Source organism: Streptomyces sp. NPDC057253, from assembly GCF_042669125.1.
In the GTDB taxonomy this organism is placed as follows: Bacteria; Actinomycetota; Actinomycetes; order Streptomycetales; family Streptomycetaceae; genus Streptomyces.
In genome coordinates this window covers 1-57,671 of the sequence record NZ_JBHUXV010000051.1, presented here as the reverse complement: position 1 = coordinate 57,671, position 57,671 = coordinate 1, and the positions used below count along the sequence as shown (strand labels likewise).

General features: G+C 71.4%; 45 protein-coding genes (1 of these 45 running past the window's edge). 21 read left to right on the top strand and 24 right to left on the bottom strand.

Annotated elements, in window-relative coordinates; all coding sequences use genetic code 11:
* Window positions 1–1,043 carry the 3' portion of a fibronectin type III domain-containing protein gene (locus ACFULQ_RS26285; protein ID WP_383547919.1) on the top strand. 520 nt of this gene lie to the left of the window's left edge, so only the last 1,043 of its 1,563 coding nucleotides appear in the window; its start codon lies beyond the left edge, outside the window; it ends in the stop codon at window positions 1,041–1,043.
* 18 nt (window positions 1,044–1,061) lie between these two features.
* Here the strand turns inward: ACFULQ_RS26285 and ACFULQ_RS26280 are convergent, their stop codons facing one another.
* The 11 genes from ACFULQ_RS26280 to ACFULQ_RS26230 all read right to left on the bottom strand — a co-directional run bounded on the left by ACFULQ_RS26280 (window position 1,062) and on the right by ACFULQ_RS26230 (window position 14,929).
* A complete protein-coding gene (locus tag ACFULQ_RS26280) occupies window positions 1,062–1,949 on the bottom strand; it encodes a DUF4429 domain-containing protein (protein ID WP_383547916.1) in 888 nt (295 codons plus the stop codon).
* Between the two features lie 106 nt (window positions 1,950–2,055).
* Entirely contained in the window at window positions 2,056–3,828 is a 1,773-nt protein-coding gene (locus ACFULQ_RS26275) for an IucA/IucC family protein (protein WP_383547914.1), read from the bottom strand.
* Window positions 3,825–4,376 carry a GNAT family N-acetyltransferase gene (locus ACFULQ_RS26270; RefSeq protein WP_383547911.1) on the bottom strand — a complete coding sequence of 184 codons (552 nt, stop codon included), beginning with the start codon at window positions 4,374–4,376 and terminating at the stop codon, window positions 3,825–3,827. Before ACFULQ_RS26270 ends, ACFULQ_RS26275 begins: the two co-directional genes overlap by 4 nt.
* Entirely contained in the window at window positions 4,373–5,650 is a 1,278-nt protein-coding gene (locus tag ACFULQ_RS26265) for a lysine N(6)-hydroxylase/L-ornithine N(5)-oxygenase family protein (RefSeq protein ID WP_383547908.1), read from the bottom strand. The genes ACFULQ_RS26270 and ACFULQ_RS26265 overlap by 4 nt, the downstream gene beginning before the upstream one ends.
* The gene (desA, locus tag ACFULQ_RS26260) at window positions 5,634–7,076 is read right to left on the bottom strand and encodes a lysine decarboxylase DesA (RefSeq protein WP_383547905.1); all 1,443 of its coding nucleotides are present in this window, start codon (window positions 7,074–7,076) and stop codon (window positions 5,634–5,636) included. The genes ACFULQ_RS26265 and desA overlap by 17 nt, the downstream gene beginning before the upstream one ends.
* Window positions 7,077–7,220: 144 nt before the next feature.
* Entirely contained in the window at window positions 7,221–8,030 is an 810-nt protein-coding gene (locus ACFULQ_RS26255; RefSeq protein ID WP_383547902.1) for a siderophore-interacting protein, read from the bottom strand.
* A 93-nt stretch (window positions 8,031–8,123) separates the two neighbouring features.
* Window positions 8,124–9,170, bottom strand: a complete 1,047-nt coding sequence (locus ACFULQ_RS26250) for an ABC transporter substrate-binding protein (RefSeq protein ID WP_383547900.1) — start codon at window positions 9,168–9,170, stop codon at window positions 8,124–8,126.
* Window positions 9,171–9,304: 134 nt separating this feature from the next.
* Complete coding sequence (locus ACFULQ_RS26245; RefSeq protein ID WP_383547897.1) at window positions 9,305–10,465, bottom strand: acyl-CoA dehydrogenase family protein; 1,161 nt, start codon at window positions 10,463–10,465, stop codon at window positions 9,305–9,307.
* Window positions 10,466–10,472: 7 nt separating this feature from the next.
* Window positions 10,473–11,393, bottom strand: coding sequence for a hydroxymethylglutaryl-CoA lyase (locus tag ACFULQ_RS26240; protein WP_383547894.1), 921 nt, complete (start codon window positions 11,391–11,393; stop codon window positions 10,473–10,475).
* Window positions 11,390–13,306 carry an acetyl/propionyl/methylcrotonyl-CoA carboxylase subunit alpha gene (locus ACFULQ_RS26235; protein ID WP_383547892.1) on the bottom strand — a complete coding sequence of 639 codons (1,917 nt, stop codon included), beginning with the start codon at window positions 13,304–13,306 and terminating at the stop codon, window positions 11,390–11,392. The genes ACFULQ_RS26240 and ACFULQ_RS26235 overlap by 4 nt, the downstream gene beginning before the upstream one ends.
* 6 nt (window positions 13,307–13,312) lie before the next feature.
* Window positions 13,313–14,929, bottom strand: coding sequence for a carboxyl transferase domain-containing protein (locus ACFULQ_RS26230; RefSeq protein WP_383547890.1), 1,617 nt, complete (start codon window positions 14,927–14,929; stop codon window positions 13,313–13,315).
* A 97-nt stretch (window positions 14,930–15,026) separates the two neighbouring features.
* Here ACFULQ_RS26230 and ACFULQ_RS26225 point away from each other — a divergent pair, with 97 nt between their 5' ends.
* From ACFULQ_RS26225 to ACFULQ_RS26215, 3 genes are all read left to right on the top strand, one after another.
* Window positions 15,027–15,620, top strand: coding sequence for a TetR/AcrR family transcriptional regulator (locus ACFULQ_RS26225; RefSeq protein ID WP_383547888.1), 594 nt, complete (start codon window positions 15,027–15,029; stop codon window positions 15,618–15,620).
* A 106-nt stretch (window positions 15,621–15,726) separates the two neighbouring features.
* Complete coding sequence (locus ACFULQ_RS26220) at window positions 15,727–16,884, top strand: acyl-CoA dehydrogenase family protein (protein ID WP_381331733.1); 1,158 nt, start codon at window positions 15,727–15,729, stop codon at window positions 16,882–16,884.
* A gap of 35 nt (window positions 16,885–16,919) precedes the next feature.
* A complete protein-coding gene (locus tag ACFULQ_RS26215; RefSeq protein WP_383547885.1) occupies window positions 16,920–17,786 on the top strand; it encodes an acyl-CoA thioesterase in 867 nt (288 codons plus the stop codon).
* A 75-nt stretch (window positions 17,787–17,861) separates the two neighbouring features.
* Here the strand turns inward: ACFULQ_RS26215 and ACFULQ_RS26210 are convergent, their stop codons facing one another.
* A complete protein-coding gene (locus ACFULQ_RS26210) occupies window positions 17,862–18,650 on the bottom strand; it encodes a phosphatase (protein ID WP_383547882.1) in 789 nt (262 codons plus the stop codon).
* 70 nt (window positions 18,651–18,720) lie between these two features.
* Window positions 18,721–20,187 carry a PucR family transcriptional regulator ligand-binding domain-containing protein gene (locus ACFULQ_RS26205; protein WP_383547880.1) on the bottom strand — a complete coding sequence of 489 codons (1,467 nt, stop codon included), beginning with the start codon at window positions 20,185–20,187 and terminating at the stop codon, window positions 18,721–18,723.
* Window positions 20,188–20,307: 120 nt separating this feature from the next.
* On the opposite strand from ACFULQ_RS26205, the gene ACFULQ_RS26200 reads away from it, so the two are divergent.
* The 3 genes from ACFULQ_RS26200 to ACFULQ_RS26190 are packed head-to-tail and all read left to right on the top strand — an operon-like array spanning window position 20,308 to window position 24,439.
* Window positions 20,308–21,756 (top strand): sodium:solute symporter, encoded by a 1,449-nt coding sequence (locus ACFULQ_RS26200; protein ID WP_383547877.1) that lies wholly within the window; start codon window positions 20,308–20,310, stop codon window positions 21,754–21,756.
* Between the two features lie 35 nt (window positions 21,757–21,791).
* Window positions 21,792–22,760 (top strand): agmatinase, encoded by a 969-nt coding sequence (gene speB / locus ACFULQ_RS26195; RefSeq protein ID WP_383547874.1) that lies wholly within the window; start codon window positions 21,792–21,794, stop codon window positions 22,758–22,760.
* Window positions 22,757–24,439, top strand: a complete 1,683-nt coding sequence (locus tag ACFULQ_RS26190; protein ID WP_383547872.1) for a thiamine pyrophosphate-binding protein — start codon at window positions 22,757–22,759, stop codon at window positions 24,437–24,439. Before speB ends, ACFULQ_RS26190 begins: the two co-directional genes overlap by 4 nt.
* Before the next feature lie 13 nt (window positions 24,440–24,452).
* Here the strand turns inward: ACFULQ_RS26190 and ACFULQ_RS26185 are convergent, their stop codons facing one another.
* Window positions 24,453–25,259, bottom strand: a complete 807-nt coding sequence (locus ACFULQ_RS26185) for an endonuclease I family protein (RefSeq protein ID WP_383547869.1) — start codon at window positions 25,257–25,259, stop codon at window positions 24,453–24,455.
* A gap of 186 nt (window positions 25,260–25,445) precedes the next feature.
* Window positions 25,446–27,665: a glycosyltransferase family 39 protein gene (locus tag ACFULQ_RS26180; RefSeq protein ID WP_383547867.1), complete on the bottom strand. Its 2,220-nt coding sequence runs from the start codon at window positions 27,663–27,665 to the stop codon at window positions 25,446–25,448.
* 143 nt (window positions 27,666–27,808) lie between these two features.
* Here ACFULQ_RS26180 and ACFULQ_RS26175 point away from each other — a divergent pair, with 143 nt between their 5' ends.
* The 5 genes from ACFULQ_RS26175 to ACFULQ_RS26155 all read left to right on the top strand — a co-directional run bounded on the left by ACFULQ_RS26175 (window position 27,809) and on the right by ACFULQ_RS26155 (window position 35,737).
* On the top strand, window positions 27,809–28,651 hold the full coding sequence (locus ACFULQ_RS26175; protein WP_383547865.1) for a serine hydrolase: 843 nt from the start codon (window positions 27,809–27,811) through the stop codon (window positions 28,649–28,651).
* A 234-nt stretch (window positions 28,652–28,885) separates the two neighbouring features.
* Entirely contained in the window at window positions 28,886–29,920 is a 1,035-nt protein-coding gene (locus tag ACFULQ_RS26170) for an esterase-like activity of phytase family protein (RefSeq protein ID WP_383547862.1), read from the top strand.
* A gap of 117 nt (window positions 29,921–30,037) precedes the next feature.
* Window positions 30,038–33,742 (top strand): ABC transporter ATP-binding protein, encoded by a 3,705-nt coding sequence (locus tag ACFULQ_RS26165; protein WP_383547860.1) that lies wholly within the window; start codon window positions 30,038–30,040, stop codon window positions 33,740–33,742.
* Window positions 33,743–33,815: 73 nt separating this feature from the next.
* Complete coding sequence (locus ACFULQ_RS26160; protein WP_383547857.1) at window positions 33,816–34,205, top strand: hypothetical protein; 390 nt, start codon at window positions 33,816–33,818, stop codon at window positions 34,203–34,205.
* 110 nt (window positions 34,206–34,315) lie between these two features.
* Complete coding sequence (locus tag ACFULQ_RS26155; protein WP_383547854.1) at window positions 34,316–35,737, top strand: S28 family serine protease; 1,422 nt, start codon at window positions 34,316–34,318, stop codon at window positions 35,735–35,737.
* Between the two features lie 25 nt (window positions 35,738–35,762).
* Here the strand turns inward: ACFULQ_RS26155 and ACFULQ_RS26150 are convergent, their stop codons facing one another.
* Entirely contained in the window at window positions 35,763–36,404 is a 642-nt protein-coding gene (locus ACFULQ_RS26150) for a hypothetical protein (RefSeq protein ID WP_383547851.1), read from the bottom strand.
* Window positions 36,405–36,538: 134 nt separating this feature from the next.
* Window positions 36,539–38,335 (bottom strand): glycoside hydrolase family 3 protein, encoded by a 1,797-nt coding sequence (locus tag ACFULQ_RS26145; protein ID WP_383547849.1) that lies wholly within the window; start codon window positions 38,333–38,335, stop codon window positions 36,539–36,541.
* Window positions 38,336–38,782: 447 nt separating this feature from the next.
* Here ACFULQ_RS26145 and aroA point away from each other — a divergent pair, with 447 nt between their 5' ends.
* A complete protein-coding gene (gene aroA / locus ACFULQ_RS26140; RefSeq protein WP_383547847.1) occupies window positions 38,783–40,054 on the top strand; it encodes a 3-phosphoshikimate 1-carboxyvinyltransferase in 1,272 nt (423 codons plus the stop codon).
* A gap of 273 nt (window positions 40,055–40,327) precedes the next feature.
* Here the strand turns inward: aroA and ACFULQ_RS26135 are convergent, their stop codons facing one another.
* Window positions 40,328–41,284 carry a LysR family transcriptional regulator gene (locus ACFULQ_RS26135; protein WP_383547845.1) on the bottom strand — a complete coding sequence of 319 codons (957 nt, stop codon included), beginning with the start codon at window positions 41,282–41,284 and terminating at the stop codon, window positions 40,328–40,330.
* 51 nt (window positions 41,285–41,335) lie between these two features.
* Here ACFULQ_RS26135 and ACFULQ_RS26130 point away from each other — a divergent pair, with 51 nt between their 5' ends.
* Window positions 41,336–41,911 (top strand): RBBP9/YdeN family alpha/beta hydrolase, encoded by a 576-nt coding sequence (locus ACFULQ_RS26130; RefSeq protein ID WP_383547842.1) that lies wholly within the window; start codon window positions 41,336–41,338, stop codon window positions 41,909–41,911.
* Here the strand turns inward: ACFULQ_RS26130 and ACFULQ_RS26125 are convergent.
* The 5 genes from ACFULQ_RS26125 to ACFULQ_RS26105 all read right to left on the bottom strand — a co-directional run bounded on the left by ACFULQ_RS26125 (window position 41,895) and on the right by ACFULQ_RS26105 (window position 47,407).
* Entirely contained in the window at window positions 41,895–43,151 is a 1,257-nt protein-coding gene (locus ACFULQ_RS26125; protein ID WP_383547840.1) for an MFS transporter, read from the bottom strand. The genes ACFULQ_RS26130 and ACFULQ_RS26125 overlap by 17 nt on opposite strands.
* A gap of 200 nt (window positions 43,152–43,351) precedes the next feature.
* Window positions 43,352–44,152 carry a sugar phosphate isomerase/epimerase family protein gene (locus tag ACFULQ_RS26120; RefSeq protein WP_383547837.1) on the bottom strand — a complete coding sequence of 267 codons (801 nt, stop codon included), beginning with the start codon at window positions 44,150–44,152 and terminating at the stop codon, window positions 43,352–43,354.
* A gap of 575 nt (window positions 44,153–44,727) precedes the next feature.
* Complete coding sequence (locus ACFULQ_RS26115) at window positions 44,728–45,705, bottom strand: GNAT family N-acetyltransferase (protein ID WP_383547835.1); 978 nt, start codon at window positions 45,703–45,705, stop codon at window positions 44,728–44,730.
* A 76-nt stretch (window positions 45,706–45,781) separates the two neighbouring features.
* The gene (locus ACFULQ_RS26110; RefSeq protein WP_383547932.1) at window positions 45,782–46,378 is read right to left on the bottom strand and encodes a dihydrofolate reductase family protein; all 597 of its coding nucleotides are present in this window, start codon (window positions 46,376–46,378) and stop codon (window positions 45,782–45,784) included.
* Window positions 46,379–46,603: 225 nt separating this feature from the next.
* Window positions 46,604–47,407, bottom strand: coding sequence for a DUF4253 domain-containing protein (locus tag ACFULQ_RS26105; protein ID WP_383547832.1), 804 nt, complete (start codon window positions 47,405–47,407; stop codon window positions 46,604–46,606).
* 345 nt (window positions 47,408–47,752) lie between these two features.
* Here ACFULQ_RS26105 and ACFULQ_RS26100 point away from each other — a divergent pair, with 345 nt between their 5' ends.
* Window positions 47,753–48,934, top strand: a complete 1,182-nt coding sequence (locus ACFULQ_RS26100; RefSeq protein WP_383547829.1) for a 4-hydroxybenzoate 3-monooxygenase — start codon at window positions 47,753–47,755, stop codon at window positions 48,932–48,934.
* 172 nt (window positions 48,935–49,106) lie between these two features.
* The gene (locus ACFULQ_RS26095) at window positions 49,107–50,828 is read left to right on the top strand and encodes a methyltransferase (protein WP_383547826.1); all 1,722 of its coding nucleotides are present in this window, start codon (window positions 49,107–49,109) and stop codon (window positions 50,826–50,828) included.
* A 402-nt stretch (window positions 50,829–51,230) separates the two neighbouring features.
* Here ACFULQ_RS26095 and ACFULQ_RS26090 read toward each other — a convergent pair whose 3' ends face one another.
* Complete coding sequence (locus tag ACFULQ_RS26090) at window positions 51,231–52,277, bottom strand: LacI family DNA-binding transcriptional regulator (protein ID WP_030314288.1); 1,047 nt, start codon at window positions 52,275–52,277, stop codon at window positions 51,231–51,233.
* Between the two features lie 288 nt (window positions 52,278–52,565).
* Here ACFULQ_RS26090 and ACFULQ_RS26085 point away from each other — a divergent pair, with 288 nt between their 5' ends.
* The 5 genes from ACFULQ_RS26085 to ACFULQ_RS26065 all read left to right on the top strand — a co-directional run bounded on the left by ACFULQ_RS26085 (window position 52,566) and on the right by ACFULQ_RS26065 (window position 57,631).
* The gene (locus tag ACFULQ_RS26085) at window positions 52,566–53,723 is read left to right on the top strand and encodes a Gfo/Idh/MocA family protein (protein ID WP_383547822.1); all 1,158 of its coding nucleotides are present in this window, start codon (window positions 52,566–52,568) and stop codon (window positions 53,721–53,723) included.
* Window positions 53,720–54,874 (top strand): dihydrodipicolinate synthase family protein, encoded by a 1,155-nt coding sequence (locus ACFULQ_RS26080; protein WP_383547820.1) that lies wholly within the window; start codon window positions 53,720–53,722, stop codon window positions 54,872–54,874. The genes ACFULQ_RS26085 and ACFULQ_RS26080 overlap by 4 nt, the downstream gene beginning before the upstream one ends.
* A gap of 32 nt (window positions 54,875–54,906) precedes the next feature.
* Window positions 54,907–55,704: a sugar phosphate isomerase/epimerase family protein gene (locus ACFULQ_RS26075; protein ID WP_383547930.1), complete on the top strand. Its 798-nt coding sequence runs from the start codon at window positions 54,907–54,909 to the stop codon at window positions 55,702–55,704.
* Between the two features lie 294 nt (window positions 55,705–55,998).
* A complete protein-coding gene (locus tag ACFULQ_RS26070; protein ID WP_383547818.1) occupies window positions 55,999–57,009 on the top strand; it encodes an ArsR/SmtB family transcription factor in 1,011 nt (336 codons plus the stop codon).
* A 190-nt stretch (window positions 57,010–57,199) separates the two neighbouring features.
* Window positions 57,200–57,631, top strand: a complete 432-nt coding sequence (locus tag ACFULQ_RS26065) for a hypothetical protein (RefSeq protein ID WP_383547815.1) — start codon at window positions 57,200–57,202, stop codon at window positions 57,629–57,631.
* Window positions 57,632–57,671: the final 40 nt, after the last annotated feature.

Below are 57,671 nucleotides of genomic sequence, written 5' to 3'. Positions count from 1 at the left end.
GCACCTTCACCACCGCGCCCGCGCACAAGGAGAAGTTCACCTTCACCGCCTTCGGCGACCAGGGCGTCAGCTACCACGGCCTGGCCAACGACAGCCTGATCCTCGGCCAGAACCCGGCCTTCCACCTGCACGCCGGCGACATCGCCTACGCCGACCCGGCGGGCGCCGGCAAGGCCGCCGACACCGGCTTCGACTCCCGGGTGTGGGACCAGTTCCTCGCCCAGACCGAGTCGGTCGCCAAGTCCGTGCCGTGGATGGTCAGTTACGGTAACCACGACATGGAGGCCTGGTACTCGCCCAACGGCTACGGCGGCGAGGAGGCCCGCTTCTCGCTCCCCGACAACGGGCCGGACAAGAAGAACCTGCCGGGCGTCTACTCCTTCGTGCACGGCAACACCGCGATCATCTCGCTGGACCCGAACGACGTCTCCTTCGAGATCCCGGCCAACCTCGGCATCTCCGGCGGCACCCAGACCAAGTGGTTCGAGGCGCAGCTGAAGAAGTACCGGGCGTCCAAGGACATCGACTTCATCGTGGTGTTCTTCCACCACTGCGCCTACTGCACCTCCACCGCGCACGCCTCGGAGGGGGGCGTGCGCCAGGAGTGGGTGCCGCTGTTCGAGAAGTACACGGTGGACCTGGTCATCAACGGCCACAACCACCAGTACGAGCGCACCGACGTCATCAAGGGCGACAAGGTCGTCAAGAAGCTCCCGATCGGCGAGACCGCGTACCCCGAGACCGAGGGCGTCGTCTACGTCACCGCGGGCGCCGCCGGCCGCAGCCTGTACGCGTTCACCGCGCCGGACTCCTACGAGGGGCACCTGAACGAGGTCGACTCGGTCGCCTCCTTCATCAACACCAAGGACGGCAAGGTCAACGAGACCGTCGTCTGGTCCCGGGTGCGCTACCTCAACTACTCCTTCCTGCGCGTGGACGTGGAGCCCGCCCCGCGCGGCCACTACGCCCGGCTGAAGGTGTCGGGCATCGCCGAGACCGGCGACCGCATCGACCACTTCACGGTGGCGCGCAAGGCGAAGTGACGGCCCCCGCAGGGCCGTTCACATCCGCTTGAGGATCGCCTGCTTGGCCATCGTGAACTCCTCGTCCGTCAGGACACCCGTGCGGTGCAGCTCGCCGAGCTCGCGCAGCCGGCGCAGGAGTGCGTCATGGCCGTCCTCGGCGGAGGCGACCGGAGAAGAAGGCGTTTCCGGTCGTGGCTCCCTGTTCGCCGGTACGGCGGCGGCCCGGGCCGGGTGCGGAAGCCTGGCCTGGACCGCCGCCGCGACCAGGGCCATCAGCGGGTCCTTCTTGAAGCCCCACAGCTCCACCGCGTTGGGGTCGTACTTGGGCGGGGCCTTGGTCGGGGCGTGCCGGACGGTGAAGCGCAGATGGCCGTTCTCCAGGCCGACCGCGGGCTGCCACTCCACGGCGACGACATCGGTCACGGCGAGGGTGCGGGGTCCCGCGGAGGCCTTGGCGTCCTCCGTCTTCCAGTTCCACTCCAGACGGATGTGCTCGCCGTCGAAGGCGGCGGTGCCGTCACCGGCGGACACCGCGAGGGGGACGGCGGGGCCCGGCAGCAGATAGCCGTCCACGGGGTCGGTCGGGACCTGGTCCAGGAGCAGGGCGTTTCTGACCTCGTCCACGAAGTACTCGGCGACGCCGTAGCGGTCGGACTCCACGGTCAGCTGGTAGGGGTCGTGCGGCTCGGTGAGCCGGCCGCCGGTGGCGTGCAGCAGGGGGTCGGCGCCGTCGCGCAGCCGTAGCCTCAACCTGCCTGTCTTCTTGCCCTGTTCGAACGATATGCCCGCCAACGCGCCGAGCGGGATGACGAGTTCACCCAGTGTCCTGCGGAGCAGGCCGACGTTCTTGTCCCGGCCCGGCGTCAGCCGCAGCGCGTCGCCGTCGAAGACCCATGTGCCGTCCTTCTGGAGGATTTCCGCCATGGGGAAATTCTGGCATTCGGGTCGGGGGCGGGCAGCGGACCGGGGTGGGGAAGACGGGGCTCGGGAGGACCGTACTCCCGAGCCCCGTCTGGCAGGTGGGGCCCAGCTACAGGCCCGCGATGGGATTGTTCAGGGTGCCGACCAGCTGGAGTGCGCCCGAGGGGTCCGCCAGGTCGACCATCTGCCTGTTGTTGCGCAGCTGGAGCCGGTTGAGGCAGGACAAGGCGAACTCGGGCGCGAACATGTCGTACTGCCGGAACTTGTCGGCCAGTTCGGGCACCGAGTGCTGGTAGTCGCGGGTGATCTCGGCGACCGTGCGCCAGAAGTCCTCCTCCTCCAGGACTCCCTCGGCGGCGAGGTTCGCGGCGAGGAAGCGGAAGAAGCAGTCGAAGACGTCCGTGAAGATCGACAGCAGCTTCTTGTCGTCGGGGACCTCGACCCGCAGCCGCTCCACCGTGGGCGGCAGCACCGCCTCCGGGTCCATGACGGCGATCTCCTCGGCGATGTCCTTGTAGACGGCCCGCTCGACCACGCCGTCCTTGAGGACCAGGATGACGTTCTCGCCGTGCGGCATGAACACCAGGTCGTAGGCGTAGAAGCTGTGCAGGAGCGGGGTGTAGTAGGCGCGCAGGTAGCGGCGCAGCCAGTCGGTCGGGGTGAGGCCCGACCGCTCGATGAGCGCGCCCGCGAAGGACCGGCCCTCGTGGTCGACGTGGACCAGCGAGGCCATGGTGGCGAGCGACTCGCCGTCCTGGAGGGACGGGACCGGGCTCTCGCGCCACAGTGCGGCCAGCATCTTGCGGTACGGCGAGTAGCGGTCGGTTGCGGCCTCGTACTCCAGGTGCCGGTAGCCGACGGCGGCCCGCTCGCGGATGATCGACAGGCCCGTGGACTTCAGGACCGGGTCGCCGTCGATGAGCTGGGCGAGCCAGTCGTTGATGGCCGGGGTCGCCTCCATGTAGGCGGCCGACAGTCCGCGCATGAAGCCCATGTTGAGGACGGACAGGGCCGTCTTCACGTAGTGCTTCTCGGGGTGCGAGCGGTTGAAGAAGGTCCGGATGGACTGCTGGGCCAGGTACTCGTCGTCGCCCTCGCCCAAGCACACCAGCAGCTCGCGGGCGACCTCGGCGGCGAAGGTGACGCTGAGCTTGTTCCACCACTGCCAGGGGTGGACCGGGATGAGGAGGTAGTCGGCCGGGTCGAGGCCCTTGTCGCGCAGGACGCCGTGGAAGCGCTCGACGGTCTCCTCGCCCAGCTCCTGGCGTACGAAGGACTCGTACTCGATGCCGACCCCGGCTGTGAACGCGGCGCGCGAGCGGTGGGCGGCGAGCCAGACCAGGCGGACCGGGCTCGCGGTCTCGGGGGCGTACGAGAGGTACTCGTGGACGCCGAAGCCCAGCCGGCCGTTGTTGGCGACGAAGCAGGGGTGGCCCTCGGTCATGCCGGTCTCGATGTCCTGGAAACCCGAACGGACGAGCTCGGCGACCGGGATGCGCGGCTTGGTGAGCTTGTAGCAGGTGCCCGAGAGGGTGGAGGAGATCTCCTCCAGGTAGACCGGCAGGATCTCGTCGCTCAGGCCGAGGGTGTCCTTCAGCTCGATGAAGAAGTCCAGGGCGGCGAGGGGGAGTTCGGTGCCGTCGCGGTGGCGGGTGAGGGAGTCGGCGTCGACCTGCCAGTGGTCGAGGGCACGGCGGACGGCCGTGAAGTCGTAGCGGGTCTTGCCGTCGTCGCTGCGGACGACGTACTGGTCCTTGTCGGTCTCCTCGGGCTCGATCAGCCGCTCGTGCGCGAACTCGGCGAGGGCTTTGCGGATCAGCAGGCGGTTGGCCGTCTCCCAGCGCTCGGGGGTCAGGTGGGACACGGCGTCGACGAGGCTCACGCGGACACCCCCGTGGCCGCCACGCTGTGTTGAATGTCAAAGAAGCGTTCCCGTGTGCAGAAGCTCAACAGGGCCTTCTTCTCCGGCTTCTGTATCTCGCGCTCGGGCACGAACCCGACCGCTTCGTTCAGGGCGTGGACGGCCTTGTTGGAGACGTCGGGTTCCACGACGACCCGCTGGACGGCCGGGTCCTCGAAGAGGTGGGCCATCACGGCGGTGATGACGGACCGGGTGAAGCCGTGCACGGGCGTGTCGGTGGCCGGGGTGAGGAAGTGCATGCCGATGTCACCGGGCCCCGGCTCGTACAGGCCGACCAGCTCGCGGTGGGCCGGGTCGTACTTCTCCATCAGGAACGCCGGTTCGCCGTCCGCGTCGAGACCGAGGAGCGCGTGGTGGTGCTCGTCGGCCGCGATGTCCATGTAGGCCCGCTCGACGTCCTCCAGTTTCGCGTCCTGCATCATCCAGAACGCGGCCTTGGGGTGGGTGACCCACCCGTGCAGCAACTCGGCGTCCTTCAGCGGGTCGAGGGGCCGGAACGTGAAAGTCATACCGAGAACTCCTGGAACGCGATCGTCTTCTCGACCGGGTAGTACTCGGTGCCGAGCAGCTCCCGGATGATGCAGCTGTTGCGGTAGGCGCCCATGCCCAGGTCGGGGCTGGTGATGCTGTGGGTGTGGACGCCGGCGTTCTGGAGGAAGACGCCTCTGCCCGTCACGTCGATCGCGTAGGTGCGGGACACGTCGAAGTTGCCGTGCGAGTCGTGGACCAGGCGGTCCCTGACCGGGGCCAGGAACTCCGGCTCGGCGTACCGGTATCCGGTGGCGAGCACCAGGCCCTCGGACTCGATCTCGAAGTCCTTCTGCTGCTCCTCCTGGCGGAAGCCGAGCGTGTACGTGCCGTTCTCGTGACGCGCGCTGTTCAGCGAGGAGTTGGTGAGCAGCCGGGTGGGGACCGGGCCGCCGAGGTTCTTCTGGTAGAGCAGGTCGAAGATCTCGTTGATCAGGTCGCCGTCGATCCCCTTGAACAGGCCCTTCTGCTCGGCGGTGAGCCGGTAGCGGGTGGCCTCGGGCAGCTCGCGGTAGTAGTCGATGTACTCCGGGGAGGTCATCTCCAGCGTGAGCTTGGTGTATTCGAGGGGGAAGAAGCGCGGCGAGCGGGTGACCCAGTTCAGCCGGTAGCCGTGGACGTCGATCTCGCTGAGGAGGTCGTAGTAGATCTCCGCCGCGGACTGACCGGAGCCGACGATCGTGATCGACTCCTTCCGCTGGAGCTCCGCCTTGTGCTGCACGTAGCGGGAGTTGTGGAAGAAGTCGCCGCCCAGGCCGCGCACCGCCTCCGGGTAGTGCGGGGAGGTGCCGGTGCCGAGGACCAGATGGCGGGCGCGGAAGACATCACCCGTGGCCGTCGTCACGACGTACACGTCACTGTCGTACGTCACCTCGGTGACCGAGGTGCCGAAGCGGACGCTGCTCAGCTTGTTCGCGGCCCAGCGGCAGTAGTCGTCGTACTCCACCCGCAGCGGGTAGAAGTTCTCGCGGATGTAGAACGAGTACAGCCGCCCCTTCTCCTTCAGGTAGTTGAGGAAGGAGTACGGCGAGGTCGGGTCGGCGAGGGTGACCAGGTCCGACATGAACGGGGTCTGGAGGTGGGCGCCGTCCAGGAACATGCCGGCGTGCCACTCGAAGTCGGGCTTCGACTCCAGGAAGATGCCGTCGAGTTCGGCGATGGGTTCGGTCAGGCAGGCGAGGCCCAGGTTGAACGGGCCGAGCCCGATCCCCACGAAGTCGTAGGTCTTGCTCGGGGCTTCAGGACGCGCGGTCAAGGGACTCTCCCAGGTACTGCTCGGCGTGGCCGGCGATCAGGTCGAGGACGACGGACATGTCCTCGACCGTCGTCTCGGGGTTGAGCAGGGTGAACTTCAGGTAGTGGCGGCCGCCCACCTTGGTGCCCGCGACCACCGCGTCGCCGGAGGCGAACAGGGCCTTGCGGGCGTACAGGTTGGCGCGGTCGATCTCGGCGGGGTCGGTGACCGAGGCCGGGATGTATCGGAAGACGAGCGTGGAGAGCGTGGGCTCGACCACGACGTCGAAGCGCGGGTCGGCGGCGAGCAGCCGCCAGCCCTCGACGGCCAGGTCGCAGACCTCGTCGAAGAGCTTGCCGATGCCGTCGGCGCCCATCACCCTGAGGGTCATCCACAGCTTGAGGGCGTCGAAGCGGCGGGTGGTCTGGAGGGACTTGTCCACCTGGTTGGGGATGCGTTCCTGCACCATGCGGCGCGGGTTGAGGTACTCCGCGTGGTAGGTGGCGTGCCGGAGCGTGGCGGCGTCCTTGACCAGCACGGCGGACGAACTCACCGGCTGGAAGAAGGACTTGTGGTAGTCGACGGTGACGGAGTCGGCGCGCTCGATGCCGTCGATGCGGTCCCGGTACTTCAGCGAGGCCAGCAGTCCGCAGCCGTAGGCCGCGTCGACGTGCATCCAGGCGCCGTACTGCTCGCAGAGCTCGGCGATCTCGGGCAGCGGGTCGATGGAGCCGAAGTCGGTGGTGCCGGCGGTGGCGACGACGGCCATGGGCACGAGGCCGTCCTGCCGGCAGCGCTCCAGTTCGCGGGCGAGGGCGACGGTCTGCATCCGCTTGTCGGCGCCCACGGGGATGGAGACGACCGCATCGGCGCCCAGGCCGAGGAGTTTGGCGGACTTCTTCACGCTGAAGTGGCTGACCTCGGAGGCGAAGACCCGCAGCTTGGCCGTCGTGTCCGCCTTGGCCTCCTCACGGGCGAGGAGCAGGGCCTGAAGGTTGGACTGGGTGCCGCCGGAGGTGAACACGCCGTCGGCGAACGGGCCCAGGCCGATGCGCGCGGTCGTCCAGTCGATCAGCTTGCGCTCGATCAGGGTGCCGCCGGCCGACTGGTCCCAGGTGTCCAGGGAGGAGTTGACGGCGGAGAGGATGGCCTCGCCGAGCACGGCCGGGATGACGACCGGGCAGTTGAGGTGGGCGAGGTAGCGGGGGTGGTGGAAGTAGATCGCGTCCCGGAGGTAGACGTCCTCCAGCTCGTCGAGCACCGCCGTCGTGTCCAGCAGGGGCTTGTCGAGGTCGATCGCGTCGATGCGGGGGGAGAGGGCGTCGACGGTGACGCCGGTGAACGGACGGGAGGTGGTGGCGAGTTTGGCCGCCACCCGCTCGATTCCCTCGGTCACGGAGCGTCGGTACGTCTCCGCGGTCGTGTCATTGAGCAGGTGCGAGCGCATGCTGGGGTCCTCCGGTGGGGACGATCCGTGCGGGACGGGGGCAGGAGCGGGGGTAGTGTTCCCGGCTTCAACTTAGGTAAGCCTAACCTAACTAGTCACGCGCGAAACCCGCCCCTGCCGTGACCGCCGTCACGTCGACGGGGGTCATTCGGCCGCGCGCAACTGCTCCTCGGTCATGCCGAGCCGCCAGTACCCCACGAAGGTGACCCGCCGCCGGTCGATCCCGCGCTCGCGCACGAAATGCCGGCGCAGCTCCTTCACGCACCCGGACTCGCCCGCGATCCAGACGTACGGCCGCTCGGCGGGCGGCAGTTGGGCCTCCCGGACGACACCGAGCGCCTTCTCCCCGACGAGCCAGGTGATCTCGGCGTCCGCCTCGGTCGCCAGATCCTGGATGTCCCCGGCGTCGTGCACCTCCAGCCAGACCCGGGCCCGCTGACCGGCGGGAAGGGCTTCGAGGATCGCGGAGACGGCGGGCAGCGCGGTCTCGTCGCCCCACAGCAGCATGAGATCGGTGTCGGCGGGCGGCCGGAACCGAATGGCCCGGTTGTCGGCGATGGCGGGCCCGAGCAACTGGACCCTGTCCCCGGCACAGGCGCGTGCGGCCCACCGGGACGCGGGCCCGGCGGGCTCATGCAGCACGAAGTCGATGTCGATCTCGTCGGGTTCGCGGCGCAGACCCCGCAGGGTGTACGACCGCATCACCGCCCGTACGTCATCGGGCTGCTCCCGCCAGGCCTGCCACCACCCGTCCCCGAGCTCCACGGGAACCCCGGGCTCGTCCCGCCCTTCGGCGGGGAGGAAGAGCGACAGCGACTGATCGTGCCCGTGTGAGTGGAATGCGATCAGGTCGTCGCCAGTGAAGGTGACGCGGACCAAGGACGGACCAAGCCGCCTCGTCCGTGCCACTTGGAGGGAGAAGAAGCGGAACGGGGCGGCTACGGCCGTAGTCATCGGTTAACTCCTGAATCGACGTCAGGTACGCCTACCTGGGGGCGCGGGGAACTGCGCGACCAGCCACAACGGACCGGCAGCCAAGTACGCGCCCTAACTGACCTTCTTCGCGGTCTCAATCGCCTCCGCGAGGTTCTCCACCATCGCCACACACTTGTCGTACGACAGGATCGGCTCGGGGGAACGAGCGATGACCTGCCCGGCCTTGACCGCCGGCAGCTTCTTCCAGGTCGCCTCGGTGATGTCGGCCGGCTGAATCGTCGCCGTACGGTCGTCCATCATGATGATGTCGGCCTTGTACTTGTCGACGTTCTCCCAGCTGAGCGACTCGTACCAACCGCCGGAGGCCTTCAGCACGGACGCCGACGGCTCCACGAAGTTCACGCCGAGCGCCTTGAAGTACTCCAGGTCGATGGAGAGGTTGGAGCCGGAGACGTAGAAGACGTCCTGCGCGGCGGACCCGGCGAGCACCTTGATGTCGGGGTGGGCCTTGGCGGCCGCCCGCAGCCGCTCCGACGCCGTTTCGAACCGCTTCTTCGCGTCGGTGACCTTCGCCGCCGTCATGTCCGCGCCGAGGGACTCGGCCAGCTCCCACACCTTCTGGAGCGGCGCGGTGATCTGACGGTCGTACACGGAGATGCCGACGCTCGGCGCCAGCTTGGCGATCTTGGACGCGGAGGCCGCCGGGACGTACCAGAGGGTGCCGGCGCTGTCGAACATCGTGGTGATGAGGACCTCGGGCCCGAAGGCCGCGTACTCCTCGACGTTGAACTGGTCCCAGACGTTGCCGAAGACCGTCAGCTTGCTGACGTCCATGTCGCCGGCCTGGACGTCGGCCTTGCCGTCCTTGGTCTTGGTGGGGCCGAAGACGCCCTTGACCTCGATGCCGTAGTCGTGGAGCGCGGCCGCGACGCCGGTGAAGGCGACGATCTTGGTCGGGACCTTGTCCAGCTTCACGGTCGTGCCGCGGTCGTCCTTGAAGGACCAGGGGCCGGACTTGGCCGCCGTGGTCTCTTTGCCCGCGCCCGTCGCGCTGGAGTCGTCGTCTCCGCAGGCTGCGAGCACGGCACCGAGGCCGAGGGCGCCACCCGCGGCGAGGATGCCGCGGCGGGTGAGGTGGGCGACTCTTGCGTTGGACATGTGTGGCTGCTTTCGAACGGGGCGAAGCGCCCGCCGGACAAGTTGGAAGGTAGGTTAGCCTAACCTCACAAGATGTCCAGAGGGCGGGGGCCTCGCCCCGTCGTCCGGGCGGTGGGTGCCCGGTGGGTCGTGGTCTAGCCCGCCAGCCCCAACTCCCTTGCGATCAGCATCCTTTGGACCTCGCTCGTGCCCTCCCCGATCTCCAGGATCTTGGAGTCGCGCCACATCCGGGCCACCGGGTACTCGTTCATGAAGCCGTAGCCGCCGTGGATCTGGGTGGCGTCCCGGGCGTTGTCCACGGCGATCGTGGAGGAGTACAGCTTGGCGAGGGCCGCCTCCTTCTTGAAGGGCTCGCCGGCCACCAGCCGCGAGGCCGCGTCCCGCCAGGCGAGCCGGGCGGTGTGGGCCTTCATCTCCATGTCGGCGACCTTGAACTGGATCGCCTGGTTGGCGCCGATGGGCCTGCCGAACGCCTCCCGCTCCTTCGCGTACTTCACGGACTCGTCCACACAGCCCTGGGCGAGCCCGGTCGCGAGCGCCGCGATGGCGATCCGGCCCTCGTCGAGGATCCGCAGGAACTGGGCGTAGCCGCGGCCCTGTTCGCCCAGCAGGTTGGCCGCCGGGACGCGGACGTCGGAGAAGGACAGCTCACGGGTGTCCGAGGCGTTCCAGCCGACCTTCGAGTACGGTGCCGCGACCGTGAAGCCGGGGGTGCCCGAGGGGACGATGATCGAGGAGATCAGCGGCTTGCCGTCGGGCTTGCGGCCGGTGACCGCGGTGACGGTGACCAACCCCGTGATGTCGGTACCGGAGTTGGTGATGAAGCACTTGGTGCCGTTGATGACCCACTCGTCGGTGTCGGGGTCGAGGCGGGCCGTCGTCCGGGTCGCCCCGGCGTCGCTGCCGCCGTCCGGCTCGGTCAGGCCGAAGGCGCCCAGGATCTCGCCCGAGCACAGCCGGGGCAGCCACTCGCGCTTCTGCTCCTCGGTGCCGAACAGGTGCAGCGGCATGGCGCCCAGGGAGACGCCGGCCTCCAGGGTGATCGCCACCGACGAGTCCACGCGCGCGAGTTCCTCAAGGGCGAGGCCGAGCGCCAGGTAGTCGCCGCCCATCCCGCCGTACTCCTCGGGGAACGGCAGCCCGAACAGGCCCATGCGGCCCATCTCTCGGACGATCTCGTAGGGGAACTCGTGGTGCTCGTAGTACTCGCCGATCTTCGGCGCCACTACGTCATGGGCGAACTCCTCGACGGTACGGCGGAGTTCTTCCAGCTCGGGGGAGAGGCGGTGGTCCATCGGGGGTTCACTCCTGGTGGGAGAGGGCGCGGACGGTGCGGGACGGGCTGGGTCGGCCCAGGTGTTCGGCCATCCAGACGCTGGTGGCGACAAGACGGCCGAGGTCGACGCCGGTGTCGATGCCGAGGCCCTGAAGCATCCACACGAGGTCTTCGGTGGCGAGGTTGCCGGTGGCGGACTTGGCGTAGGGGCAGCCGCCGAGGCCGCCCGCGGAGGCGTCCACGGTGGTGACGCCGTGCTGGAGGGCGGCGTAGGTGTTGGCGAGGGCCTGGCCGTAGGTGTCGTGGAAGTGCACGCCCACCTTCTCGACCGGCACGTCGAGCTCGGTGAGCAGCGCGCGTACGTGGCCCGGGGTCGCCACCCCGATGGTGTCGCCGAGGCTCAGTTCGTCGCAGCCCATGTCGAGCAGGGCGCGGCAGACCTTGACGACCTGGGGGACCGGGACCGCGCCCTCCCAGGGGTCGCCGAAGCACATCGACAGATAGCCGCGCACGTGCACGCCCTCGGCCTTGGCCCGGCCGACGACCGGTTCGAACATCGCCAGTGCCTCGTCGACCGTGCGGTTGAGGTTGGCCTTGGCGAAGGACTCGGTGGCGCTGGCGAACACGGCGACGCGGCGGGCTCCGAGGGCCAGCGCGCGGTCCAGGCCGCGTTCGTTCGGGACGAGGACCGGCAGATCCACGGGCAGGTCGCTGACCTGTGGGAACAGCTGCTCCGCGTCCGCGAGTTGGGGCACCCACTTCGGGTGGACGAAGCTCGTCGCCTCGATGGTGGTCAGCCCGGCCTCGGCGAGGCGGCGCACGAACTCCGCCTTCACCTCCGTCGGCACGGTCGACTTCTCGTTCTGGAGGCCGTCACGGGCGCCGACCTCGTGGATGCGGACGCGGGTGGGCAGACCGGCTTCGGGGACCGTCATGGGCAGGGTCACCGCGCCACCTCCTCAAGGGGTGCGATCACGGCCAGCACCTGGTCCATGGCGACCGTGGTGCCCGGCGTGACGTCCAGTTCGGCGACCGTGCCGGCGTGCGGGGCGGAGATGACGTGCTCCATCTTCATCGCCTCGACGACGAGCAGACTCTGCCCCGCGGCCACCTCGTCCCCGACGGCGACCTTCACGACGGTCACCGTGCCGGGCATGGGCGCGGTGAGCGAGTCGGCGCCGGCGTGGGCGGCCCGGGTGAGGGACGCGGCCACCGGGTCGTGGTCCCGCACCTGCCAGGCGTCGCCGTCGCGGCCGATCCAGTCGGCGGCGCGGTGGAAGGTGTGCCGGACGCCGTCGAGGGTGACGGTGACCTGGTCGTCGGTGACGGTGTGGGTGCCGCGCGGCACGTACTCGACCGGGTCCTGCACCCGCAGATGGAAGCCGACGGGCTTCGGAGTGCCCCCCATCCGCCACCCGCTCGGCACCGAGAACGGATCCGTCCAGCCGCCGCCTTCCGGCTGCAACTGCGCGAGCCGTACGGCCGCCGCCGCCTCGTACACCTCGTCCGGTACGTCGGTGGGGACCAGCTCGTCCACCACCCGCTCCACGAGCCCGGTGTCCAACTCGCCCTTCACCACGTCCGGATGGGCGAGGAGCCGGCGCAGGAACCCGGCGTTGGTCTGCACGCCCAGGGTCACCGTCTCCGCGAGGGCCGCCCTCAGCTTCCTGAGCGCGGTCTCCCGGTCGGGGCCGTACGCGATGACCTTGGACAGCATCGGGTCGTACAGGCTGCCGACCTCGGTGCCCTCGCTGAGCCCGGAGTCGGTGCGGACGCCGTCGCCCCGGGGCTCGCGCAGCCTCACCACGGTGCCGCCGGACGGCAGGAAGCCGCGCGCGGGGTCCTCCGCGCAGATGCGGGCCTCGATCGCGTGTCCGGTCAGTGCGATGTCCTCCTGGCCGAAGGCGAGCCGCTCGCCCGCCGCGACCCTCAGCTGCCACTCCACCAGGTCCAGGCCGGTGACGAGTTCGGTGACCGGGTGCTCCACCTGGAGGCGGGTGTTCATCTCCATGAAGTAGTACGAGGACGGGTCGTCGCCCGGCACGATGAACTCCACGGTGCCCGCGCCCCGGTAGCCGCAGGAGCGGGCCGCCTCCACCGCCGCCTCGCCCATGGACGCGCGCGTGGCCTCGTCCAGCAGGACGCTGGGCGCCTCCTCGACGACCTTCTGGTGCCGCCGCTGGAGCGAGCACTCGCGTTCGCCGAGGTGGATCACGTTTCCGTGGCCGTCCGCCAGCACCTGGATCTCGATGTGCCGGGGCCGGTCCACCCACCGCTCCACGAGCAGCGTGTCGTCGCCGAAGGAGGCGCGGGCCTCCCGGCGGGCGGCGGCGATCTCCTCCTCCAGGACGGTGAGGTCCCGCACCAGCCGCATGCCCTTGCCGCCGCCGCCCGCGCTGGGCTTCAGGAGCACGGGGGCGCCCAACGCGCGCGCTGCCTCGACCAGTTCGGGGTCACGGCCGCCGGGGACGACCGGCACCCCGGCCGCCTGGACCGTCTCCTTGGCGCGGATCTTGTCGCCCATCAACGCGATGGCGTCCGCGGGAGGCCCGATGAAGACCAGCCCGGCATCCCCGCAGGCACGCGCGAAGGCCGCGTTCTCCGCGAGGAAGCCGTAGCCGGGGTGGACGGCCTGGGCGCCGGTGCGGGCTGCCGCCTCCAGGAGCCGCTCGGCGGACAGATAGCTCTCCGCGGCCGGCGCCGCACCGAGCCGTACGGCGGTGTCGGCCTCCCTGACGTGCCGTGCGTCGGCGTCCGCGTCGGAGAAGACGGCGACCGAGCGCACGCCCAGCGCGCGGAGGGTGCGGATGACGCGGACCGCGATCTCGCCCCGGTTGGCGACAAGCACTGTGTCAAACATGGGTCCTCACATCCGGAAGACGCCGAACTGGGGGTCGCCCAGCGGCGCGTTGGCGCATGCGGTCAGGGCAAGTCCGAGCACCTGACGGGTGTCGAGCGGGTCGATGACCCCGTCGTCCCAGAGGCGGGCGGTCGCGTAGTAGGCGTTGCCCTGGCGCTCGTACTGGGCGCGGATCGGGTCCTTGAAGGTCTCCTCGTCCTCGGTGGGCCAGGCCTCCCCGCGGGACTCCAGCTGGTCCCGCTTGACGGTCGCGAGGACGGAGGCGGCCTGTTCGCCGCCCATGACGGAGATCTTGGCGTTGGGCCACATCCACAGGAAGCGGGGGGAGTAGGCCCGGCCGCACATGGAGTAGTTGCCCGCGCCGTAGGAACCGCCCACCACCACGGTCAGCTTGGGCACGCGTGTGCAGGCGACCGCGGTGACCATCTTGGCGCCGTGCTTGGCGATGCCGCCCGCCTCGTAGTCCTTGCCGACCATGAAGCCCGAGATGTTCTGGAGGAAGAGCAGCGGGATGCCGCGCTGGTCGCACAGCTCGATGAAGTGGGCGCCCTTCTGGGCGGACTCGGAGAACAGGATGCCGTTGTTGCCGATGATCCCGACCGGGTGCCCCTGGATCCGGGCGAAGCCGGTGACGAGGGTCTGCCCGAACTCGGCCTTGAACTCGGCGAACCGGGAGCCGTCGGTGATGCGCGCGATGATCTCGCGGACGTCGTAGGGGGTGCGGGAGTCCACCGGCACCGCGCCGTAGAGGCCGTAGGGGTCGACCTTGGGCTCCACCGCGGGCTCGACGGACCAGGGCAGCGGCCCGCGCGCGGGCAGCGTGGCGGCGATGTTCCGCACGATCCTCAGCGCGTGGGCGTCGTCCTCGGCGAGGTGGTCGGTGACGCCCGACACGCGTGCGTGCACCTCGCCGCCGCCGAGCTCCTCCGCGGTGACGACCTCACCGGTGGCGGCCTTCACCAGCGGGGGGCCGCCGAGGAAGATCGTGCCCTGGTTGCGGACGATCACGGCCTCGTCGCTCATGGCGGGGACGTACGCGCCCCCCGCCGTGCAGGACCCGAGGACCGCCGCGATCTGCGGGATGCCCGCGCCGGACATCCGGGCCTGGTTGTAGAAGATCCGCCCGAAGTGCTCGCGGTCCGGGAAGACCTCGTCCTGCATGGGCAGGAAGGCGCCGCCGGAGTCCACCAGGTAGATGCAGGGCAGCCGGTTGTCGAGGGCGACCTCCTGGGCGCGCAGGTGCTTCTTCACCGTCATCGGGTAGTACGTGCCGCCCTTGACGGTGGCGTCATTGGCGACGACCACGCACTCGCGCCCGCTCACCCGCCCGATCCCGGCGATGACCCCGGCCGCCGGGGCCTGTCCTTCGTACATCCCGTCGGCGGCGAGCGGAGCCAGCTCCAGGAAGGGCGAGCCGGGGTCGAGCAGGGTGTCCACCCGGTCCCTCGGCAACAGCTTCCCGCGCGCGGTGTGCCGCTCGCGCGCCCGCTCCCCGCCGCCCAGCCGGGCAGCGGCGAGCTTGTCGCGCAGCTCGTCCACGAGGGCCCGGTGGGCCTCCTCGTTGGCCTTCCAGGCCGCCGACGCGGGGTCCGCCGCGCTCGTCAGCTCGGGTGCCTGATCCATGTCCCGCGGTCCCCTCACCCAGTGATCGCCTGTTAATGAGCGTTAACCATTTCCTTCAGGTTAACGACCGCTAACCTCCCTGTCTAGAATTGCCTCCATGGCCACCAGAACCGACGCCCCCACCCGCCGCGAGCAGATCCTCAAGGAGGCCGCGCGGCTCTTCGCCGAGCGTGGGTTCCACGGCGTGGGCGTGGACGAGATAGGCGCCGCGGTCGGCATCAGCGGCCCCGGCCTCTACCGCCACTTCGCGGGCAAGGACGCGATGCTCGCGGAGCTGCTGGTGGGCATCAGCGGCCAGCTCCTGACCGGCGGCAAGAGGCGGGTCGCCGAGTCCGGCGGCGGCGACCCCGAGGCGCTGCTCGACTCCCTGATCGAGGGCCACATCGACTTCGCCCTCGACGACCGCCCCCTCATCACCCTGCACGACCGCGAGCTGGACCGCCTGCGCGACAGCGACCGCAAGCTGGTCCGCCAGCTCCAGCGGCAGTACGTCGAGCTGTGGGTGGAGGTCCTGCGCGAGGTCTACCCCGGCCTCCTGGAGCCGGCGGCCCGCTCGGCCGTGCACTCCGTCTTCGGCCTCCTGAACTCCACCCCGCACCTGGGCCGCCCGGGTTCCCTGCCGGGACGCGCGGCCACGGCCGCCTTGCTGCACCGGATGGCGCGGGGCGCCTTCGCGGCCGCGGCGGCGTGACGAGCGTTACGGGATCACCTCTGGACGCCCTTCCCTACCCGCCGGTACGGTTGATCTGAGCAAGCGCTTAGACATGCACTCTTTCAGTCAGGTGGAGGTGGCGGCGGTGCGCCGTACTGTGTTCAACGAGGACCACGAGGCGTTCCGGGAGACCCTGCGCGCCTTCATCGAGGCCGAGGTCGTCCCCGTCTACGACGAGTGGTTCGCGGCCGGCCAGGCGCCGCGCGACTTCTACTACAAGCTCGCCGAGCTCGGCATCTTCGGCATCCGCGTGGACGAGGAGTACGGCGGCGCCGGCATCGACTCGTACAAGTTCGAGGCCGTGATGTACGAGGAGACCTCGCGCGCGGGTGTCCAGTTCGGCGGCTCCGGAGTGCACGTCCTGCTGGGTCTGCCGTACATCAAGATGCTCGCCACCGACGAGCAGAAGAAGCGCTTCCTGCCGAAGTTCGTCTCCGCCGAGGAGATGTGGGCTCTCGCGATGACCGAGCCGGGCACCGGCTCCGACCTCGCGGGCATGAAGACCACCGCCAAGCTCTCCGAGGACGGCACGCACTACGTCCTCAACGGCGCCAAGACCTTCATCACCGGCGGTGTGCACGCCGACCGCGTGATCGTGGCCGCCCGCACCTCCCCGTCCTCCGCCGAGGACCGCCGCTTCGGCATCTCCCTGTTCGCCGTGGACACCAAGTCCGAGGGCTACTCGGTCGGCCGCAAGCTGGACAAGCTGGGCCTGAAGACCTCCGACACCGCCGAGCTCGCATTCGTCGACGTCAAGGTGCCCGTCGAGGACCTCCTGGGCGAGGAGAACAAGGGCTTCTACTACCTCGGCCACAACCTCGCCTCCGAGCGCTGGGGCATCGCCTTCGGTGCCTACGCGCAGGCCAAGGCCGCCGTCCGGTTCGCCAAGCAGTACGTCCAGGAGCGCACCGTCTTCGGCAAGCCGGTCGCGTCCTTCCAGAACACCAAGTTCGAGCTGGCCGCCTGCCAGGCCGAGGTCGACGCGGCCGAGGCCGTGGTGGACCGCGCGCTCGAAGCCCTCGACGCCGGTGAGCTCACCCCCGCCGAGGCCGCCAGCGCCAAGCTGTTCGCCACCGAGGTCGCCCACCGCGTCATCGACCGCTGCCTCCAGCTGCACGGCGGCTACGGCTTCATGAACGAGTACCCGATCGCCCGCCTGTACGCGGACAACCGCGTCAACCGCATCTACGGCGGCACCAACGAGATCATGAAGTCGATCATCGCGAAGGACATGGGCCTGTAAGCCGCGCGCAATTACTGCCCGGTACAACTGACTCCATGAGCCAGGCACTCCAGGATCTCCTCGATCTGCTCGACCTTGAGCAGATCGAGGAGAACATCTTCCGCGGCGACTCCCGCCCCGCCGTCGTCCCCCGCGTCTTCGGCGGGCAGGTCGCGGCCCAGGCGCTGGTCGCCGCGGGGCGGACGGTCCCCGAGGACCGGCTCGCCCACTCCCTGCACGCGTACTTCCTGCGTCCCGGCGACCCGGGCGCCCCGATCGTCTACACGGTCGACCGGATGAACGACGGCCGCTCCTTCACCGCCCGCCGTGTGCTCGCGGTCCAGCACGGCCAGCCGATCTTCGCCCTCTCCGCGTCCTTCCAGCGCCAGGAGGAGGGCTTCGACCACCAGGCTGCCATGCCGGCCGCCCCCGACCCGGCGACCCTGCCCACCTCGGCCGACCGGCTGCGCGGCTACGACCACCTGGACCCGGGGGTCGTGGAGCGGTTCCTGGAGGCGCGTGAGGCGATCGACCTGCGTTATGTGGAGGAGCCGCCGTACGGGAAGTTCGGCGAGCCCCGCGAACCGCACTCCCAGGTCTGGTTCCGCACCAACGGCAAGCTGACCGACGACCCCCTCCTGCACGTCGTCCTCGCCACCTACGTCTCCGACATGACGCTCCTCGACTCGATCCTCCTCGCGCACGGGCGCGGCGGCTGGGCGGTCGGTGACGTCGTAGGAGCCTCGCTGGACCACGCGATGTGGTTCCACCGCCCCTTCCGCGCCGACGAGTGGCTCCTGTACGACCAGGAGTCCCCGTCGGCCTCCGGCGGCCGCGGTCTCGGCCAGGCCCGCATCTACACCCAGGACGGCCGGCTGGCGATCTCGGTCATCCAGGAGGGCGTGGTGCGGGCGCCGAGGTGATCGGGGCTGCAACAGCCCCGTCCTACCGAGGTGATCGGGGCTGCCACAGCCCCGCCCTGCCGAGGTGACCCGGCCCTACTTCAGCCCCGCCTCGCTCAGCAGGTACGCCGTCATCGGGTCGTAGTAGCGCGGGCTCACCACGTGGTCGTCAAGGGGCACCGTCACCTGGACCGTGCCCTCCGACTCGCCCACGAAGAGCGCCGGGTCGTTGGAGTCGGCGTACCCGACGGAGTCCACACCGTGCTGGGCCGCGTAGCCCGCCCAGCCGTGGTCGGCGACGACCAGGTCAGGCAGCGGCCGGCCCTCGCGCTCCAGAGCCGTGAGGATGGCCTTCATCGGCTCGCCGGAGTGGGTGTGCCACAGCGTGGCGCCGTGCTCCAGGACCGCCACGTCCGCGAACTGCATCACGTACCCCTCGTCCGTCTGCAACCCGTCCGGGATGACCACGATCTCGCAGCCGGCCGACCGCAGCGCGGCGGCCGTGGCGTGGTGGACGTCGAGCAGCCCGCCGGGGTGGCCGGTCGCGAGGAGCACCCGCTGCTGCCCGTCCGCCGCCTTGCGCAGCCGGGCCGCCATCCGCTCCAGACCGCCCACGGTCAGCTCCGGGTCGATGGTGTCCTGGCCGTACCGGTACTCCGGATCGTCGTTGACCCCCACCCGCTCCGCCATCACCGCGAGCACGTCCTGCTCGTCGCTCCAGCGGTCGCCGAGCTCGAGACCGAGCCAGTAGTGGCGGTTGCCGTTCGCCAGCTGGCGGTAGTGGGAGAGGTTGTTCTCACGCGGGGTGGCGACCTCGCCCGCGATACGGGTCTTCACAAGGTGGTCGACGAGCTCGGCGCGGCTGGGTGTCCCGGGTATCGGCATGTCTCCCATTCTGATGCACTCCTTCACGGGACCGCCGCGCGTCCCGCACGCTGGGACACGGGTCACGCGATCACGGTCGCCGCAGCGCGAACCACAGCTCCATCCGTACGTCCGGGTCGTCCAGATCCGCCTCCAGCAGCGCCGCGCACTTCGCGATCCGCTGCCGCACGGTGTTGCGGTGCACGTCCAGGGCGACCGCCGTACGGTCCCAGCTGCCGTGCAGGGACAGCCAGGCGCGCAGGGTCTCGGTGAGGGCGGGGGCGTCGCCGAGGCGGCCCAGCAGGGCCTGGGCGTGCGCCTCGGCGTCCGCCTCCGGCACCAGGTCGGCGAGGGCGGGCCGGGACCCGTACCGGACCAGCTCGGCGCGGACCGCCCGGGCGCGGGCCAGCGCCCGGCCCGCCTGGACGTCGGCGCGGGCCCAGTGCGCCGGCCCGGCCACGGCACTGACCCCGAGCGTCCACCCCGGCTGCGGGCCCGGTTCCCGCTCGGCGGGCAGCAGCACGCGTACGACATCCCGCGCCACGTCGATCAGCGGCGACCCGAGCGCGGCGCCGAGGGCCGAGGCGGCGACGGGGTCGGGCGCGGCGGGGCCGTCCGGGCGGGCGTGCACGACGATCCACTCCGCGGCGCCCAGGAGCGGGGCCACCTCCTCGGCCGGCGCCCCCAGCAGCACCCGCACCAGGGCGGACGACCGCGCCGCCCCCGACCCGCTCTGATGCTCACCGGTGAGCAACGACAGCAGCACGGCGGCGACCGAGGCGATGGTGTGGTCCCCGGGTTCACGGCGGGCCGCGGCGACCCCGAGCACGAAGCCGTGCCCGGCACCGAGGGCGTAGGCGGCGAGGTGCGTGCCGGCCGTGGCGTGGGTGGCGGAGTTCGGCGTGCCGGGGCCCGACGGGCGTACGACCTGGGCGAGCTCGGCCAGCGCCGTCCGGGCGGCCGGCTCGGCCGGTCGCCCCGCGGCCGCCAGCTCCGCCCCGTCGGGCCCGAAGAGCACCGCCCGGCCACCCACCCGCTGCGCCAGCTGCCGCAGCACGGACGGTACCGGGTCCGGCCGGGACGCGGCGGCGGCCAGACTCTGCTGGGCCTCCGTCACCCGGCGGAGCTCGGCGTGCCGGGCCTGGGCCATCAGCTGCCAGACCGCGCGGGCCACGCCGGAGAAGGTGGTCCGGGGCGGGACCTCGATCAGGGGCAGCTCGTAGGTGTCGCAGGCCGCGACCAGGGCCCGTGGGACGGTGTCGTGCACGGGGGCGAGGCCGAAGCCGAGGGCCGCGCCGCCCGCCGCGACGATCCTCGCCACGTAGTCGTCGAAGTACGTCCCGGAGCCCACCGCGTCCGGAATGTGCACCCCGGCCGTCAGCAGCAGCTCACCGCCCAGCAGATACGGGTACGGGTCCGCCATCTCCGAGGTGTGGGCCCAGTGGATCATCGTGGCCGGATCCGAGGGCCCCGCGATCTGCCGCAGCGCCAGGTCCTCGCGGGCCAGCAGGGCGGCCAGCGGGACCGGTGGGGTGGGTGGGACAGCCGGGTCCGACATGGTGGACGTTCCCTCCATCCAGTGCGGCTCGAATGGATGAAACGTACACTTCGCAGTCGCTTTCCGGCCACCTACTGTCGACGCAGACCGGCAGGCACGGATCGGCAGAAGGAGGGCCCCATGGCCGTCGACTACACAGTCATCGTCGTCTACTTGGCCGGCATGCTGGCCATGGGCTGGTGGGGCATGCGCCGCGCCAAGTCCAAGAGCGAGTTCCTGGTCGCGGGGCGCCGCCTCGGCCCCGCGATGTACTCCGGCACCATGGCGGCGATCGTCCTCGGCGGCGCGTCCACCATCGGCGGGGTCGGCCTGGGCTACCAGTACGGCCTCTCCGGCGCCTGGATGGTCTTCACCATCGGCCTCGGCCTGCTGGCCCTGTCCGTCTTCTTCTCCGCCCGCATCGCCCGCCTCAAGGTCTACACCGTCTCCGAGATGCTCGATCTCCGCTACGGCGGCCGGGCCGGGATCATCTCCGGCGTGGTCATGTGGGCGTACACCCTGATGCTCGCGGTCACCTCGACCATCGCCTACGCCACGATCTTCGACGTCCTCTTCGACATGAACCGGACCCTCGCGATCATCCTGGGCGGCTCGATCGTCGTCGCCTACTCCACCCTCGGCGGCATGTGGTCCATCACCCTCACCGACATGGTGCAGTTCGTCGTCAAGACGATCGGCGTGCTGCTCCTTCTCCTGCCCATCGCCGTCGTCAAGGCCGGCGGCTTCAGCGAGATGAAGGCGAAGCTGCCCACCGAGTACTTCGACCCGCTGGGCATCGGCGGCGAGACGATCTTCACCTACGTGCTGATCTACACCTTCGGCATGCTCATCGGTCAGGACATCTGGCAGCGCGTCTTCACCGCCCGCAGCGACACCACCGCCAAGTGGGGCGGCACGGTCGCCGGCACCTACTGTCTCGCCTACGCCCTCGCCGGCGCCGTCATCGGCACCGCCGCCAAGGTCCTCTACCCGAACCTCGCCAACGCCGACGACGCCTTCGCGACCATCGTCAAGGACGAACTCCCCGTCGGCGTCAGGGGCCTGGTGCTGGCCGCCGCGCTCGCCGCCGTCATGTCGACGTCCTCCGGCGCGCTGATCGCCTGCGCGACCGTCGCCAACAACGACATCTGGTCGCGGCTGCGGGGACGGACCGCCGAGGGCGAACACGACGAGGTGCAGGGCAACCGCGCCTTCATCCTCGTCATGGGCATCGCCGTCATCGCCACGGCCATCGCCCTCAACAACGTCGTCGAGGCGCTGACGGTGGCCTACAACCTCCTCGTCGGCGGCCTCCTCGTCCCGATCCTCGGCGGCCTGCTGTGGAAGCGCGGCACCGCCCAGGGCGCCCTCGCCGCCGTGGCCGTCGGCGGTCTCGCCGTGATCGGCCTGATGGCGGGCTACGGCATCCTGGCCAACGAGCCCGTGTACTACGGCCTGCTGGCCTCCCTGGTCGTCTACGTCGCCGTATCCCTGGCGACCCCGGCGACCGACACCGCCGTACTGGAGGCCTGGCGCGAGCGACTCGCCGGGCGCGGCGGGGTTCCCGAGCCGGTCCCGGCACCCCGGTAGACCGAACGCACAGCACAGAAGGAAGGCATACGACCATGAGCTCACCCGAGACCCCCCGCGGCCCCGTCGACTCCTCCCGCATCCCGCGCTACGCCGGGCCCGCGACCTTCGCCCGGCTGCCGCGCCTCGACGAGGTCGGCAGGGCCGACGTCGCCGTGGTCGGGGTGCCGTTCGACTCGGGGGTCTCCTACCGGCCGGGCGCCCGCTTCGGCGGCAACGCGATCCGCGAGGCGTCCCGGCTGCTCAGGCCGTACAACCCGGCGCAGGACGCCTCCCCGTTCGCGCTGGCGCAGGTGGCGGACGGGGGCGACATCGCCGTGAACCCGTTCAACATCAACGAGGCCGTCGAGACCGTCGAGGCGGCGGCGGACGAGCTGCTGGGGACCGGCGCCCGCCTGATGACCCTCGGCGGCGACCACACCATCGCGCTCCCGCTGCTCAGGTCCGTCGCGAAGAAGCACGGCCCGGTCGCCCTGCTGCACTTCGACGCCCACCTCGACACCTGGGACACGTACTTCGGCGCGGAGTACACCCACGGGACGCCGTTCCGCCGGGCGGTGGAGGAGGGCATCCTCGACACCTCCGCCCTCTCCCACGTCGGCACCCGTGGCCCGCTCTACGGCAAGCAGGACCTCACCGACGACGAGAAGATGGGCTTCGGCATCGTCACCTCGGCGGACATCTACCGCCGCGGGGCCGACGAGGTCGCCGACCAGCTGCGGCAGCGCATCGGGGACCGGCCGCTGTACATCTCCATCGACATCGACTGCCTGGACCCGGCGCACGCCCCCGGCACCGGCACCCCCGAGGCGGGCGGCATGACCTCCCGCGAGCTGCTGGAGATCCTGCGCGGTCTGGCATCGTGCAACCTGGTGTCGGCGGACGTCGTCGAGGTGGCCCCCGCGTACGACCACGCGGAGATCACCTCGGTGGCGGCCTCCCACACCGCCTACGAACTGACCACGATCATGTCCCGCCAGATTGCAGAGGCCCGCGCGCAGTGACTCACGACCACGACCTGGTGCTCCGTCCGACCGAGGCGCAGATCTCGGCGGCTCTGAACCCGCCTCCCGGCCGCAACGGCGGAGACCTGGTCGTGGAGACCCTGGCCGGGCTGGGCGCGACCACCGTCTTCGGCCTGCCCGGCCAGCACGCGCTCGGCATGTTCGACGCGCTGCGCCGCTCCGACCTGCGCTACATCGGCCTGCGGGTGGAGAACAACGCGGGCTTCGCGGCGGACGCGTACGGCCGGATCACGGGGGAGGCGGCCCCGCTGCTGCTGTCGACGGGACCGGGCGCGCTGACGTCCCTGGCCGCGCTCCAGGAGGCGGCCGCGGCCTCCGCCCCCGTCCTGGCGATCAGCAGCCAGATCCCGACCGCGGGCCTCGGCGGCGGCCGGCACGGCTATCTGCACGAACTCCCCGACCAGTCCGCCTCCTTCCGGGGCGTGGTGAAGTCGGTCCACACCGTGCGCACCCAGTCCCAGATCCCCTCCGCGATCGAGGCGGCCTGGAAGTCGGCGCTGACGGCTCCGCACGGGCCGGTGTGGGTGGAGATCCCGCAGGACGTGCTGCTCGCGAAGACGTCGATCCCGGTGGTGACATGCGGCGACGCCTTCCCCGAGGAACTGCCCCCGCGCCCCGAACTCACGGCAGTGGCGGCCGACTTGCTCTCCCGCGCCGAGCGCCCGGCGATCATCGCGGGCGGGGGAGTCGTACGGTCCGACGCCTCGGGCAAGCTGCGGCAGCTGGCGGAGACGCTCCAGGCGCCCGTGGTCACGACCCCCGGCGGCAAGGGGGCGTTCCCCTGGAACCACCCCCTGTCCTTGCAGTCCTGGATCGAGGACCGGCACACCACGGACTTCCTGGAGGACGCGGACGTCCTCCTGGTGGTGGGCTCGGGGCTGGGTGAACTGTCCTCGAACTACCACACGTTCAAGCCGCGCGGCCGGGTGATCCAGATCGAGGCGGACCTCGGCAAGCTGGAGGCCAACCATCCGGCGCTGGGCATCCACGCGGACGCGCGCCTCGCGTTGCAGGCGCTGCTGGAGACGGTGTCCCCGAGGTCGGACGCCCAGGCGCCGGAGCGGGTCCGGGAGGTGCTGGCGCGGGTCGCGGAGCGGATCGCCGCGCAGGAACTGACCCTGGAACAGGAGCTGTTGGCGTCGGTCCGCAGGGCCCTGCCCGCCTCGTCCCCGTCCTTCTGGGACATGACGATCCTCGCGTACTGGGCCTGGTCGGCGTTCGACGCGAAGGGTCCGAACCTCCTGCACTCCGCGCAGGGCGCCGGCGGCCTCGGCTACGGCTTCCCGGCGGCGCTGGGCGCGGCGGTGGCCGACCCCTCCCGCCCGGTCCTGGCGGTCTCGGGGGACGGCGGCGCCCTGTACTCCATCGCCGAGCTGGCGACGGCCCGCCAGTACGACCTGAACGTCACCTGGCTGATCGTCGACGACGGCGGCTACGGCATCCTGCGCGAGTACATGACCGACGCCTTCGGCCAGGCCACGGCGACGGAACTGTCCCGCCCCGACTACGTGGCCCTGGCCGAGTCCTTCGGCGTCCCGGGGGTGCGTACGACCCCTGAGACCCTGTCGGACGACCTGTCGAAGGCACTGGCCTCACCCGGGCCCTCGGTGGTCGTCCTCCCGGCGGTGCTGCGGATGTTCGCACCCACGCACCTGTAGCCGGGCGGCGCTCCTACCAGATCGCCTCGACCCACTCCGGGTGGTCGATGAACGGGTTGCGGTTGTGCTGGTAGGTGTCGTAGATGACCTGGTTGCGCTTCTCCTCGAAGGCGCTGGGCGGGTCCGCCTCGTTCCAGGCCTTGAGGACGGCGAGCTTGCCCATGTACGGGTTGGAGCCGTTGCCCACCTTCTCGTTGGGCTCCAGGTCGGCGAAGCCGTCGTCGCCCTCGTAGCGCACCGCCATGTAGAGGATCATGCGGGCCACGTCACCCCGGTCCGCTGCGCGCGGCGCGAAGGAGTCCGAGTCGACGGTGGAGCCGCCGCCGTTGGTGACGGCACTGCCGCCGTTGTCGAAGTCGAGGTTGCCGCGGGTGCTGTTGACCTGGACGTCGCAGGCGCGCAGGTGGTGCAGGTCGGTGCCCGGGCCGACCACCTCGCCGAAGTCGCCGTGCGACTTGGCCCAGGTGTGCTCACGGTTCCAGTCGCCGACGTCACCGCCGTTGAGGGACTTGCTGCGGGAGACACCGCTGTACAGCAGGAGCACGTTGCTGCTGTTGTTCGGGTCCTCGTCGGTGACCTTGAGGGCGTTCCAGACGGCGGAGTACGAGATCTTCGTGACGTTGGCGCTGATGATCGTGTGCAGGGACGACTTGAGGCTCGTCCCCGTCTTGCCGATCGCGTTCTTGTAGTACGTCGAGTCGTACGCGGTCGTCGTGGCGGCGGCCGGGGTCGAGGTCACGACCGGCGCGGCGAGCCCGACCAGCACGGCGGCGGTGGTGAGCGCCACCGACTTCCAGCTGCGGAGGTGTGTCGCCAGCATAAAGGGGGTCCCATCTACGCGGGTTGAACGGAGGCGGCAGATGGGAGCGTGACATGTGCATGCGGCTCTGTAAATGGATGGCGCGTGTCCATTCGGTGACCTGAAACGGCAAATCGCCCCTTGTCTACGCGAGTTGACACGCGAAACGGCCCCCGACCGGTCTGGACGGGGGCCGTTGAGTGATCGTCAGCCGACGTCGGAGGCGTCCAGGCGGTAGATCGTCGAGGTGCTGCTCGATGAGGAACCGCTCGTGCTGTAGTCGCTCGCCTTCACCGCCGTGCCGTTCTTCTGCACCCAGCTGGTGATCTCCTGGTTCAGGCTGCTGTTGCCGCCCATGCCACCGCCGCCCAGCTGGATGTAGTGCAGCTCGCCCTTCTTCACCAGTTCCTTGAGCCTGGCCAGGGTCATCGCCTGGTCGGTGCCGGTGAAGCCCCACATGGAGATGACCGGCTTGTGGGTGCTGAGGATCAGCTGGCCCGCGCTCTGCGAATTGGACACCGCGAGCAGCCACTTGGCGCCGTCCTGGTGCTTCTCCAGGTACGAGATCAGCGCGCTGTCGACGTTGCCGCCCATGCCGCCGCCCATGCCACCACCGGGGCCGCCGCTCATGCCGCCGGCGCCGCCGGGAGCCGTGTCGCCGCCCGGAGCCGTGCCGCCGCCCGGCATCTCGCCGCCGCCCGGGAAGCCGTTCGTGCCGCCGCCCTGCGGCAGCTCACCGGTGCCACCGCCCTGCGGCAGCTCACCGTTGCCGCCGCCGGGCTGTGTCTGGCCGTTGCCGGCGCCCGGGAGCTCCCCGTTCGCCTGGCCGCCCTGCTGGGTACCGCCCGGCCCGCCGCCGAAGCCGCCCCGGCCGCCACCGCCCCCGGGGCCGCCCATGCCGCCGCCGGTCGAGGGACCCGCCGTCGGGTTGGTGCCGCCCATGCCGCCGGTGGTGGCGGAGAAGGCCGGTGAGGCCGCGTACGCCGTCGGACCCGCCAGGGCCGCCACGACCGCCGCCGCGACGGACACCCCCAGCAGCCGGAGCCGCGTCCCCGAGCCCGCCGTACGGAAGACGAACAGACCCGCGATCGCCAGGACCATGAGGACCCCGACCGTCGGCCACAGCCAGGTGTTCCAGCCGGTGGCCCGGCGCAGCAGCACGATCGCCCAGATGCCGGTGACCGCGAGACCGGCCGGCAGGACCCAGGACCAGCGGGCGTCACCGCTGCGGAAGGCGCGCCACAGCATCACGCCGCCCGCGCCGGTCAGCGCCGCGATGCCGGGGGCGAGCGCGGTCGTGTAGTACGGGTGCATGGTGCCCTCGGCCATCGCGAAGGTCAGGTAGTGCAGCACCAGCCAGCCGCCCCACAGGACGAGCGCGGCCCGGGCCGGGTCGGTGCGCGGGGCGCGGCCGCGCAGCACCAGGCCCGCGACGAGCGCGAGGAAGGCGAAGGGGATCAGCCAGGAGATCTGGCCGCCGAGGATGTCGTTGAACATCCGGCCGATGCCCGCGGTCCCGGCGAAGGTGCCGCCTCCGCCGCCTCCGCCGCCGTTGCCCTCGCCGCCGAGGACCCGGCCGAGGCCGTTGTAGCCCATGATCAGGTTCCAGGCGGAGCCGTCGGTCGAACCGCCGATGTAGGGACGGTCGTCGGCCGGGACGAGCGAGACCGCCGTCGCCCACCAGAAGCTGGCGACCGCCAACGCCACCGCCGCGAGGGCCAGGTTGAGGACCTTCTTCTTCCAGCCGAGCTTCGAGGCGTACACGTACACCGCGAAGACGGCCGGGAGGGCGATGTAGCCCTGGAGCATCTTGGTGTTGAAGGCGAGCCCGAACAGGACGGCGGAGCCGATCAGCGGGAGCAGCCGGTCGGTGCGCACCGCGCGCAGCGCGAGGGCCGCGCCGCCGACCATCAGCAGGACGAGGATGGTGTCGGGGTTGTTGTCCCGGTTGATCGCGACGGTGATCGGGGTGAGGGCGAGGACGAGCGCGGCGATGGTCGCCGCCACGTGCCCGAAGTACCGCTTCACGGAGGAGTGCAGGATCCAGATCGTGCCGAGGGCGGCCGCGATCTCGGGCGCCATCATCTGCCAGGTGCCGAAGCCGAACACCCGGCAGGACAGCCCCATGACCATCAGCGCGAACGGCGGCTTGTCGACGGTGAGGAAGTTCCCCGCGTCGAGCGACCCGAAGAACCAGGCCTTCCAGCTCTGCGTACCGCTGTAGATCGCCGCGCTGTAGAAGCTGTTGAGGCTGCTGCCGCTCAGGTTCCAGCCGTACAGGACGCCGGTCAGGGCCAGGATCGCGAGCAGCGCGGGCAGCGACCAGCGCGGGGCCCTGTCCGGGGGCGCCGGCGCGGGTGGGGCCGGCGGCGGCCAGTCGGCGGACACGGTCTCGGGGTGGGGGTGGGGATCGGTGGCAGATGTCACTCCGGCATGGTGCAGAGGCGGTGTGGGTGAGGGCTGTGGTGTACCTGGCGCTTTCCTGTGAAACCGCATAGGGCGCGGTAACGGCTCGTACAACGATTCCCCATGCGTACAACCATTCGCCCCCGCCCGAGAGTCAATTGGGCATGACACGGGGGATATTCAGACATACGAAATGGATCGCGGCCGGTGCGCTGGCCGCCTGCGTCGCGGCCGCCACTCCGGCCGCCGCGGCCACGACACCGGCCGTCAGCTGTACGTCCGCGAGGGCGGGCCTCGCCGACAAGCTGAAGCGGGACATCACGGCCGCCGTCTCCAACCGCTCCGGCACGATCGCCGTCGGCCTCTACGACCGTACGACCAAGACCACGTGCACGCTCCGCTCCTCCACCGCCTACGACTCCGCGAGCGTGGTCAAGGTGACCGTCCTCGCCACGCTGCTGTGGGACGCGAAGAAGCACAACCGGTATCTGACCGACCGTGAGAGCACCCTCGCCAAGGCCATGATCACCAAGTCGGACAACGACGCCACCAGCAAGCTGTGGCGGCAGCTCGGCCTGACGAAGATCAAGGGCTTCCTGAGCGCGGCCGGGATGAACCAGACCAAGCCCGGCGCGAACGGCTACTGGGGTCTGACCCAGATCACCGTCACCGACGAGCAGAAGCTGCTCAAGCTGGTCACCGCGAAGAACTCCGTCCTGAGCGACAACTCCCGTGCCTACATACTGAAGTTGATGGGCCAGGTCATCTCGTCGCAGCGCTGGGGCACGCCGTACGGCCGCCCCTCGGGGGTCTCCTGGCACGTCAAGAACGGCTGGCTCCAGCGCTCCACGCACGGCTGGCGGGTGCACAGCGTCGGCACCTTCAAGGGCGGCGGCCACGACTACATGATCACGGTCCTCACCCACGGCAACAGCACCATGAACTACGGCATCACCACGATCCAGGGCGTCGCGAAGACCATCCACAAGGACCTCGCGGCAAGCTGACCTGACGCCTGCCGGCCTCCCGCACGTCCGTGCCGCCCCACGGCGGCGCCCGTGCGGGGCGCCTACAGGGGTGCCGGGGCGGGTCGTCGGGCGGGTGCGGGTGCGGGTGCGTTGCGACTGGTCGCGCCCACGCGGCGGAGCCGCACATGGATAGGGCCCCGCGCCCCTAGGGAGGTGCCGGTCCTTCATGGCGTGGACTCCCGGGCGTCACCGACCCGCCCTACGGTGACGCGCATGCAGCTGAGAACCGTACTCGCCACCGGTACCGCGGCCCTGGTGGCGGCGGCCTGTCTCACCGTGGCAGGGCCCGCCGCCGCCTCCGCGACGGAACCGGTGAGCCACGCCTGTTCCCCCGCCGTCTCCCTCGACCGTTTCTCCGACGCGCTCGACAAGACGACGTACGACGGCACCTTCGTCGGCAATTTCTCCGCCCTCGCGCTGGACCGGGACGGCTCCCTCGCCGCCCTCTCCGACCGCTCCGCCCTCTTCGACCTGGACGCGAGGACCCTCGCGCCGAGCAAGGTCGTCCCGCTCGCCGACGAGAGGGGCGCCGCGCTGGACTCCGAGGGGCTGGTGATCGACAGGGACGGCACCCGGCTGATCACCTCCGAGACCGAGCCGTCGATCCGCCGCTACAGCGTGGACGGCAGCATCCTCGACCGGCTCCCCGTCCCCGCCTCCCTCCAGGTCGCCCCGGCGGGCCGCGCCACCTCCAACCAGACCTTCGAGGGCCTGACCCTCCTCCACGGCGGCCGCACCCTGCTCGCCTCCATGGAGTACGCCCTCTCCGGCGACACGGCCGGCATCGTCCGCTTCCAGACCTGGACCCGGACCAAGGACAACCACTTCAGGCCCTCCGCCCAGTACGCCTACCGCACCGACGCCCCCTTCCTCGGCGTCCCCGAGGTCCAGTCCCTCCCCGACGGCCGCCTCCTCGTTCTGGAACGCGGCTTCACCTCGGGCGTCGGCAACACGGTCCGCCTCTATCTGGCCGACCCCCGCCACGCCACGGACACGGCGGACATCGAGAACCTCACCGGCCAGGACGACGTACGCCTGATCAGGAAGACCCTGCTCACGGACATCGCCACCTGCCCGACCCTCGGCGCCACGGCGAAGCAGCCCCAGCCGAACCCCCTCCTGGACAACATCGAGGGCATGGTGGTCACGGGCCGGGCGAAGGGCCGTCTGGAGGTCCTGCTGGTCAGCGACGACAACCAGAACGCGGTACAGACGACCCGCTTCTACCACCTGCGCGTACGCGTCTGACCCGTTGTGTTGCGAAGGATTGTTGCGGAGGGATGAAATCCGCTTCGGCCCGCGTTGGTGTCTTCCGGTAGATCAGGACTGTAGATGCAGGACTTCTGAGCGACGGAGGACACCCGCGTGGATCCGCAACGGGGATGGGCACGACGACTGGCCGGATACGCCTGGCGGTATCCGAAGGACGTCGTACTCGCCCTCGGCTCCTCCCTCGGCGGCATGGCCGTCATGGCGATCGTCCCGCTGATCACCAAGGTGATCATCGACGACGTGATCGGCGACCACACCCGGGACATGGCCCCCTGGGCCGGCGCCCTGATCGCCGCCGCCGTCCTCGTCTACGTCCTCACCTACATCCGCCGCTACTACGGCGGCCGCCTCGCGCTCGACGTCCAGCACGACCTCCGCACGGAGATGTTCGGCACCATCACCCGCCTCGACGGCCGCCGCCAGGACGAGCTGTCCACGGGCCAGGTCGTGGGCCGGGCCACCAGCGACCTCCAGCTGATCCAGGGCCTGCTCTTCATGCTCCCGATGACGATCGGCAACTTCGCGCTCTTCGTGATCTCCCTGGTCGTGATGGCCTGGCTGTCGATCCCGCTCACCCTGGTCGCCCTGGCGGTCGCCCCGGCCCTGTGGTGGATCGCCAGGCGCTCCCGTTCCAGGCTGCACCCTGCCACCTGGTACGCCCAGGCCCAGGCGGCCGCCGTCGCGGGCGTGGTCGACGGCGCCGTCAGCGGTGTCCGCGTGGTCAAGGGCTTCGGCCAGGAGGACCAGGAGACCGGGAAGCTCCGGGAGGTCGGCCGCCGCCTCTTCGCGGGCCGGCTGCGCACGATCCGCTTCAACTCGAAGTACACCCCGGCCCTCCAGGCCGTCCCCGCCCTCGGCCAGGTCGCGATGCTCGCGCTCGGCGGCTGGCTCGCGGTCCGCGGCCACATCACCCTGGGCACCTTCGTCGCCTTCTCCACCTACCTCGCCCAGCTCGTCGGCCCGGTCCGCATGCTCGCCATGGTCCTCACCTTCGGCCAGCAGGCCCGCGCCGGCACCGAGCGCGTCCTGGAGCTGATCGACACCGAGCCGTACCTCAAGGACGGCGCCAAGGAACTGCCCGCCGACGCGCCGGCCACGGTCGAGTTCGACGACGTGTCCTTCGGCTACGAGGACGGCCGCAAGGTCCTCGACGGCCTGTCCTTCGAGATCCGCCCCGGCGAGACCCTCGCGGTCGTCGGCTCCTCCGGCTCCGGGAAGTCGACGGTCTCCCTCCTGCTCCCGCGCTTCTACGACGTCACCCACGGCGCGGTCCTCATCGGCGGCCACGACGTCCGCGAGCTCACCCTGGACTCCCTGCGGGCCGCGATCGGCCTGGTCCCCGAGGACTCCTTCCTGTTCTCGGACACGGTCCGGAACAACATCGCGTACGGCCGTCCCGAGGCGACCCAGGAGGAGATCGAGCAGGCCGCCCGCGCCGCCCAGGCGGACCGTTTCATCGCCGAGCTCCCCGAGGGCTACGACACCAAGGTCGGCGAGCACGGCCTGACCCTCTCCGGAGGCCAGCGCCAGCGGGTCGCGCTCGCCCGGGCGATCCTCACCGACCCCCGCCTGCTCGTCCTCGACGACGCCACCTCCGCCGTGGACGCCCAGGTCGAGCACGAGATCCACGAGGCGCTCAAGCAGGTCATGGAGGGCCGCACCACCCTCCTCATCGCGCACCGCCGCTCCACCCTGAACCTCGCCGACCGCATCGCCGTCCTGGAGAACGGCCGCCTCGCCGACGTGGGCACCCACGCGGAGCTGGAGAAGCGCTCCGCCCTCTACCGCCGCCTCCTCACCGACCCCGACGGCCTCGGCGGGGTCTCCCCGGGCCACGCCCGGCCGGTCGCCGTCCAGGAGGACACCTCCGTCCGCGAGGAGCTGGACGCCGAGTTCGACGCCGAGCGCGGGGTGACGCCCCGGCTGTGGACCGGTGACCGGGAGCCGAAGGACACGGCACTCGCCGGGACCCCGGCCACGCCCGAACTCCTCGCCGAGGTCGAGGCGCTGCCCCCGGCGACCGACACCCCGGACATCGACGAGGCCCGCGCGGTCACGCCCGAGGAGTCGTACGGGCTACGACGGCTGCTGCGCGGCTTCGGCCGCCCGCTGCTGGTCAGCCTGGGCCTGGTCGCGGTGGACGCCGGGATGGGCCTGCTGCTGCCGGTGATGATCCGGCACGGCATCGACGACGGCGTCACCCGGATGGCGACGGCCGCGATCTGGACGGCGACGCTGCTCGCCCTGCTCTCGGTGCTAGTCCAGTGGGCCGCGCAGATCGGCGAGACCCGGATGACCGGACGCACCGGCGAGCGGGTCCTGTACTCCCTGCGCCTGAAGATCTTCGCCCAGCTCCAGCGGCTCGGACTCGACTACTACGAGCGGGAGTTGACGGGCCGGATCATGACGAGGATGACGACGGACGTCGACGCCCTGTCGACCTTCCTCCAGACCGGCCTGGTCACCGCGTTCGTCTCGGTCGTCACCTTCTTCGGCATCATGGTCGCCCTGCTGGTGATCGACGTACAGCTGGCGCTGGTCGTCTTCGCGACGCTGCCGCCGCTGATCGTCGCCACGTACTTCTTCCGCAAGGCGAGCGTGAAGGCGTACGAACTCGCCCGTGAGCGTGTCTCGTTGGTCAACGCGGACCTCCAGGAGTCGGTGTCCGGGCTGAGGATCGTGCAGGCGTTCCGGCGCGAGGGCGACGGCGGCCGCCGGTTCGCGGAGCGCAGCGACAGCTACCGCCGGGCCCGCACCCGGGGTCAGTGGCTGATCTCGATCTACTTCCCCTTCGTGCAGCTGCTGTCCTCCGTCGCCGCGGCGGCCGTGCTGATCGCGGGCGCGGGACGGGTGGACGCGGCGACCCTGACGACCGGCGCGCTGGTCGCCTACCTGCTCTACATCGACCTGTTCTTCGCCCCGGTGCAGCAGCTCTCCCAGGTCTTCGACGGCTACCAGCAGGCGACGGTCTCCCTCGGCCGCATCCAGGAGCTGCTCCGGGAACCGACGTCCACGAAGGCGGCCGAGGAGCCGCTGGAGGTGCTCTCGCTGCGGGGCGAAGTCGCCTTCGACAACGTGCACTTCGCGTACGGCGACGACGAAGAGGCGCTGGGCGGGATCGACTTGAAGATCCCGGCCGGCCAGACGGTCGCGTTCGTCGGCGAGACCGGCGCGGGCAAGTCCACGCTGGTCAAGCTGGTGGCCCGGTTCTACGACCCGACGGGCGGCCGGGTGACGGTCGACGGCACCGACCTGCGCTCCCTCGACCTCACCTCCTACCGCCACCGCCTCGGCGTGGTCCCGCAGGAGGCGTACCTCTTCCAGGGCACGATCCGGGACGCCATCGCCTACGGCCGCCCGGACGCCACCGACGCCGAGGTCGAGGCGGCGGCCCGCGCGGTCGGCGCCCACGAGATGATCGCCACGCTGGAGGGCGGCTACCTCCACGAGGTCGCCGAGCGGGGCCGCAACCTCTCGGCGGGCCAGCGCCAGCTGATCGCCCTGGCCCGGGCGGAACTCGTCGACCCCGACATCCTCCTCCTCGACGAGGCCACGGCAGCCCTCGACCTGGCCACCGAGGCCCAGGTCAACCAGGCCACCGACCGCCTCGCAGGCCGCCGCACCACCCTCGTGGTCGCCCACCGCCTCACCACAGCGGCCCGAGCCGACCGAGTGGTGGTCATGGACCACGGCCGAGTCGTCGAGGACGGCACCCACGACGAGTTGCTCGGGCTGGAGGGCCGGTACGCCGAGCTGTGGCGGACGTTCGTGGGGGAGCCCGTCGAGGTCGTTCGCTGACGGTCGTGCAACCGTGCGACACATGTCGTGCGTCCGTACACCTGTACGCCCAAGAGCTGCGGGAGGGACGGCAGTGAAGAGTGGAGCGATACGGCGGCTGGCCGTGGGGCTGGCCGTCGTGACCGTGTCCGGGGTGCTCGGGATGGCCGTGCCGGGGCAGGCGCAGGCCGCTTCCGGCTCGTGCGAGGGACGGAAGGTGAGGTCCTTCCCGTTCTCGACCGGCACCGTGGAGGTGTACAAGCGGCGCGGCTACCTGTGCGCGATCACCGTGTCCGAGCGACCGGGCGTGCGGCAGCACATGAGGGTGTACCTGCGCGCGTACGCACTCCAACCGGTCGAGGACTCCGGGCAGTACAGGTTCCACGCCGGTCCCGTCACGGTGCACGCCGGACAGCGCAAGGTGTGGATCAAGGGCGCGGTGGGGCGCGGGAAGTTCGACACCGACGGCTGGATCCGCCTCTGACGCACAGATTTCTCACAGGGTTTTCCCCATCGAGGCCTCATCTCCCCTGGTGCGGACCGGACTTGCGCCGCTAGCGTCCGGCGCAGATCTGTACTCACAGGGGAGGGTGCATGCACAAAGCGCTCAGATGGCTGCTCACACTGGTGGTGCTCATAGGCACCGTCAGCACGGCGGGCGCGGCGACCGCCGCCGAGTCCGGGCCGACCGACATCAAGGACAGGCTGCTCTCCGTCCCGGGGATGAGCCTCATCGAGGAGAAGCCGTACACCGGCTACCGCTACTTCGTCCTCAGCTACACCCAGCCGGTCGACCACCGGCACCCGTCCAAGGGCACGTTCCAGCAGCGGATCACCGTGCTGCACAAGGACGTCAGCCGGCCGACGGTCTTCTTCACCGGCGGCTACAACGTCTCCACGACACCCCGCCGCAGCGAGCCGACCCAGATCGTGGACGGCAACCAGGTCTCCATGGAGTACCGCTTCTTCACGCCCTCCAGGCCCGACCCGGCCGACTGGTCCAAGCTCGACATCTGGCAGGCCGCCAGCGACCAGCACCGCATCTTCAAGGCGCTGAAGAAGATCTACACCAAGAACTGGATCTCCACCGGCGGCTCCAAGGGCGGCATGACCGCCACCTACTACGAGCGCTTCTACCCGCGCGACATGGACGGCGTCGTCGCCTACGTCGCCCCCAACGACGTGGTGAACAACGAGGATTCGGCCTACGACCGGTTCTTCGAGAAGGTCGGCACCAAGGAGTGCCGCGACCGGCTGAACGCGGTGCAGCGCGAGGCCCTGGTCCGGCGCGAGTCCCTGGAGAAGAAGTACGCCGAGTACGCGGCGGCGGAGGGCTTCACCTTCACCACCGTCGGCAGCCTGGACAAGGCCTACGAGGCGGTCGTACTCGACTACGTGTGGGGTTTCTGGCAGTACAACCTGCTGGCCAACTGCGGTGACGACGAGCTGATCCCGCCGAACGCGAAGACCGCGACCGACGACCAGATCTGGACCTCGATCGACACGATCTCCGGGTTCTCCTTCTACACCGACCAGGGCCTGGAGCCGTACACGCCGTACTACTACCAGGCGGCCACCCAGCTCGGCGCGCCGACGATCGGCTTCCCGCACATCGAGAAGAAGTACATCCGCTACGGCTACCAGCCGCCGCGCACCTTCGTGCCGCGCAGCATCCCGACGAAGTTCCAGCCGTACGCGATGCGGGACGTGGACAACTGGGTGCGGCACAACGCCCGGCACATGCTGTACGTCTACGGCCAGAACGACCCGTGGGGCGCGGAGCGGTTCCGCGTCGACAAGGGGGCCAAGGACGCGTACGTGTTCACCGCGCCCGGCATGAACCACGGGGCGAACGTGGCCGGTCTGGTCGCCGACCAGAAGGCCTTCGCCACCGCACGGATCCTCGACTGGGCCGGCGTCTCCGCCACGGCCGTGTCCGAGGCCAAGCCGCTGGCGAAGTTCGACACGAAGCTGGACGTGCGGAACGTGGCGCGCGAGCCGGCGCTGCGTCCCTGATCCGCCCGCTGCGCCCGGCCGGGGTTCACAACGGCCGGGCGCAGCCCACCGGACGGGCGCCGCCGAGCTGGACGTACAGAGCCGTCGACAGCGGGCACTGGGCGCGCTCGGCGACCGCCTTCACCACCTGGTACTGCGGCTTCTTCGCGCCCTTGCCGTCGCACGCGGTCTCGCGCACCTGTCCGTCGCCCGAGCCGTACACACAGTCCCCGACGATGGTCCGGGGCCCGCCCCCGCCGCCGGGATCACCGGGATGCGGCGGCTGGAGGTTGCGCATACAGGCGTACCCCTGGGGCACCGCCCCGTCGCCGTCCTCGTCGGAGATCTGGCTCTGCTCACTGATGTGCAGCACGAAGTCGGTGGTCGCGGGGCACGCCGGCCCGTCGGCCGTGGTGCCGTCGTGCCGGGCCACGACCCGGGCCGCGGCCCGCTCACTGGTGCAGGGCACCTCGGTGAAGCTGGACTTGCCGAAGGAGCTGCACTCGTCGACCGCGAGGAACACCGCGCCGAATCCGGAGGCCCGGGTGGCGGACGGCGAGAGCGGGACGGTGGCACTGGGCCCCTCGCCGTTCTCCCCGCCGGCCGCCGACTGCGTACATCCCGTCAGCAGGGCGGCGAGCAGTGCCGTCAGTACGCACACCACCCCCGCGGAACACTTCTCGCGCATCGCAATCCCCCCGGACTACCCCCGCTGTCCAGCGTGACCCGTCGCGGCGGGGCCACGCCAGACGTGTGGGGTCCTTTGCGCCTTTCGGGGGTGTTGTGCGGGTTGTGAGGCGTACGGGAACTACGCCCGACGCGCTATCGGCCGTACGACAGCCCGTACCCGACCGGGTACAGCACCTTCGCCGGATCGTCGGCCCGCTGCACCGGCACGGGCAGCCTCCCGCGCGGCGCCGCCCGCCCGGCGATCACCCGCGCGGCCGCGCGCAGTTCGACGTCGGTCCAGGAGTAGGTCGCCAGGTACGCCGGTACGGTCGGCAGCCGGGCCACGTCGTAGGGATTGCGGATCGCGATCGCCACCACCGGCTTCCCCAGCGCCACCAGCTGCTCCACGAGTGTCTGCTGAGCGGCCGTGAGGTTGTACGTCCCGACGAGCACCGCGTCCGCGTCCCGTGCCGCCGCCAGCGCCTGGGCGACGACCGCCGCCGAGGGGGCCGTACCGGTCGACAGGGCGGTCGCCGTGAAGCCGAGCTCGGTCAGGGCGGCGGCGAGGACAGCGGTGGGCGGGCCCGTCGTGCCGGAGGGGGAGGCGGGGTCGGCGCCCAGCACGAGCAGCTTGCGGTGGGTGCGCCGGGACAGCGGCAGCAGCCGCTTCTCGTTGACCAGCAGGGTCGTGGTGCGCTCGGCGATCCGGTCGGCCGCGGCGAGATGGCCCCGGGTGCCGACGCTCCGGGTCACCCCGGCCTGGCTGACGTACGGCTCCTCGAACAGCCGCAGCCGGGCCTTGAGCCGCAGGATCCTGAGGAGCGACTCGTCGAGCCGCGCCTCGGTGAGCTCTCCCTCCCGTACGGCCCTCAGGACCGCGTTCCACGCCACGTCCAGGGAGGGCGGGTTGAGGAGCTGGTCGACACCGGCCTTGAGGGCGAGGACGGGGACGCGGTCGTCGCCGTACTTGGTGCGCACGCCCTCCATGCCGAGGGAGTCGGTCACGACCACGCCGTCGTAGCCGAGTTCGCCGCGCAGGATGCCGGTGAGGATCGGGCGGGAGAGGGTGGCCGGGTCGCCGGAGTCGTCGAGGGCCGGGAACTGGATGTGCGCGGTCATGATCGAGTCGATGCCCGCGCGGATCGCGGCCCGGAAGGGCACGGCGTCGAGCTTCTCCCACAGTTCGCGGCTGTGGGTGATGACCGGGAAGCCGTAGTGGCTGTCGACGGCGGTGTCGCCGTGTCCCGGGAAGTGCTTGGCGGTCGCGGCGACCCCGGCGCCCTGGTACCCGGTGACCTCGGCGGCGACGAGAGCGGCGGCCTTCTGCGGGTCGGCGCCGAAGGAGCGGACGCCGATGACGGGGTTGGCCGGGTTGACGTTGACGTCGGCGACGGGGGAGTAGTTCTGCCGGATGCCGATCGCCCTGAGCTCCTGCCCGGCGATCCGGCCGAGGGCGCGGGCGTCCCCCCGGGGACCGCCCGCGCCCATGGCCATCGCGCCCGGAAACAGGGTGGCGGGCTCGCCGACCCGGCAGACGATCCCGTGCTCCTGGTCGGTGGAGACCAGGACGGGCAGTCCGCGCGGCTGCTCCAGTGAAGCTCGCTGGATGCCGTTGGAGAGGTCGGCGATCTGGTGCGGATCACGGGTGTTGTGCGCCCAGGTGAAGTAGATGATCCCGCCCACCCGGTACTTCGCGATCATCTCGGCGGCCGTGCGGACGCCGATCTCCTGGAGGTTGGCGTCGATGTCGGCCTGGTCGGGGGCGGTGGCGGAGTGGCCGTAGACCCGCATCACGAAGAGCTGGCCGACCTTCTCCTCCAGGGTCATGCGGGAGATGAGGGAGCGGAGCTTGCTGTCGTCCTTCTTTGCGTCCGCGTGGGCGGCCCCGCCGATGGCGAGAGCCGAGGTGACCCCCGCCGTGGTGGCGAGGACGGTACGTCTGGAGGGCACGTGCGCTCCTTCCGGAGGTGATCCACTGAAGGAAACTTCCGAGAAGTCACCAATATCCGGGAAGTTTCTGCCAGTCAAGGGAGCGCACAGTAACGCGGTTCAGGGCTTTCGCCCGGCAAGGGCGCCGCCATCGGCGCTGTGGAGGGGGGCGCGCCGATGGCGGCGTGTGCTGCCGGCCGCAGTACGGAGGAGAGGGTTGGTCAGCGTTCGCAGCCAGCAGCGAGGCCGACGCCGCACAGCGGTGACTCTCCGGCAGCTTGCGGGTTGGACGGACGGGGGCGGGCCGGGGTTCCCGGCTGGACCCCGATTGCCGGAAGTTGGTGGGGCCGGGGCGGGTGCGACGCATGAGCCGACGAGCCGGGCTGACGGTCCGGGGGAGGGGGCGGGGTGGGTCCAGTTCGTGGACGGGTCGGCGTTGGGGTGGGGGGCGGGGCGATCATGAGGGGTATGCCCGTCGATACGTCCGCCCCGCGGTCCCTGTCCCTCTCCCTCCCCGGCTCGAAGTCCATCACCGCCCGCGCCCTCTTCCTGGCCGCCGCGGCCGACGGGGTGACCACCCTGGTCCGCCCACTCCGCTCGGACGACACCGAGGGCTTCGCCGAGGGCCTGGCGCGGCTCGGCTACCGGGTCGGCCGTACCCCCGACGCCTGGCAGGTGGACGGCCGCCCGCAGGGACCGGCGCTCCCCGAGGCGGACGTGTACTGCCGGGACGGCGCGACGACGGCCCGTTTCCTGCCCACCCTCGCCGCGGCCGGCCACGGCACGTACCGCTTCGACGCGTCCCCGCAGATGCGCCGCCGCCCCCTCGCCCCCCTGAGCAGGGCCCTGCGCGACCTGGGCGTGGACCTGCGGCACGAGGAGGCGGAGGGCCACCACCCCCTGACCGTGCGGGCGGCGGGAGTCGACGGCGGCGAGGTGACGCTGGACGCCGGCCAGTCCTCCCAGTACCTCACCGCGCTCCTGCTGCTGGGCCCCCTCACCCGGCGGGGCCTGCGGATCCGCGTCACGGACCTGGTCTCGGTGCCGTACGTCGAGATCACGATCGCGATGATGCGGGCGTTCGGGGTGGAGGTGACCCGCGAGGGCGACACCTACGTCGTCCCCCCGGGCGGCTACCGTGCCACGACCTACGCGATCGAGCCGGACGCGTCCACGGCGAGCTACTTCTTCGCGGCGGCGGCGATCACCCCGGGCGCCGCGGTGACGGTGCCCGGGCTCGGCGCGGACGCGCTCCAGGGCGACCTCGCCTTCGTGGACGTACTGCGGCGGATGGGCGCGGAGGTGACCGTCGGCGCGGACGCCACCACGGTCCGGGGGACCGGCGAACTGCGCGGCCTGACCGTCAACATGCGGGACATCTCGGACACCATGCCGACCCTCGCGGCGATCGCCCCCTTCGCCTCCGGGCCCGTCCGCATCGAGGACGTCGCGAACACCAGGGTCAAGGAGTGCGACCGTCTGGAGGCCTGTGCGGAGAACCTGCGGCGGCTCGGCGTGCGGGTGTCCACGGGCCCGGACCGGATCGAGATCCACCCGGGCACGGCCCCCTCGCCCACGACGGAGATCAGCACCTACGGCGACCACCGCATGGTCATGTCCTTCGCGGTCACTGGCCTGCGGGTGCCGGGCATCTCCTTCGACGACCCCGGATGCGTACGGAAGACTTTCCCCGCTTTCCACGAGGCGTTCGCGGACTTGCGCGGGCGCCTCGGAAGTTGACACCGCGATGGGAGGACCCCGTGCTCTTGCGTGACGTCACCGTCGACGACGTGGACGCCCCTGTCCGGATGCGGTGCGATCCGGTGATGATGGCCGGGCTGGGCGGGCCGTTGCCGCGGGAGGAGGCGGCCGCCGACCAGTCGTGGATCCCGGGGACGGAGCACTCTCCGAGATCGGCTGGATGGTGCTGCCGGAGTTCCAGGGACGCGGCCTCTTCAAGCGAGGTCGACATGCTCTTCGCGGGTCGTCTCCTGCGCAGCAACCACTGGACGATCACACCGCCCGGTCGCTGAGGCCAGCCAACTCCCTCCCCGAGAGCCGTAGTTGGTCCAGGATCGTGGCCAGTACCGGATCGCCCTCCGCCCCCGTCCGTACCGCCGCGAAGACATGGCGGGACGGCGGCGCCGGGTCCCGAGTCGTCAGCAGGGTCAGGTCCCGGTGGGCGTACGCCGGGCGGACCAGGCGTGGGACCAGTGCCACTCCCTGTCCCGCTTCCACCAGCGCCGCCAGCGCGCCCCAGTCGTTCACCGCGTGCCGGATGTCCGGTGTGAAGCCGGCCGCCGCGCACACCGACCGCGCCACCGCCCCGACACAACTGCGCGTGTCCCCCACGATCCAGGCCTCGGAGGCCAGTTCGCGCAGGGCGACCCGGCCGCGCCCCGCGAGGCGATGGCCCGCCGGGACGGCGATGTCCATCACGTCGGTGAAGAGCTCGGTGCGGCGGTAGCGGCCGTCCGTGTGCGCGGGCGCCGCCGCGAAGTGGACCGCCACCGCCACGTCCACCTGGCCGGCGTCCAACGCCGTGAACAGATCCGGCGGTTCGGACTCGACCACGTCGACCCGGACCCGCGGCAGCCGCTCCGCCAACGCCCCCAGCACGCCCGGCAGCAGCCCGAGGATCCCGCTCGACAGACAGCCGATCGTCACCGACCCCCGCCCGCCCTCCCCGTACCCCGCCAAGTCCGCCCGCGCCCGCTCCAGTTGGGCCGCGATCACCTCGGCGTGAGCCAGCAGCACCCGCGCCTGACCGGTCAGCCGTACCCCCCGGCCGTCCTTCTCCGTCAGCGGTACGCCCGCCTCCCGGGCCAGCGCCGCGATCTGCTGCGAGACCGCGGACGGGGTGAGGTGCAGCGCCCGAGCCGTCCGCGCCAGCGTGCCCCGGCGCTGGAGCTCCCGCAGGACGGTCAGCCGCCGCAGGTCGATGGTGAAGGACTCGCTTACCTGATCCACCGTGAAAGATTAACTGGACCTGACGGCACGGGGTCGGAAACCATCGGCCCCATGACCGCCTACCTCATCCTGCACGGCTGGCAGAACCACCGGCCCCCACAGCACTGGCAGCACCGGCTCGCCGACCGTCTCACCGGCCTCGGACACCACGTCGACTACCCCCAGCTTTCCGACCCCGACGACCCCGACCTCGACACCTGGCTCACCGAACTCACCCGGCACCTCGCCGAACTGCCCGCGGGTGAGCGTGTGGTCGTCGCCCACAGCGCCTCCGCCCTGCTGTGGCTGCACGCCGTCGCCCGCGGCCTCCCCGGTCCCGACGGCGTCGACCGGGTGCTGCTCGTCTCCCCGCCCTCCGGCTCGGTGCTCGCCGGTCTGCCCGAGGTCACCGCGTTCACCGCGCCCGCCCTGGACTTCACGCTCCCCGGGCCCACCCGCCTGGTCGCCGGCGACGACGACCCGTACTGCCCGGAAGGCGCGCGGGAGACCTTCGCCGACCCCCTCGGCATCCCCGCCGACATCCTCCCCGGCGCCGGCCACCTCGACCTGGACGCCGGCTACGGAGAATGGCCCGCCGTCCTGGAGTGGTGCCTGGACCCCGAGGCGCCGATCACGCCTCGTCGGTAGCCGGCAACGCCTCGTCGGTAGCCGGGACCGCCCGCAACTGCGGTGTGCTCGCGCCCACGAACCCCACCGCCGCCACACACAGCAGCCCGCCCGTGATCAGCGCGGTCGCCCCCGAGCTCCAGCCCGCCACCAGGCCGGCGCGCAGGTTGCCGAGGTGCGGGCCCGCCTGGCCGACCATCGTCTCGGCCGCCGTGACCCGGCCGAGCAGGGCGTCGGGGGTGCGGGTCTGGACGAGGGTGGTCCGGGAGAGGACCGCGAGGGCGTCCGCCGCGCCCGCCAGGGCCAGCAGGGCGAGGCCCGCCCAGGCACTGGTCGTCAGTCCGAACACGGCCAGGGCCGCGCCCCAGGTCGCCGACGCGCACAGCATCACCGGGCCGGGGCGGGCGAGGCGGGTGACCGGGCCGGAGAAGACCGTCGCGGCGACCCCGCCCACCGCGAGCGCGGACAGGAACAGGCCGAGTGTGCGGGGGTCGCCGCCGAAGCGTTCGTCGTTGACCAGCGGGAACAGGCTCGCCGGCATGGACAGGACGGTGGCCGCCAGATCGGTCAGGAGCGCGCCGCGCACCACCCGGTGGCCGGTCAGGAAGCGCAGTCCGTCCAGGATGCCGTGCACCCCCGGCCGGGACTTCTCGCCCTCGGGCGGCAGGGCGGGCAGTCCGTAGGCGCCGTAGAAGGACATGGCGAAGCTCAGGGTGTCCAGCAGATAGCAGACGCCGATGCCCCACCAGCCGAGCACCACCCCGGCGACGGCCGGGCCGACCAGCATCATCGCCTGGCCGGTGACCCCCTGGAGGGCGAGACCGGCGGCCACCTGCTCCTTCGGCAGCAGCCGCGGCACGAACACGCCCGCGGCGGGCGCGCCGAGCGCGGCGAACGACGTCTGTACGGCGACCAGCAGCAGGACGACGGCCACCGGCGCGTGCCCGGCGAAGCCCTGCACGGCCAGCAGCAGGGAGCAGACCGCGGAGCCGACGGTGCCGGTGAGGTACACCCGGCGCCGGTCGGCCCGGTCGACCCAGGACCCCGCGAACAGACTCACCCCGACCATCGGCACGGCCTGCGCGACACCGACCGCGCCGCTCCAGACCGTGCTGTGGGTCATGTCCCAGACCTGGTACATGACGGTGACCATGGTCATGAAGGTCCCGAGCGTGGACACCGTGCGCCCGAACAGCAGCCGCCGGAAGACCGGTGAGGTGCGCAGGGGCCGTACATCGAGGAACGTACGGCTGAGACTCATGACAGGGGGACCGGGGGAGGGGCTGGCTGATGCACCCGGGGACGCTATCGGGAGCCCGAGCCTTCAGCCACCGAATTACCGGCCGCCCGTCAACGCGAAAGCCGGCGCCCTGTCCGCGCTGCCCGACGCACCGGTCGTGACGGACGACTCCGGTGCGCGGGGGCGGATGTGGCGCCGGCCCAGGTCCCGCTTCGGTCCGGCTACGCCGCGTCGTTGAGGAGGCGGGCCAGGTGTTCGCGGCCCGGGCCCAGGAGGTCCTCCAGCGGGGCCGCCTGCTCGTACCACCGCTTCTCGTACTCCCAGCACAACCAGCCGTCCCAGCCGTGCCGGGAGAGGACCTCCACGCACTCCGCGAGCGGCAGGACGCCGGCGCCGAGCCCGACCGGGGTGGTGTCCTCGGCCGAGGCGATGTCCTTGACCTGGACGTATCCGAGGTGCGGGGCGAGTGCCGCGTAGGTCTCGGAGGGCTGTTCGCCGCCGAGCCAGGTGTGCATGACGTCCCAGAGCGAGCCGACCTGGCGGTGGCCGACCGGGCCGAGGACACGGATCGCGTCCGCGCCGGTGCGGTGCGAGTCGTGGGTTTCGAGGAGGATCCGTACGTCGAGGTCGCCGGCGTACTCCGCGGCCGTGCCCAGGCGCCGGGCGGCCGTGGCGTCGGCCTCCTCGCGGGGCTGGTCGGAGGCGGCGCCGGGGAAGACCCGTACGAATCCGGCGCCGAGGTCGCGGGCGAGGTCGAGGAGGCGGTGGATCTCCTCGACCACGGGCTCGTCGTCCCCGGGCGCCGCCACTCGCGCGTACCCGGCGAGCCCCAGCACCTCGACGCCGGCCGCCTTGAACTCGGCCACCGCGTCGGCCCGCTCGGCGAGCCCGATACCGGGGTGCACCGGCTCCTCCGGATGCGCGCGCAGTTCGACGCCGTGATAGCCGTACGCGGTCGCAAGCCGCAGCACGTCGGCGAGGGGAATTCCGGGAACACCGAGAGTGGAGAACGCCAGTTTCATGCCCCCACTCTCACCCCCTGAAGACCCCGAGGTCCACCCCGACCACGCACCCCCGACGGGCCCGCGCAGCTCATGTACCCGGTGATCCACGGGGCAGTCATGCGTTGCTCACGGGCCTTGCGGGGGCGGGGCCCGGGTAGCTCACGCGCGAGGTTGCTTGCGGCGGTCGGACCAGGGTGGCTCACGCGCGGAGTTGCCTACGACGGCCGATGCCGTGCAGCCCCCTCCGGTCGCCTACGACGATCAGGCCCACGTAGCTCACGCGCCCCCGCCCATCGGCGCCGCCCCTCACTCGCTGAGCCGGAGCCGGAGCCGGCGTCGACCCGACTCGCTCACGCGCCCATGCCGACCGGCCCACCTCGATCACTCATCCGCGCCCGCGCCGGTCGGCGACGCCCCCTGGCTAGTCGCGCTCTCGCGGCTCCAGCTCGCCTCTGCGACTTGCTGAGCTGCCACAGACTCGGCCCGCCCGCTGACTCGCTGAGCCGGAACCAACTCGGCCCACCCTCTGACGCCCTGAGCCGACACCAACCCGCCCCCCTCACTCACCCGCCCCGGTCAGCGGCGACGCCCCCTCACTCACCCCCACCCCGCCCCTCCGTCAGGTTCAGGTGCCAGTCCTGGCCGTTCAGGTCCTTGCCGAAGGAGCGGTGGGGTTTTTCGGCGGTCAGGACGAAGCCGTGGCGCTGGTAGAGGCGTCGGGCGGCGGTGAGGACGTCGTTGGTCCACAGGACCAGGTCCCGGTAGCCGACCCCGCGCGCGAAGTCGACGACGGCCGACACCAGCCGGTCCCCGATGCCCAGCCCGCGCGCGTCCGGCTCGACGAGGAGCAGCCGCAGCCGCGCGGTCGCAGGGGCCTCGTCCCGTACGCACATCACGCACCCCACCGCCCGCCCGTCCAGCTCGGCGATCCAGACCCGCTCCAGATGCGGATCGTGATCCTCCGCGAAGTCGGCGACGATCCGGGCGACCAGCCCCTCGTACGCGGCGTTGAACCCGTACTCGGCGGCGTACAGAGCCGCGTTGCGGGCCACGATCCAGCCGAGGTCACCCGGGCCGGGCTCGCGCAGCAGGACGTCCTCCCGGCGATGGGGGTCCCCCCGCTCGAGCGAAGCCGAGAGTGGGGGAGGACGGCCGTCGGACAGCAGGGTGCGGACGGTGTGCATCGCCTCGGAGAGCCGGGGCCGTTCCGCGGCCGGCACCGTCGCGAGCAGCGCGCCCACGGATTCGTCGGCCCGTTCGGCGAGCAGCGCGGCGGTCTCCCGGCCCTTGGAGGTGAGCGTCACCCGCACCCGGCGCGGGTCCTGTCGGGAAGCCGTCCGCTCGATCAGCCCGTCCCGCTCGAACTTGTTCAGGATCCGGCTCAAGTACCCCGCGTCCAGCGAGAGTTCACCCCGCAGGTCGGCCGCGTCGGTACGCGGCGAGTGCGCGAGCTCGTACAGCACGCGGGACTCGGTGAGGGTGTAGGGGGCGTACAGCTGGCGGCTGTAGTCGAGGGCGCCGATGACGTTGGTGTAGAAGCGGTTGAAGGCGCGGATGTCCTGGACGGTCATGGTCGGTCGACCCCCGGATGTTTGACTCAGTCAGAGATGCTGCCGGACTGAGCCTAGGACGCCCGCGCCCCCGCGGCTACCCCTCGTCGGCGGGCCGGTACACGCACACCTGCACGCCGGTCTTCCCGCTGACGGTCGACACCAGCTCGAACGGCCGCTTCGCCCCGTCCTGCGGGAAGATGGACTTGCCGCCGCCGAGCAGCACCGGCATCACGATGAGCTGGAGCTCGTCGACGAGCCCCTCGCTGATGAGGGTGCGCACCAGCGTGGGGCTGCCCATCATCGCCAGGTCGCCCCCCTCGGTCTCCCGCAGCGCGCGGATCCGCTCGACGGCCTCGGAACCCGGGATGCGCTCGGTGTTGTTCCAGGTCAGCTCGTCGTCGCCGAGGGTGTCCGTCACGACGTACTTCTTGAGGGAGTTCAGCCGGTCGGCGAACGGGTCCCCGGCCCGCTCGGGCCACGCCCCCGCCATCGTCAGGTACGTCCGCCGCCCGTACAGCAGCGCCTCGGCCCGCTCCATCCCCTCGCCGAACGCGGGACCGAGCACCTCCTCGTCGAAGTACGGGTGCGACCAGCCCCCGTGCGCGAACCCGCCGTCGGTGTCCTCCTGAGGGCCGCCGGGCGCCTGCACGACCCCGTCCAGACTGATGAACTCACTGACCACGATGCGCATGGGACTCACTCCAGTTCCTTGTCGTGTCCCGCTCGGGTGATGACGGCAGTGCAGACCGAGGTGGGGCGGAAAAATCATCGGTACGGGCTCGTCGGAGCGGGTGCGCGGCCGCGGAGACCCCTCGACGGGGGCGAGCCTACGGCCGGGTGCGAACCCTGTCCCCCGGAACGCGGCGCCCCGGTTCCGGCCCCGCCGGCGCCCCGTCCGCCCCCCTCCGGCCCCCTCTCAGTCCCACCAGAACCGCCACTCCGTGCGCCCCACGAGCCCGCGCGCGTACTCCGGGAACGGGGTCGGCGGATCGTCCACGATGTTGTCCGCCGTGGAGAGCACGTGCTCCAGCGCCAGCCGCTCCGCGTCCCCCACGTCGAGCGGCGGCCACGCGACGGACACCTGCACCTCCCCGCCGTACGCGGCGACGACCCGAGCCCCGAACCGCTCCTCCCAGCTCCGCAGCAGGGCGGTCAGCAGCGGAACGGGCGCCCCGTGGTCCCACCCGACCAGCGCCGGGACGTCGGCGGAGCGGCGGGCGGGGACCAGTGCGAGCCCGAGGCCGGGGGCGTACCTCCCGTGGCACAGCTCGACGGCGACGCGGGCGGCCGTCTCCGCGGGGTCCGGCCCGGTGCCGATGCCCGGCCCCGCGGGCGCGAGCCCCGGCCAGCTCTCGAACGGAGGCCCCGGATCGTGCGGCCAGGGCTCGACGTCGTCCAGAGCGTCGTCCAGAGTGTCGTCCGGCGAGGGCGGGGAGGCCGGGGCGGTCCACCACGGCAGCCGCTTCTCCCGGTACGCGGCGAAATCGGCCGCGAGAACCTCTTCAAGGCGTACGGCGTCGGCGGCGGCCGGCGTCTCGGGCGTGCCGTGATCCCCCGGCCAGCACAGGTGGGGCTGCAACCCGGTGGCCGGAGCCTGCCGGAGCACATCGGCCCACAACTCCTCCAGTTGATCGGGCAGTTCGTCGGAGAACCAGACCTCCGCGGATCCTCGCCGCTCGAATCGTCCCGAAGTCAGCCCGGCGGGCAGGTGAAAGACCATGCCGGGACGATAGGGCCACCCACTGACAACGACCTGCTCCCCGTGCCGTCCGACGCCCCCGCGGCGGACCGCAACCCGTGGGCGAGCCGTCGTGCGCCGGTGGAACAGGTGGTCGGAGCATCTTCGATACGCGCGCGCCCGTATTCCTCGAACGAGTGAAACGGCGTCCATCTGGCGTGCGGTCGGTGTCGGAGCCGTCCCAGGTCGGGGGCGGTCGGCCGCGTCAACCACGCGCCGTGCCCACCCATTTGGGCCAATGCCTCGTATCCACCCGTTCTCCACATCTTGCTTGAATCCTCCCGGATCTTCGAAGAGGCGGGGAGCAAGGTGGAAAAACGGTCCTCCATGGGTGGGGCGACAGTGCTGATCGTCGGTGCCGGACCCGCCGGGCTGGTGCTCGGGAACCTGCTGCTGGCAGCCGGTGTCGACTGCCTGATCGTGGAGCGGCGCAGCCGTGCGCACGTCGAGCGGCGGGCCCGGGCGGGGTTCCTCGCGGCGGCCGCGGTCCGTGTCCTCGTCGACAACGGCCTCGGCACCGGCCTGCTCGCCCGCGGCAAGCGCCACGACACTTGCGTCTTCCGTACCGAGCGGGGCGAGTTCGCCCTCCGCTACGGCGGTCTCGGCCGGGAAGAGGCCCACACCGTCTACCCCCAGCAGGACCTGGTGGCCGACCTGGTCGCCGAGTTCCTGCGCCGCGGCGGCGACCTGAGGTTCGGCACGCCGGTGAGCGAGGTGGGCGGCCTGGACGGCGACCGGCCCTGGCTCCTCGCGCACCGGGAGGACGGAACGCCGTACCGTCTGACGGGCCGGTATGTCGCCGGATGCGACGGCCGCCACGGGGTGTGCCGCCGCAGGCTTCCGGCCGGCGCGGTCCGCACGCACCGGCGGCGGCACGGGGTGTCCTGGCTCGCCCTGCTGGTCGAGACCCCACCCGCCCTGCCCGCGGTCACCTACGCCGTCCACGACCGGGGTTTCGCCGGCCACATGGCCCGCACCCCCTCCGTCACCCGGTACTACCTCCAGTGCGAGCCGGACACGGACCCCGGCTCCTGGAGCGAGGCGGCCGTCTGGGCGGAACTCGACCTGCGCATGCGGGCGGAACGGTTCGGCCCGCTGCGCCGGGGCCCCGTCCTGGAGCGTGCCGTGGTCGACCTGGAGTCCGACGTGCTGGACCCGATGCAGTACGGGCGCCTGTTCCTCGCCGGGGACGCGGCGGGCCTGATCAGTCCGTCCGCGGCCAAGGGCGCCAATCTCGCCGTACTGGCGGCCGACACCCTGGCGCGTGCCTTCGCCGCCGCGCTCCACCAGGGGGACGAGGAGCCGCTGGCCCGCTACTCGGCCACCTGCCTGCCGAGGATGTGGCGGGCCCAGGAGTTCTCCCACTGGATGATCGGCCTCCTGCACGCCCCCGCCGGGGACGACGAGGAGTCCCGTTTCCTCCGCGCCCTGCGCGACTCCCGCCTGGAGAACCTGCGCACGTCCCTGCCCCAGCAGCACTCCTTCGCCGAGAACTACGTCGGGATCTAGGAGCCCGGGCGACTGCCGTTCCGGGTTTCCGCTCGCCGGGGCCGTGTTCACCGGGGGTCGCGCAGAGGCCGTACGCCGTATGCCGACGCCGTAGACCAACCGGCTGCCGCACGCCCATGCCTCCTTTCCATGTCCCACAACCCTCCCCACCCAAGAGGACGGATCCCCACCCATGCATGACCTGTCGGCACCGGAGCGCTCGCTCCCCCCGGCGGACCTCGACCGCATCGAGCAGGCGGCCGAGTTCGTCCGCAGCAACGACACGGCCGGCGCCCTCGACCTCCTGCTGCCGGACCTGACCGCCGAGGAGCGGCAGGCGCTCGGCGGGTCGTTGCGGCTGGCCCACACCGCCCTGCTGGTCTTTCCCCGGACGCTCGCCGGCCTGCGCGAGGAACTCGCCGAACGGGGCCTGCGCGCCGGCGAGCCCACCCCGAGCGTGGTCGTCCGCGGCCGGCTCGCCCGGCGGCACGGCCGGCCCGCCGGCACCCTGCCGGTCGGCATCCTCAGGGCGTCGGTGCCCGACACCCCGGACGGGCGTGGCGAGATCGAGATCTTCGCGCTGGAGCTGGAGGTGCCGCACGGCTCGGACCTCGCGACCCTGGCGGCGGCCGAACGCGCGACCGACGACGAGGCCCACATCGCGTTCGAGGTCGTGGAGCCCACGCCGGTGGTCCTGCACGGCCTGACCGCCCTGCTGCTCGACCGGGCCGGCGCCCTCGCCGACAGCGGCGGTCACAACCCGCACGAGAACTCCACCGTGCTCTACTTCCGCGCGGGCGAGCGCCGCATCGAGCTCTACGTCCCCGGCCGGCACCCGGAGCTCCTCGCCGGCCACCTGCGCCGCTCGGCGCAGGGGCGGTCACCCGGCGCCGACGGGTACGCGCCCGCTGCCGGGGACCGTCCCCGGGACCGGCTGCTGCACCTGATGACGGGTGCCTGGACCACCCAGGCGATCGCCGTGGCCGCCGAACTCCGGCTCGCCGACCACCTGGACGCCCACCCCGGCGCCGGCCTCGCCCTCCTCGCCGAACTGACCGGCAGCCACGCCGACAGCCTCGGCCGGCTGCTGCGCCACCTCGCGGGGCTCGGTCTGGTGGCGGTGGACCCCGAGGGGTCGTACCACCTCACGGAGCTGGGCGAGCCGCTGCGCACCGGCACCGCCGAGTCCTTCCAGCCGCTGGCCCTGCTCTACGGCGGCCCGTTCTACCGCTCCTTCGGCGCTCTCGCGCACTCCGTGCGGACGGGGGAGGAGGCGTTCGCGCGGGTCTTCGGCGAGCACCACTTCCCCCACTTCGCGCGCCACCCCGAACTCGCCGACCTCTTCGACCGGGCCATGGCGGCCAGTGCGCCCATGTTCGCCCCCGTGGCCGGACTGGTGGACCTCTCCGCCCACCGGGTCGTGGTGGACGTCGCCGGCGGCAACGGCGAGCTCCTCGGGCGGCTGCTGCGCGCGGCCCCGCACCTCAGCGGTGTCCTGCTGGAGCGGCCGCACGCCGTCGAGGCCGCGGAGAAGGCCTTCGCGGAGGCCGGCCTGGCCGGCCGCTGCCGGTTCGTGGCGGGGGACTTCACGTCCGGGGTCCCCGAAGGCGGCGACCTGTACGTGCTGTCCCGGGTCCTGCACGACTGGGACGACGAGCGCTGCCTGACGATCCTGCGCCGCTGCGCGCAGGCCATGGCCCCCGGCAGCGAACTCCTGCTGATCGAACGCCTGTTGCCGACGGACGCCCGTCTCTCCCTCGCCGTCGCCTGGGACCTGCACATGCTGTGCAACGTGGGCGGCCGCGAGCGCACGGCGGACCACTACCGCCAACTGCTGAACGAGGCAGGCTTCGACTTCGCCACCTGCCACGAACTCCCTTTGCAGGCAGCACTGTTGCGCTTCAGGAGGCGCTGACGAAAGCCAACTCCCGCTGACCCGGGTCAGCTCAGCCGTACCGAAGCCGGCTCAGCCCAACCGAAGTCCACTCACGCCCAACCGAAGTCACCTCACGCTCGGCCGAAGTCGGCGCCCGCGCGGCCCGCACCCGCGCTCACCCGCACGTCTCACGCCCGGCCCGCACCCGCGCTCACCCGCACGTCTCACGCCCGGCCCGCACCTGGGCTCACCTGCACGTCTCATGCCCGGCCCGCACCCGCGCTCACCCGCCACGTCTCACGCCCGGCCCGCACCCGGGCTCACCACCAGTCCTGGCCCGCCCGCGCGCTCACGACTTGCAACCCGTCCCCCGCCCGACCCGCACGCGCGCTCACCACCCGCAACACGTCCCCCGCCCGAGCGCCCCCCCGCACACACCCGTCACCCCCGAGGCACCCCGGACGACCCCCGCACCATCAGCTCCCCCCGAACCGTCGCGATCCCCCCGGGCGGCGGCTCCTCCCGCCCCATCGCGATCCGCCCCGCCCGGGCCCCCGCCTCCGCCAACGGCAACCGCACCGTCGTCAGGGCGGGCACCGCGTCGATGCTGAACGGCAGGTCGTCGAACCCGGCGACCGAGACGTCGTCCGGAATCCGCAGCCCGGAGTCGCGCAGCGCCGCGCACGCCCCCAGTGCGACGGAGTCGTTCGCCGCCACCACGGCCGTCAGTGACGGGTCCCGCCGCAGCAGCTCCAGCGTGGCCTCGTACCCGGACCGCCGGTCGTAGCGGCCGTGGACCGTCCAGCGGGGGTCCTCCTCGATCCCGTGCGCCGCGAGGGCCGCCCGGTGCCCCTCCAGGCGGTGCCGGGTCGTCGTCCGCTCCTCGGGTCCCGCGATGTACCCGAGCCGCCGGTGCCCGAGCCCGATGAGGTGCTCGGTCAGCTCCTTGCCCCCGCCCCGGTTGTCGAAGGTCAGCGCGATCGCCCCGGTCTCCGGCGACGGCGGCCGCCCGCACAGCACGATCCGCGTCCCCGCGTCCGCCAGCTTCCGCAGCTTCGCCGCCATCGCGGCCTGGTGCGGCGCGTCCTCGACCGCGCCACCGGTGAGGACGACGGCCGCCGCCCGCTGCCGCTGGAGCAGGGTCAGATACGTCAGCTCGCGCTCCGGAGAACCACCTGTGTTGCAGACCACACCCAGCCGCTCCCCGCCCGCGCGCCCGCCCGGGCCCCCGATCTCGGACTGGATCGCCCCGGCCATGATCCCGAAGAAGGGGTCGGCGATGTCGTTCACGAGGATCCCGACGAGGTCCGAGGTGGCGGCGGCGAGCGCGCTCGCCGGACCGTTCAGCACGTAGTCCAGCTCGTCCACGGCCCGCAGCACCCGCTCGCGCGTGGACGCGGCCACGGGGTAGTTCCCGTTCAGTACGCGCGACACCGTCGCGGGGGAGACCTGGGCGCGGGCCGCCACGTCCGCCAGGGTCACCGTCATCTCGTCGTCCTCCGGTCGCGCGCCTCGGCGTGCCTCAAGGGTCGCCTCGGCGCATCTCAGTCGTACTCCGTCGTACACGCGGACCCCCAGGGCCCGGTTCCGAGCCGACCTTAAGCCCCCGACCCCGAGTTGTTCGCCCCCTCGAACAACTCACCCCCGCTGCGCTCTTGTCCAGACCGCTGGTGAGAGGCTAGCTTCTTCTTGGATAGAAAGCGCTTGCTGTAACGCTCATCGGTGGAGCGTGCGCGGCGCGGACAAACCGCGTACGACTCCTACGAAGGGAATGACGTGACACGCAAGACGGTGCGTATCGCCATGAACGGTGTGACGGGGCGCATGGGCTACCGCCAGCACCTGGTCCGCTCCATCCTCGCGATCCGGGAGCAGGGTGGCCTCGACCTCGGTGACGGCACGGTGCTGTGGCCCGAGCCGATCCTCGTCGGCCGCCGCGAGCACGCCCTCAAGGCCCTCGCCGAGCAGCACGGCCTGCGCCTGGACAACATCTCCACCGACGTGGACGCGGTCCTCGCCGACCCGACCGTCGACATCTACTTCGACGCCCAGGTCACCTCCGCGCGCGAGGAGTCGATCAAGAAGGCGATCGCGGCCGGCAAGCACATCTACACCGAGAAGCCCACCGCCACCGGCCTGGACGGCGCCCTGGAGCTGGCCCGTCTCGCGAACGCGGCCGGCATCAAGCACGGCGTCGTCCAGGACAAGCTCTTCCTGCCCGGCCTGCTCAAGCTGAAGCGCCTCATCGACGGCGGCTTCTTCGGCCGGATCCTCTCCATCCGCGGCGAGTTCGGCTACTGGGTCTTCGAGGGTGACTGGCAGCAGGCCCAGCGCCCGAGCTGGAACTACCGGGCCGAGGACGGCGGTGGCATCGTTGTCGACATGTTCCCGCACTGGGAGTACGTGCTCCACGAGCTCTTCGGCCGCGTGAAGTCCGTCCAGGCGCTCACCGCCACCCACATCCCGCAGCGCTGGGACGAGGACGACAAGCCCTACGACGCCACCGCCGACGACGCCGCCTACGGCATCTTCGAGCTGGACGGCGGCGCCATCGCCCAGATCAACTCCTCCTGGGCCGTCCGCGTCAACCGCGACGAGCTCGTCGAGTTCCAGGTCGACGGCACCGAGGGCTCCGCCGTCGCCGGTCTGCGCAACTGCCGCGTCCAGCACCGCAGTGCCACCCCCAAGCCGGTCTGGAACCCGGACATCCCCGCCACCGAGGTCTTCCGCGACCAGTGGCAGGAGGTCCCGGACAACGCCGAGTTCGACAACGGCTTCAAGGCCCAGTGGGAGCTCTTCCTCAAGCACGTCTACGCCGACGCCCCCTACCAGTGGGACCTCCTCGCCGGCGCCCGCGGTGTCCAGCTCGCCGAACTGGGCCTGAAGTCCTCGGCGGAGGGCCGCCGTCTCGACGTACCGGAGATCTCGCTGTGACGATCCAACTCCCCACCGGAGACGGAGGGTTCAAGGCGTACGAACCCCGCCCCGAACCCCTCGCCGTCACCACCGGCTCGCCCTTCACCTCCCGTACGGTCTTCTCGGCGGCCCATGTCGTCGCCGACCCGTTCGCGGACGTGTCGCCGGACTCCCCGGCCGCCGTCGACTGGGACGCCACCCTCGCCTTCCGCCGCCACCTGTGGTCGCACGGGCTCGGGGTCGCCGAGGCGATGGACACCGCGCAGCGCGGGATGGGCCTGGACTGGGCGGGCGCGGCCGAGCTGATCCGGCGCAGCGCCGCCGAGGCCAAGGCGGTCGGCGGGCTCATCGCCTGCGGCGTCGGCACCGACCAGCTCACCGGACCGGCCACCCTCGCCGAGGTCCGGGCCGCCTACGAGGAGCAGCTCGCCCTCGTCGAGGAGTCCGGCGCCCAGGCCATCCTGATGGCCTCGCGGGCCCTCGCGGCGGCGGCCAAGGGCCCCGAGGACTACCTGGAGGTCTACGGCCACCTCCTGCGCCAGTCCGCCGAGCCGGTGATCCTGCACTGGCTGGGCCCGATGTTCGACCCGGCCCTGGAGGGCTACTGGGGCTCCTCCGACCTGGACGCGGCGACCGACACCTTCCTGGAGGTCATCGCCGCGCACCCCGACAAGGTCGACGGCATCAAGGTCTCGCTCCTGGAGGCGCAGCGCGAGATCGACATCCGGCGCCGGCTCCCGCAGGGCGTGCGCTGCTACACCGGTGACGACTTCAACTACCCCGAGCTGATCGCGGGCGACGAGAAGGGCTTCAGCCACGCCCTGCTCGGCATCTTCGACCCGCTGGGCCCGCTCGCCGCCGAGGCGGTCCGGGTGCTGGACACCGGGGACGCCAAGGGCTTCCGTGAACTCCTCGACCCCACGGTCGAGTTGTCCCGGCACCTCTTCCAGGCGCCGACCCGCTTCTACAAAACCGGCGTGGTCTTCCTCGCCTGGCTGGCCGGCCACCAGTCGCACTTCACGATGGTCGGCGGCCTCCAGTCGGCCCGCTCCCTGCCGCACTTCGCACGCGCCTACGAACTCGCCGACGGCCTCGGCCTGTTCCCGGACCCGAAGCTGGCGGAGGAGCGCATGAAGACCCTGCTGAGCCTGTACGGGGTGAACCAGTGACCGGCGACCTCTCCCGCTTCTCCATCAACCAGATGACGGTCAAGCAGCTGTCGCTGCCGGAACTGGTCTCCGCCTGCGGCGAGCAGGGCATCGGCAACCTCGGCCTGTGGCGGGAGCCCGTCCAGTCGTACGGCGTCGAGGAGACGGCCAAGCTGGTCCGCGACGCGGGGCTGACCGTCACCACGCTGTGCCGGGGCGGTTTCTTCACGGCGATCGACCCGGACGAGCGGGCCGCCGCCCTCGCCGACAACCGGCGCGCGGTCGACGAGGCGGCGACGCTGGGCACCGACACCCTGGTCCTGGTCTCCGGCGGCCTCCCGGCCGGCTCCAAGGACCTGCACGGCGCCCGTGAGCGCATCGCGGACGCCCTGGCGGTCCTGGGCCCCTACGCCGAGGAGCACGGGGTGAGGCTGGCCATCGAGCCGCTGCACCCCATGTACGCCTCCGACCGCTGTGTGGTCTCCACGCTCACCCAGGCCCTCGACCTCGCGGAGCGCTTCCCCGCCCACCAGGTCGGCGTCACGGTGGACACGTACCACATCTGGTGGGACGACAACGCGCCCGCGCAGATCGCCCGCGCCGGCGCCGGCGGCCGTATCCACACCTTCCAGCTCGCGGACTGGACCACCCCCCTCCCGGAGGGTGTCCTCAACGGCCGCGGCCAGATCGGCGACGGCGCGATCGACATGCGTCAGTGGCAGCGGTACGTCGAGGCGGCGGGTTACACCGGCGCGATCGAGGTCGAGCTGTTCAACGACGCGCTGTGGGCCCGGGACGGGCGCGAGGTGCTCGCCGAGACCGCGGAACGGTTCGTGGCCCACACCCTCTGAAGCGGGCCGGGCGTTTCGAAGGGGCCCGGTCGACGACCGGGCCCCCTCGGGTTTCCCCTCCCCATCAGCACCCCTGCGATCCCCCCAGATCCCCCTCCACGAGTCCTGATGCCAAGTACGACCCGCGAGGCCACGAGAGGGTTGCACGGGTTCAGCGACTTTTTCCGCAGCGCTTTCGCGGGGCCGGCGGTGACGGAGGGAAGCGGCCGAATCCGTATGTTGCCCGTGTGACGTCCGAGGCCCCAGGCTGCTCCCTGCCGAGCACGACTTCCGACGCTCCTGGGGGACCGTTCCGTGCTGCGCATCCACTTCACGCCCGATGATCTGACCCGCATCAGGGTGGCGAGTACACCGGACCCGCTCTGGGAGACCGCGTTCAGTCTGCACCGCCTCCAGACCACCCAGGGCCGCTGGGCCTACGCGGACTGGCACCGCGGCACCGTGGCCACGCTCACCGGCACCAGGCTGGGCGCCGCCGTGCGCGGACTGCTCATCCCGGTGCTGCCCCGGGCCCGCTACTGGCCCGACTTCCTCACCCCGGCCGAGGGCGCGGACGGGCTGGAGGCGGGGCTGGCCGCTGTCCGGGACACCCCGCCCGAGCGGGTCCTGTACGAGATGAGGCTGCTGGCCCGGAGCAGCGGCGCCCCCGACTGGGCGCCCGCGCTGGCGGAGCATGACCGGCGGAACGAACTCGTGCGAGTCCTGCGCGCCTACCACGACACCGTTGTCGCACCCCACCTCGACCGGATCTGCGAGTCGCTCGCCGGGGAGCGCGGCCTGCTCGCCCGTTCGACGCTCAACGGGGGCGTCGGCGACCTGCTCAACGGCCTCTCGCCCGCCATGCGCTGGTGCCCGCCCGTGCTCCACGTCGACTACGTCGAGGACCGCGACCTCCACCTCGACGGACGGGGCCTGCGCCTCGTCCCCTCCTACTTCTGCTGGAAGGCACCGGTGTCCCTGGCCGACGGCACGCTGAGACCGGTGCTGGTGTACTCCGTGCAGGACGTCCGGCCACCCGCCCCCGCCGCACCTGACGCCGCTCTCTCGGCGCTGCTGGGCCGAACCCGGGCCGCCGCGCTGCGGGCCGTGGCCCACGGCATGACCACCTCGGAACTGGCCCGCTCCCTGGGCGTGTCCCCGGCCACGGCCACCCACCACACCACGGTGCTGCGCGACGCCGGCCTGAGCACGAGCCGGCGTCTCCAGAACACCGTTCTGCACACCCTCACCCCGCTGGGTGCGGCGATGCTGCGCCGCCCGTCCCCGGCCGGGCGCGCGGACGCGGCGGTCCCGAGCGACTTTTAGTCACCGGCGCTCGGGACCACAGGCACCGTCCGGCTCATGGACCCTGACAGCCCCACCCGTCACACCGGAGCGACGAACTCCGCTGTCCCGCCTGCGATTTTCGAGACTGTTCGAAGGTCGTGGTCCGAACCGGCCCGCGCTGCGACTGTTTCCGGCGGCACCACCACCCACCACCAGAGGGGAACCCCGCATGCCGAACAGAGACCGCAGCCGCCGGGCCGTCGTCGCAGGAGCACTCGTGTTCGTCTCCGCCGCGACCGGCATGGTGCTCGCCCCCGCCGCCTCCGCGGCCCCCCAGGCCTGCACCGCCTCGTCGCTGACCACCGGCGAGTACGAGAGCCAGGGCACCGTCCGCAACAAGTCCGCCACCAGCTCCTGCGGCGACCTCAACCTGACCTACTCGTTCAACACCACGTCCCGCACCTACGACTACTACGCGGGCCGGCTGCGCCGCTCCGACGGCACCTGGTTCACCTGTGCCAAGCGCTACGTCCAGGCCTACGACGGCAGCCACAGCATCAACGACTCCACGTACTGGCTGTGCACCGACGTCAACGACAACACGCCGTTCAGCGTGGCCAGCCTCCTCGAGGGCGGCGACAACGTCACCATCACCCACTGACCTCGACTCCCGGTCCCGGGGTGCCGCGGCCCCCCGGCCC

What these genes read in the sequence shown, in the direction of transcription:
- ACFULQ_RS26280 (WP_383547916.1), bottom strand. Translation starts at nt 1,949, where the DNA reads ATGGCGGAAATCCTCCAGAAGGACGGCACATGGGTCTTCGACGGCGAC.
- ACFULQ_RS26270 (WP_383547911.1), bottom strand. Translation starts at nt 4,376, where the DNA reads ATGACTTTCACGTTCCGGCCCCTCGACCCGCTGAAGGACGCCGAGTTG.
- desA (WP_383547905.1), bottom strand. Translation starts at nt 7,076, where the DNA reads ATGCGCTCGCACCTGCTCAATGACACGACCGCGGAGACGTACCGACGC.
- ACFULQ_RS26255 (WP_383547902.1), bottom strand. Translation starts at nt 8,030, where the DNA reads ATGACTACGGCCGTAGCCGCCCCGTTCCGCTTCTTCTCCCTCCAAGTG.
- ACFULQ_RS26250 (WP_383547900.1), bottom strand. Translation starts at nt 9,170, where the DNA reads ATGTCCAACGCAAGAGTCGCCCACCTCACCCGCCGCGGCATCCTCGCC.
- ACFULQ_RS26245 (WP_383547897.1), bottom strand. Translation starts at nt 10,465, where the DNA reads ATGGACCACCGCCTCTCCCCCGAGCTGGAAGAACTCCGCCGTACCGTC.
- ACFULQ_RS26235 (WP_383547892.1), bottom strand. Translation starts at nt 13,306, where the DNA reads ATGTTTGACACAGTGCTTGTCGCCAACCGGGGCGAGATCGCGGTCCGC.
- ACFULQ_RS26230 (WP_383547890.1), bottom strand. Translation starts at nt 14,929, where the DNA reads ATGGATCAGGCACCCGAGCTGACGAGCGCGGCGGACCCCGCGTCGGCG.
- ACFULQ_RS26225 (WP_383547888.1), top strand. Translation starts at nt 15,027, where the DNA reads ATGGCCACCAGAACCGACGCCCCCACCCGCCGCGAGCAGATCCTCAAG.
- ACFULQ_RS26215 (WP_383547885.1), top strand. Translation starts at nt 16,920, where the DNA reads ATGAGCCAGGCACTCCAGGATCTCCTCGATCTGCTCGACCTTGAGCAG.
- ACFULQ_RS26210 (WP_383547882.1), bottom strand. Translation starts at nt 18,650, where the DNA reads ATGCCGATACCCGGGACACCCAGCCGCGCCGAGCTCGTCGACCACCTT.
- ACFULQ_RS26205 (WP_383547880.1), bottom strand. Translation starts at nt 20,187, where the DNA reads ATGTCGGACCCGGCTGTCCCACCCACCCCACCGGTCCCGCTGGCCGCC.
- ACFULQ_RS26200 (WP_383547877.1), top strand. Translation starts at nt 20,308, where the DNA reads ATGGCCGTCGACTACACAGTCATCGTCGTCTACTTGGCCGGCATGCTG.
- speB (WP_383547874.1), top strand. Translation starts at nt 21,792, where the DNA reads ATGAGCTCACCCGAGACCCCCCGCGGCCCCGTCGACTCCTCCCGCATC.
- ACFULQ_RS26185 (WP_383547869.1), bottom strand. Translation starts at nt 25,259, where the DNA reads ATGCTGGCGACACACCTCCGCAGCTGGAAGTCGGTGGCGCTCACCACC.
- ACFULQ_RS26175 (WP_383547865.1), top strand. Translation starts at nt 27,809, where the DNA reads ATGACACGGGGGATATTCAGACATACGAAATGGATCGCGGCCGGTGCG.
- ACFULQ_RS26170 (WP_383547862.1), top strand. Translation starts at nt 28,886, where the DNA reads ATGCAGCTGAGAACCGTACTCGCCACCGGTACCGCGGCCCTGGTGGCG.
- ACFULQ_RS26155 (WP_383547854.1), top strand. Translation starts at nt 34,316, where the DNA reads ATGCACAAAGCGCTCAGATGGCTGCTCACACTGGTGGTGCTCATAGGC.
- ACFULQ_RS26150 (WP_383547851.1), bottom strand. Translation starts at nt 36,404, where the DNA reads ATGCGCGAGAAGTGTTCCGCGGGGGTGGTGTGCGTACTGACGGCACTG.
- aroA (WP_383547847.1), top strand. Translation starts at nt 38,783, where the DNA reads ATGCCCGTCGATACGTCCGCCCCGCGGTCCCTGTCCCTCTCCCTCCCC.
- ACFULQ_RS26130 (WP_383547842.1), top strand. Translation starts at nt 41,336, where the DNA reads ATGACCGCCTACCTCATCCTGCACGGCTGGCAGAACCACCGGCCCCCA.
- ACFULQ_RS26125 (WP_383547840.1), bottom strand. Translation starts at nt 43,151, where the DNA reads ATGAGTCTCAGCCGTACGTTCCTCGATGTACGGCCCCTGCGCACCTCA.
- ACFULQ_RS26120 (WP_383547837.1), bottom strand. Translation starts at nt 44,152, where the DNA reads ATGAAACTGGCGTTCTCCACTCTCGGTGTTCCCGGAATTCCCCTCGCC.
- ACFULQ_RS26115 (WP_383547835.1), bottom strand. Translation starts at nt 45,705, where the DNA reads ATGACCGTCCAGGACATCCGCGCCTTCAACCGCTTCTACACCAACGTC.
- ACFULQ_RS26110 (WP_383547932.1), bottom strand. Translation starts at nt 46,378, where the DNA reads ATGCGCATCGTGGTCAGTGAGTTCATCAGTCTGGACGGGGTCGTGCAG.
- ACFULQ_RS26105 (WP_383547832.1), bottom strand. Translation starts at nt 47,407, where the DNA reads ATGGTCTTTCACCTGCCCGCCGGGCTGACTTCGGGACGATTCGAGCGG.
- ACFULQ_RS26100 (WP_383547829.1), top strand. Translation starts at nt 47,753, where the DNA reads ATGGGTGGGGCGACAGTGCTGATCGTCGGTGCCGGACCCGCCGGGCTG.
- ACFULQ_RS26095 (WP_383547826.1), top strand. Translation starts at nt 49,107, where the DNA reads ATGCATGACCTGTCGGCACCGGAGCGCTCGCTCCCCCCGGCGGACCTC.
- ACFULQ_RS26090 (WP_030314288.1), bottom strand. Translation starts at nt 52,277, where the DNA reads ATGACGGTGACCCTGGCGGACGTGGCGGCCCGCGCCCAGGTCTCCCCC.
- ACFULQ_RS26075 (WP_383547930.1), top strand. Translation starts at nt 54,907, where the DNA reads ATGACGGTCAAGCAGCTGTCGCTGCCGGAACTGGTCTCCGCCTGCGGC.
- ACFULQ_RS26065 (WP_383547815.1), top strand. Translation starts at nt 57,200, where the DNA reads ATGCCGAACAGAGACCGCAGCCGCCGGGCCGTCGTCGCAGGAGCACTC.